Raw genomic sequence first — 55,823 nt, forward strand, 5'->3', positions numbered from 1 at the left:
GAAGGCCGTGGCCGAGGCGGATTCGAAGTACAAGGATCAGGCCCAGCGCATCGCCGCTCTGAAGCAAAACGAAGAGGCCATGAACTCGCTGGTCGCGAAGCTGCAGAAGATCATCGACGAGGCACCCAAGGCCACGGCACCCAGCGCGCCCAAGGGAGTGCCGGCGAACGCTCCGACAGCCAACCTCCGCGGCAACCTGCCGTGGCCCGCGTCCGGTCCGGTCCATGCATTCGGCGCAGGCGTACTGATCGGTGCGCCGCGCGGCGGCGAAGTGCATGCCGTGTCCCGCGGGCGCGTGGTTTTCGCCAACTTCCTGCGCGGGTACGGCATGATGCTGATCGTGAACCACGGCAATGGCTGGATGAGCCTGTACGGCAATAATGAAACGCTGCTGCACAACGTCGGCGACATGGTCGAGGCCGGCGAATCGGTTGGCACGGCCGCGCTGCCCGCTGGTGCCAACGGCGGCGTGTATTTCGAGCTGCGCCAGAACGGCAAGCCGGTCGATCCCAGAACGTGGCTCAGCCAGCACAAGTAACATCGATCACACGCGTCCCCCATCTACCCCCTGCAAGCAATACCGGAGACTGGCATGCGTCATCACCCCCTGAGCACGGCACTTTGCGCGGCGTTCGCCATCGGCGTCGCAGCCATCGCCCTGCCCGCCCATGGCCAGGCCGTGAAACAACCCGATGCGCTCGCCGCTTCGTCGACGACCGCCGCCGCCATCGCCGCGAAGGCCGACGAACCGGTCAGTCTGGAAGACATTCGCAATTTCACGCGGGTGTACCAGATCGTGCGCCAGGCCTACGTCGAAAAACTCGACAACAAGACCATCATGAAAGCCGCCATCAGCGGCATGCTGGCGGGCCTCGATCCGCATAGCCAGTATCTGGACAAGGAAGGCCTCGACGAACTCAACGAGGACACCACGGGCCAGTACGGCGGTCTTGGCATTGAAGTACTCCAGGTCGACGGCCTGCTGAAGATCGTCTCGCCGATCGACGACACGCCTGCGTCGCGAGCGGGCATCAAGCCCGGCGACACCATTCTCAAGATCGACGGCAAGCTGATCGACGCGCAGAACATCGACGAATCGTTCAAGAAGCTGCGTGGCGCTCCTGGCAGCAAGATCACGCTCACGATCCTTCACGAGAAGACCGACAAACCCGTCGACATGCCGCTGGTACGCGAACGCATCGCCGTGACCAGCGTGAAAGTGCGCGAACTGGCGCCCGGCTTTGCTTACATCCGCCTCAGCCAGTTCCAGGAAGACACGTCCAGCGATCTGGAAAAGAAACTCAACGCGCTGATCGCGAAAAACGGACCGCAGAAGGGTGCGGTGCTGGATCTCCGCTCGAATCCCGGCGGCCTGCTCACGGCAGCGGTCGGCGTCAGCGACGCGTTCCTCGACTCTGGCAACATCGTCACCACCAAGGGCCGCCTCACCGACGCCAACCTGCGCTTCGATGCGCATCCCGGCGATCTGCTGCGCGGCGCACCGATGGTCATCCTGACCGACAACGGCACGGCATCCGCTGCCGAAATCGTCGCGGGCGCACTGAAGGACAATCGCCGCGCACTGACGATGGGTCGTCGCACGTTCGGCAAGGGCGTCGTGCAAACGGTATTGCCACTGGATGCCGAACACGCCGTTAAAATCACCACGGCGCGTTACTACACGCCGAACGGCACGTCGATCCAGGCCGAAGGCATCAAGCCGGACATCGCGCTCGCGGATCTCGCGGTCAACAAAGCCGACACGCCGCCGCAGCTGATCGGCTCGGAAGCCGACCTGCCGAATCATCTGGTCAACGAAAAAGCCGGTGCCGACGAGCAGTCCGCGAACGACGACGAGGGCAAGCTGGCGATCGAAGACTATGCGCTGTCGCAAGCGCTGAACGTACTGAAGGGCATGGCGCTGAATCGCCCGGCGCCCGCAACCAAGTAGCGAACGCTGTTTGTAGGAGCGCTCTTGAGCGCGATAGCCGACGGGAGGTGGAAACGGATGCTCACATTCGCCAGCCCCGATCCACGGGCTGGCGTTGCAATGCACGGCGTTTTCGCTCCGTTGGCTTTCGCGCTCAAGAGCGCTCCTACAGATCAGTCGTGGAATGTTGCTTTCGAACGAAACGGCACGATCTCAGAGGGACAAAAGCAATCGCAACGCTATCGCCCACATGACCAGCGCGATCAGCCCATCGAGCACGCGCCACGCCATCGGTTTGCGAAACAACGGTACGAGCACGCGCGAGCCGTAGGCCAGTCCGAAGAACCAGACGAACGACGCGGTAGCGGCGCCCGTCGCGAACCATGCGCGCGCGGCGCCGGGTGTCCATGCGGTCGACAGGCTGCCGATCAGCACGACGGTGTCGAGATAGACGTGGGGATTGCCCCAGGTGAATGCCGCGCACGTGGCGAGTACCGGCAGCAGGCGCGCGGGTGGCGCGCTTTCGTCCATGTGAATCGTGTCGGGATGAAAAGCGCGGCGCGCGGCCTTGATGCCGTACCAGACCAGCACCAACGCGCCGGCGATACCGATCGCGAGCATCAGTCCACGATGGTTGCCGATGAGGCTACCGAGCCCGGCAACGCCGGCGATGATCAGCAACGCGTCCGACAGCGCACAGAACAGCGCGACCGGCAGGCGATGCTGCCTGAGCAACCCTTGCCTGAGAACGAAGGCGTTCTGCGCACCGATGGCGATGATCAGGGACGCGCCAAGCAGCAGTCCCGAAACGAAAGCGTCGCTCATCGTTCCTTGATTTCCTGCCCAGGTTTCAAGAGAAAACGCACCGCCAGCAGACCCAGCTCATAAAGCAGGCACATCGGAATGGCGAGCATGACCATCGACAGCAGATCGGGTGGCGTGATGAACGCCGAAATCGCGAAGGCACCGACGATGGCGTAGCTGCGTCCCTTGCTGAGTTTCTCGGCATCCACGACGCCGACCGCCGCGAGGATCACGACCGCGACCGGCACCTCGAAGCAGAGACCGAACGCGAAGAACATCAGCACGACGAAATCGAGGTAATGCGTGATGTCCGTCATCATCTGCACGCCCTCGGGCGTGACAGCGGTAAGAAAGCGGAACGCCGCCGGCATCACGATGTAGTACGCGAACGCGCAGCCGGCGTAGAACAGCACCAGCGCCGCGACGAGCAACGGACGGGCAAGACGCTTTTCGTGCCGGTACAGACCGGGACTGACGAAAGCCCAGAGTTGGTACAGGATCATCGGCATGCTGATGAACAGCGCGACATAGAACGCGAGCTTCAGCGGCGTCACGAACGGACTGGCCACTTCCGTGGCAATCAGGTGCGCCCCCGCGGGAAGACGCTGGACCAGCGGCAGCGCCAGTTCCGCGTACAGCCAGTTCGCGACGGGCACCAACGCAAGCAACACCAGCAACAGGGTGACGATGGCGCGGAGCAGACGGGAACGCAGTTCGATCAGGTGCGAGAACAAGCCCTCTTCGATCGCGTCCTTCTCGGACGGATCGGGGTCAACTGCGGCCATGCGGGTCGTTCCTGGGCTCCGGGTCCACGGATGGCTCGGCCTGCGCCGGCGCATTCAGGGGGAGCATATGCTGCTGGGGATCGGGTACGGCGTCGGGCGCGGTATGGCGGGCGATCTGCGAGTCGGTGAAGGAATCGCGCACGCGGTCCGTGGTCCCGCGAATGTCGTCGCGCACGCTGTCGTGCGTGGCGCGTGCGGCATCCGCCGTTTCGCGCAGCGTGCGCTTGATCTCTTCGGCCTGGATTTCGCGCTCGACCTCGGCGCGTACGCTGTCCCAGCCGCTACGCATGCGACGCAGCAGCGCGCCGGCCGTGCGGGCGGCCCCGGGAAGTTTCTCCGGGCCGAGCACGATCAACGCTACCACCGCGAGCAGCAGCAGTTTGCCGAAGCTGATCTCGATCATTGTCGCGGAAGATCAGTTGCCGCGATCGCGCGGCGTCTCGTTCGCGTCGGCTGTCGACGGCGGCACCGGCTTCGCGGGCGGCGGATCGGCGCGCAGGCGCTCGGCTTCCAGGCGCTCGCGTTCGGCCTTGGCTTCTTCGTCGCCGTCGAGACCTTTCTTGAAGTCGCGTACGGCGCCGCCAATGTCGGAACCGATGTTACGGAGTTTCTTCGTACCGAAGATCAGTACGACGACGAGTAGCAGCAGAACGATGTGGGTGATGCTCATGGGGGCCTCTCGAGCGCGTGTCCGGACGGATTAATGTACCGGACACTCGCAGGATTGTTCAGGATTATCGCTGAGTGTACTCCTCCAGGCGGTCGCGGAAGTCGACCACCTGGGAAGGTACGTTGCTTACGCCGCCCTCGAAGATACGGCGCGGCGTGACGCCTTCGCCATAGATTTCCTTGTTGGCGTCGTCGTCGATGCGCAGGGCGGCACCGTCGAGCGCGACACCGGCGAAGAGGCCCTTGGAGCGCGAATACGAGTAGATCTCGGCCTTCAGCTGGCTATCCGTCGATGCCTGGGCGGTGCGGCCCACGGGACCGGCGGCGGCGGAAGCGTCGGCGCCGATCGTGAATTTACCGTTGACGATGGAGTCCACGCCACGGTCGGTGCGGAAGACCAGGATCAGGTCGGTCGACGAGATACCGGCCTGGAAGCCGAAGCTGCCGCCCGTGATGGTCACGAAACTGGGGTTGGACCAGGTGCCGTCGGGGCTCTTGACCGAAATCAGGCCTTCGCCGCGCTTACCGCCGAAAATGAAACCCGCCTTGACCATGTCGGGAATGACGGCGATGGCGCGCGCATTCTTGAGCAGATCGGAAGGAACCGCCTTGTCCGGGGCTTCGTTGACCATTTCCTTGAGCACGCGCACCGCGTTCGTCGCGCGCGTCAGCGGCGGGTCCTCGGCATGTGCCGCCATGGCGGGCACGAAGGCAAGCAGGCCGAGTATGAGCAGGCGTTGCAGGCGATGAGTCATCGAAGAGGCTCCTTGTTTGGAAATTCGAGGGCGGCAGCGGCAGCGGCGCCGAAGGTGTGGCCGCGACCTTGTGGCAGACTTCGTTTTTCCGAAGAAATTCCGAAGCCGAAGATGCCAGGCACCCCAAACTATACCGGCCTTGCCGGCTATTCCCACGACATACCGCCCCAGGCTGGGGTGCTGCTGGTTAATCTTGGTACACCTGAGGCGCCCACCGCCGCGGCCGTGCGTCCGTATCTGGCGGAATTCCTTGGCGATCCACGCGTTATCGAATACCCGCGCTGGCTGTGGAAGCTGATCCTGCACGGCGTGATCCTGCGCATTCGTCCCAAGCGCTCCGCCCATGCCTACGCCCGCATCTGGACGCCGCAGGGTTCGCCGCTGCGCGTTGGCAGCGAAGCGCTGGCGGCGGGTTTGCAGGCCGAACTCGGCCGGCGCCGCAGCGGCCCGGTCCGGGTGGCGCTGGCGATGCGTTACGGCCGGCCCACGGTGCGCGAGACCATCGAGCAACTGCAACGCGAGGGCGTGCGCCGCCTGCTCGTCCTGCCGATGTATCCGCAGTATTCGGCCACGTCCACCGGCACGGTGTTCGACGCGCTCGCCGACACGATCAAGTCCCTGCGCTGGCCGCCCGAACTTCGCACCGTCAACGACTACCACGCCGATCCCGGCTACATCGCCGCCTTGGCCGACAGCGTGCGCGCGCACTGGGCGCGCCACGGCCGCGGCGAACGCCTGCTGCTGAGCTTCCACGGCATTCCGGAGCGCTACGTGCGGGCTGGCGATCCGTATTTCTGCCAGTGCCATGCCACCGCGCGCCTGCTGCGCGAGGCGCTGGGCATGGACGAAAACGAAGCGCTCTTCAGTTTCCAGTCGCGCGTGGGACGCGAGCGCTGGCTGCATCCGTATACCGACGAGACCGTCAAAGCGCTGGGCAAACAAGGCATTAAACGGATCGACGTCATCAGCCCGGGATTCGCGGTCGACTGCCTGGAAACGCTTGAGGAAATCGCGATGCAGAACGCCGACTTCTTCCGCGAAGCCGGTGGCGAGACGCTGAGCTACATCCCCTGTCTCAATGCCGAACCGGCGCACGTCGCGACGCTGGCCGATCTCGTCCTGCGCCACACGCAGGGCTGGCCGGAGTTCGCAGAAGACTACGACGCAGCGGCGGCCGCCGGCCGCCTTGCCGCATCGCGCGACCGCGCACGCAAGGCGCAAGCCGATGCGTGAGACGAAAATCCAGACACCATCGCTCGGTATCGCCGCACAGGAATGGGGCGACCCGGATGCGCCGCCGCTGGTGATGCTGCACGGCTGGCTCGATAACGCCGCGAGTTTCGATCTGCTCGCACCGCATCTGGCAAAGCGCTTCCGCGTCATCGCGCTCGATCTTCCCGGCCACGGCCATTCGGACCATCTGCCGCCGGGTGCCGACTATCACTACATGGGCCACGTACGCGCGGCGCTGGCCGCAGTCGATGCGCTGGGTCTGCCGCGATTCCACCTGCTTGGACATTCGCTCGGCGCGGGCATCGCCACCCTGCTCGCGGTCGCGGCGCCCGAACGCGTGCGCCGGCTGCTGTTGATCGAAGGTCTGGGTCCGCTTGCCGACGACGGCTCGCGTACGCTGGATCGATTCCGCGATGCGCTGGCTGCGCCGCCGAAAAGCACGCGCAATCTGCGCGTCTTCGCCGATGTCGACTCCGCCCTCGCCGCGCGCGTGGCGGTCGGCGGCCTCGCCAGCGATCTGGCCCGTCCCATCGTGGAGCGCGGTTTACGCGAAGTGCCCGGCGGCTACAGCTGGCGCAGCGATCCGCGCCTGTCGGGCTTGACCCCGATCCGCTTCGCCGAAACGCAGGTGATGGCTTTGTTGCTGGGACTCGCGGCACCGACGTCGCTGCTGCTCGCCCGGCCGCATCCGCCGTACCTGGAACCCGAGGCGCTACAGATACGCATCGACTGCGTGGACGACATCCGCACGCAGACGATGGAAGGTGGACATCATCTGCATCTGGAACATCCGGATGCGGTGGCTGCGTGGGCGCTGGATTTCGCCTGACTCGCCCAGCTCTGCGCGCTCCCACAGAGACCAAAAAACACCGAAAGCACCGAAAGCACCGAAAGCAAAAAAAAGAGCGATCAGACCACCGGTTCGAGACTGAAAGCCGGCTGCACGACCGGGTCGACCAGCCAGTGGTCCGCCAGCAGGAAGGCGAACAGCACCATCAAGTACACGATGGAATAGTTGAACACCTTCATCGCGAACAACTCGTCCGGCGGATTGAACAGGCGCACCGCGTAGTAGAGGAATCCACCGCCGAGCACCACCGCGCCGAACAGATAGATCAGGCCGCTCATGCCCGTGAAATACGGCAACAGCGTGACCAGGAAAAGTAGCACGGTGTAAAACAGGATATGCCAGCGCGTATAGACCACACCGTGCGTCACCGGCAGCATCGGTACCTGTGCACGCGAATAATCGTCGCGGCGGAAGATCGCCAGCGCCCAGAAATGCGGCGGTGTCCAGACGAAGATAATCAGCAGCAGTTGCAGCGCATAGGGATGCAGCGAATCGGTGACCGCCACCCAGCCAAGCACCGGCGGCGCGGCGCCGGCGAGACCGCCGATGACGATGTTCTGCGGCGTGGCGCGCTTCAGATACGCCGTGTAAATCACCGCGTAACCGATCAGCGAAAAGAACGTCAGCACCGCCGTGAGCATATTCACCAGCAGCACCAGCACCAGCATCGCCACGATGCCGAGCGACATCGCGAAAATGAAAACCTGGCGCGGCGTGAGATGACCCGTGGCCAGCGGACGATGCGCCGTACGCGCCATGACCTTATCGATGCGCTGGTCGATCAGGTGATTGAACGCTGCCGCCGATGCGGACGCCATCCAGATACCGATCGTTCCGAAAAGCGCGGCATGCCATGTCGGCAACACGCGCACGCCGTTCGAATCGACGGCCAGGAACATGCCGATGACCGCGCAGAACACCAGCAGCGCGACGACGCGCGGCTTGGTCAGTTCCATGTATTCGCTAAAGGTGCTCACGTCAGTTCCTCGTCGCCACGGCGAGCTGGGTCGCCGGCAGGCGCTGGGTACGCGCGAGCGCGACCAGCAGGGTAAACAGCAGCAGCGCGGCGACGCCATTGTGCGCGGTGGCGACCGGCAACGGCAGGCCCAGATGGACGTTGCCGATACCGAGCACGATCTGCGCGATCAGCACGACACCGATGGCGATGCCGATCTTGCGCAGACCCGCGCGCGCCATCTTGTGCGACAGCCAGCCGAGATAGCAGAGGACGACGAAGGCGCCGATGCGATGCGCCATCTGGATCGCGCTGCGCGCGGCCATGTCGAGCACGCCGCCTTCGTAGTTCACGCCGATGCCGCGCCACAGGACGAACGCTTCGCGGAAATCGGTCGCCGGCCACCACGCGCCGAGGCACTTCGGGAAGTCCGTGCCGCAGGCGAGTGCCGCGTAATTCGAGCTGGTCCAGCCGCCGAGCGCGATCTGGCAGACGAGAATGACGATGCCCAGTGTGACGGGCGCACGCAACGCGGCATAGGCGTCGTCGCGCGAACCGACGCCGGCGAAACGCAGCGCCGCCCAGGCCAGCAGGCCGAACGTGGCCAGACCGCCGAGCAGATGACCCATGACGACAATGGGCTTCAGCAACAGCGTCACCGTCCACATGCCAAGCATGGCCTGGAAGATGATGACCGCCAGCGCGGCGACGCTGATGCGCCATGCACCCGGTCGACGCAGGCCGATGGCGACGGCCAGCGGCAAGGCGATCGCGAGCGCGGAAAGCACCGACGACACCATGTGTTCGCCACGCATGTACATCGCCACGCCTACCGCCGCGAACGCAGCCGCGACGACGACCGTCAGCATGGCCCACCAGCGGCGCCACACGGCGATAAGCGCCATCGCCAGCACCATCACGCCAAGACCGCCGGCGAGGAAACGGTGGACCTGCTCGCGCCACGCTTTGTGCGTTTCGTACGGGCGATCCGGGAATGCTTCGTTGGCCTGCACGATGTCCTGCGCGTGTCCGGGCCAGCTGGCCTTGCCATAGCAGGTAGGCCAGTCGGGACAGGACAGGCCCGCGTTCGACAGGCGCACGAACGCACCGAACATCACGATGCAGAACGCGAATACCGCCGCCAGCATGGCCAGCGTGCGCAGGATTTTCAGCGTGCGCGCCGACATCAGCGAATCACCTTCTGCATGTCCTTGCGCAGCCCCGACGGATCGAAACCCGAGGGGTAATAGGACAGTGCCGTCGTGTTGGATTCGACCAGTACCGCCGAGACGGTGTCGGGCTGCGTCGGCCGGAAGGCTTCCAGCTTGTTCGCCACGTCGTTGCCGACCAGCCAGTCGCTCATCACCGCCGGCTGCGACACCGGGGGCTTGCCGACATACAGCAGACGCAGGCGGTCGGCATTGCGATTGAGCGTAATGCGCGCGTTGCGCATCAGTTCCAGCATGGCGATGCACTGCTTGCCGCAATCCGGGCCCGGCAGCGCGACCAGTGTCAGGCGCGGCTCGCTGTCGCGCCATGCATAGGTGCCGCCGCCGACCAGTTCGATGTTCACGTCGGCGAAACTGCGCTGCGGTTCGATCGGCTGGCCGTTGCCCTTGCCGGTCGGCTGCCAGCCGCTCACAGTGAGCAGACCCGCCGCGACGATGGGCGCGAGGAAGACCAGCATGATCAGCACCAGCTTCAGCCGGCCACTGGACGAGGGTTTGTCGGGGGAGACGTTCGGTGCGGTCATGTCGTTGAAGGCCGTTTCGGGCGTCGCTTGCGATGCAGGAGAACGAAGATCACCACCGCCGCGACAGCGAAGGTGAACCACTGGAAAGCGTAAGCGCGATGGCGTGCCGGCGGCATAACGTCCGGCGTCCATTCGCGCGTGTAGATGCTGGCCGGATCGGCATCGAGCAACAGCACGCGAGGATACAGCGTGTGGCCGAAGTCGGCTCCGATCTCGCCGAGGTCGATATAGACGACCGACTTGCGGGGCCCCGTCTGCCCGGGCAGCGCATCGCCCCCCATCCGCATGCCGACGCCCGGCGACGGGACGTACAGGCCGTGGATCGCTTGCCGGCCCGGCGGCAGCGGCGGAAGCGACGGATTCTTCCCGCCCTCCTTCGGAAGGAAGCCCAGGTCGACCAGCAGTACCTTGTCGGTGTTTCGCGGCAGGAAAGGCACGAAGACACGGATGCCGACCTGTCCGCCATGGGTCTGGTCGTCGAGGATGTAATAGCGGTCGGGTACGAACTCGCCCTCCGCGCCCAGGCGCGGATAGCGGTCGGCGGGCGCGCCGTCTTCCACGGAAGACAGCGGTTCCTGCGGCGCCGTGGCCGATGCGGCATACCGCCGCAGAAGTTCGTCCTTTTCGTCGGCCCGATGCAGCTGCCAGAAGCCCAGACCCACGAAAATCAGGGTTCCCACGACGGTAAGGGCCACCGCGAAGCGCGACGGACGGCGCAGCCAGCTCATGCCGGGCACCGCTTGTCGGCCGCTATACTTCGACCATCGCATTCGAGGGGAACGGTCACGTGGAAACCATCTATAAATACGCGCTGGTGATACTTCTGCTGGTCGTTCTGTTCAATCTCGGCCAGGCGCTGTTCTTCATGATGACCGACAAGGGTCAGAGCAAGCGCACCGTCTGGGCACTCACCCGCCGCATCGGTCTGTCGCTGCTGCTCATCGCCATGGTGGCGCTGGGCATCTTCATGGGCTGGCTGCACCCACATGGGGTGGGCCAATTCTAACCCGCTTGGGGGTTTGACGCTTCGGCTGCGGCATGGTGACTCAGGTGCCGAACGAAAAAGCCCGCCGAATGGCGGGCTTTTTTCATCCATCGTGACGGGCTCGGCTTAAAGCACGTACACGAACAGGAACAGTGCGAGCCAGACCACGTCGACGAAGTGCCAGTACCACGCGACGGCTTCGAAGCCGAAGTGGTTGTCCTTCGTGAAGTGACCCTTGGCGCAACGGAACCAGATCACGGCGAGCATGATGGTGCCGAGCGTCACATGCATGCCGTGGAAGCCCGTCAGCATGAAGAAGGTAGCGCCGTAGACGCCGCTCTTCAGCGTGAGGTTGAAGTGGGTATAGGCCTCCATGTACTCATGGGCCTGGAAGTACAGGAACATGCAGCCCAGCAGCACCGTGGCGCCAAGACCGACGAGCAGGCGCTTGCGCTGGCCAGCCTTGAGGGCATGGTGCGCGATGGTGATCGTGACGCCCGAGGACAGCAGGATCAGCGTGTTCAGCAGCGGGAGACCCCAGGCCGGAATGGTCTGGAAGAAACCGCCGATCTTTTCCGGGCCGCCGCCACCGCTGGCGCCCCAGGCGGCGCTATAGCCGTCCCAGACGAACTGGTGGGTGAGGACGCCGTGGCCTTCGCCGCCCAGCCAGGGAATGGCGAACATGCGGGCGTAGAACAACGCGCCGAAGAAGGCACCGAAGAACATCACTTCGGAGAAGATGAACCACATCATGCCCATACGGAACGAGCGGTCCACCTGGTCGTTGTAGCTACCGGCGAGGGACTCGCGGATGACCGAACGGAACCAGCCGAAGAACATGCCGAGGATCATGGCCAGGCCGACGTAGAACATCGCCTTGCCGAAACCGGGCTGACCGGGCTGGGCGTTAAGCCAGTGCGCCGCACCGAACACGGTGACGAACATGGAGACGGCGGCCACGATCGGCCACTGGCTCTTGCTCGGTACGAAGTAAGCGTCTTGCTGATGACCCATGGTGACGTTCCCGTGGATGTCTTGTCTCTAACGCCCGCGGCCCCTCAGGGAACCGCGGGAAACTGCCTGCTCAGATCTTCAGCATCTGCACGATGGACATCACGAAGATCGCCAATGCGACGCACCCTGCGATGAGAGCGGTGCGGCGAGCGCGCTTTTTTCGCGCCGCGATGTCCTGTTCCTGCAAAGACTGTGTCATCTGTCCGGTCTGTCTTTAGTGCGAGGTATCGCCATGGGCCAGCTCGTCGTCATGGATGACGGGCGGCACATCGAAGGTGTGATGCGGAGCCGGCGACGGCACCGTCCACTCCAGGCCCTTCGCGCCTTCCCACGAGCGGTCGGCGGCCTTCTTCTTCGAGAAGTACACGCAATGGACGACCACGCCGAGGAAGATGAGCTGCGAGGCGCCGAACCAGAAGCCGCCGATCGAGCTGATCATGTTGAAGTTCGCGAAAGCCACGTTGTAATCCGGGATACGGCGCGGCATGCCGGCCAGACCCAGGAAGTGCTGCGGGAAGAACAGCACGTTGACCGAGATGACGCTGGACCAGAAATGGATCTTGCCCCAGGTCTCGCTGTACATGTTGCCCGACCACTTCGGCAGCCAGTAATACGCGGCGGCCATGATCGAGAACGCGGCGCCGGTCACCAGCACGTAGTGGAAGTGGGCAACCACGAAGTACGTGTCGTGGTACTGGAAGTCGGCCGGAGCCAGCGCGAGCATCAGGCCCGAGAAGCCGCCGATGGTGAACAGGATCACGAAGGCGATCGAGAACAGCATCGGGGTCTCGAAGGTCATCGAGCCGCCCCACATCGTGGACACCCAGTTGAAGACCTTCACGCCCGTGGGCACGGCGATCAGCATCGTGGCGTACATGAAGAAGATTTCGGCACCCATCGGGAGGCCGACCGCGAACATGTGGTGGGCCCAGACGATGAACGACAGGAACGCGATGGAAGCGATCGCGAACACCATCGCGCGGTAACCGAAGATCGGCTTGCGCGAGAAGGTCGGGATGATTTCCGAGATGATCCCGAATGCCGGCAGGATCATGATGTAAACCTCGGGGTGACCGAAGAACCAGAAGATGTGCTGGTACAGGACCGGATCACCGCCGCCGGCGGCGTTGAAGAAGTTGGTGCCGAAGTACTTGTCGGTCAGCAGCATGGTGACCGCGCCGGCGAGGACGGGCATCACCGCGATCAGCAGGAACGCCGTGATCAGCCAGCTCCACACGAAGACCGGCATTTTCAGCAGGTCCATGCCCGGAGCGCGCATGTTCAGGATGGTGGCGATGATGTTGATCGCGCCCATGATCGAGCTGATACCCATCAGATGGATCGCGAAGATCACATAAGCGACCGACTCGCCCTGCAGCGACAGCGGCGGGTACATCGTCCAGCCACCGGCAGGACCGCCACCGGGCATGAACAGGGTGGACAGCAGCATGATGAACGCGAACGGGAGAATCCAGAACGACAGGTTGTTCATGCGCGGCAGCGCCATGTCCGGCGCGCCGACCATCAGCGGAACCATCCAGTTCGCCAGACCGACGAACGCCGGCATGATCGCGCCGAAGATCATGACCAGCGCGTGCATGGTCGTCATTTCATTGAAGAAATACGGCTGCACCAGCTGCAAGCCGGGTTTGAACAACTCCGCACGGATAACCATGGCGAAGGCGCCGCCGATGAAGAACATCGTCAGCGAGAAGATCAGATACAGCGTGCCGATGTCCTTGTGGTTCGTGGACAGAAGCCAGCGCTGTACGAAGCTCGCGGGAGCTCCGTGGTGATCGTGATGGTCGTGGGTGGCTGCGTGCGCCATGGCCTTAAACCTCTACCTGCAATACGTGTTCGGTTAGCCCTGGTTGGCAGGGGCGGGAGCGGTCTGAGCGGTCTGCGCAGCCTTCTGAACCTTGGCTTCGTCCTGCTGGGTGGTCAGCCACTGCTCGAATTCGGCCTTCGGCACGGCCTTGACCACGATCGGCATGAAGCCATGGTCCTGACCGCACAGTTCGGCGCACTGCCCACGATAGACGCCGGGCTCCTTGATATTGGTCCAGGCCGCGTTGGCGATGCCCGGGATCGCGTCGATCTTCCAGCCCAGCGCCGGCACCCACCACGAGTGGATGACGTCGCCGCCGACGATGACGAAGCGGATCTTGGTGTTGACCGGCACGACGAGCGGCTTGTCCACATCCAGAAGATAGGTGTTGTAGCCGTCGACCTGGATCTTGGCCGGGTCGAGGTTCGACTTCAGCTGGCGCGTGCGATCGCTCGATTCCTCGAGCTTGGACATGAAGCCGACCTTGTCGACGCCCTTGCCCTTGTAATCGACATAGTCGTAGCGCCACTTCCACTGGTAGCCGGTGATCTTGATCGTCATTTCCGAACCGGTGGTATCGGCGAACGACGTCAGGCCGCCGGTGGCGAGCTTGGCCAGGACGATAAGGATAATGACGGGAATGACCGTCCAGACAATTTCGAGCTTGGTGCTGTGGGTCCACTTCTCCGCCACGGCGCCGCGCGACTTACGGAAGCGGAACATGGCGACGAACATCGCGCCGAAAACGAGGATGCCGATAACGACGCAGACCCAGAAGCCCACCATGTGCAGCGCGTAGGGAGACCACTCACTGACGCCCTTGGTCATGTTCAGCTGGTTGGGCTCGGGGTTAGCCCATGCCGCCGTGCCGAACGACGCGCAGGCAGCCGCCGCCCATGCCGTTACCGATCGCCTGATGCCGCCAGATGTCATGTCTTGCACCTTTATTGAACCTACCTGCGCGTCTGACCGGTTACTTCCGACAGCAGCACCATGAGTTTCGTCGACAACTCGACGCGTTCCTCTTCGCCGAGGAATGCGCCGATTTCCAGCTCGTCGCCATGCGACCTCAGCAACAGACGGTGACGTCCGTTGCCCGGCGCAAGCAGCACCCGCACCCAGTACGACTGGAAACGGCGCGACCGGTGACCCGGCATCGTGCGTACTTCCAGCGTATCCGGACCGATGACGATACGTTCGCCACGGCTGCCGGCCCGCCAGGCCGCACCGAGCGCGAACGCGAGAACGAAGCACTCGACGAGCGCAAACACGGGAGCGAATACATTCCCCTGCCACGCTCCAAGCCATGCTGTCGTCAACGCCAACGCCGCAAGACCCCCTATGAGACGACGAAGACCGCGACGGCTCAACGCGCGATTGGGCCGTAGCCACATCACGCGCGGGTGACCCGCGACGGTCGGTCGAAGCACGATCACAAGGAGTCCCGCGTGCCTGGAACAGCGGAATGATAGGGCGGTGGGCTGGAACCGGCAAGGATGGAAGTGGCGGGAGGGCGGAAGAGCGGGGATGGGGGGTGGGTAGTGGGGGCGCAATCCCGGCGTTAGCCCGAGGGTACGGAACCGGTCGGCAGACCTCGGCGCATCCGTAACGCAACAGCCCCTCGAACGTACGCAACTTGCGCCCCCACTACCCACCCCCCATCCCCGCTCTGCTACACCCCACAAGTCCCTCGTCACGTACAATCGGCGGTTCCCTCCCCGGTTCCCCGAGCCCGTCCCCCGTGAACCCAAGCATTCTCAGTCCAGAACTTCCCCCCGGCGCCGAGCCGGCGCGAGCGCGTATCACGTCCGCCTGGCTGCGCGACGAAACGGAAGCCGTCAACGACCTGCTCGTGCAGGCCACGCTGCCGGCGACCGAGCGCGAGCAGATCATCGATCTCGCCGCCGGACTCGTCTCGCGCGTCCGCGCGCGGGCGAAGGACCAGAGCGCCGTCGAATCCTTCATGCGCCAGTACGATCTTTCCAGCGAGGAAGGCGTCCTGCTGATGTGCGTGGCCGAAGCGCTGCTGCGCATTCCCGACAAGGCCACCGCCGACAAGCTGATCCGCGACAAGCTCGGCGAAGCCGACTGGAAGAAACATCTCGGCCAGAGCGAATCGCTGTTCGTCAATGCGTCGACCTGGGGTCTGATGCTGACCGGTCACCTCGTGAACCTGGCCGAGGAAACCCGCCACGATTTCGCCAGCGCGCTGCGCCGGCTGGTCGGTCGCGCCGGCGAACCCGTCGTGCGGCTGGCCGTGCGCCAGGCCATGCGCATCATGGGCCACCAGTTCGTCATGGGCCGCACGATCAAGGAAGCGCTGGACCGTTCCGCCGAAAAAGAACACGCGGTCTACCGTTATTCGTACGACATGCTCGGCGAATCGGCACTGACCCAGGAAACCGCCGAACGCTACCAGCAGGATTACCGCGACGCGATCAACGCGCTGGGCGCGCGCGGTCCGTTCCCGAACAATCTCGAAGCGCCGTCGATCTCGGTGAAGCTGTCGGCGCTGCATCCGCGCTACGAAATCGGCAATCGCGAACGCGCGCGCGCCGAACTCGGCGCGAAGCTGCTGGAACTCTCGCAGCTGGCCATGAAGAACGGCATCGCGCTCTCCGTCGATGCCGAAGAAGCCGACCGCCTGGAACTGTCGCTGGACATCATCGGCGACGTCTTCGCGCATCCGTCGCTGCAAGGCTGGAACGGTCTAGGCATCGTCATCCAGGCGTACCAGAAGCGCGCGCCGTTCGTGATCGACTGGGTGACCGAGAAAGCTCGCGAAACCGGCCGTCGCTGGTACGTGCGTCTGGTGAAGGGCGCCTACTGGGACGCCGAGGTCAAACGCGCTCAGGAAAACGGCCTGCCCGGCTATCCGGTCTATACGCGCAAGCCGAACACCGACGTGTCGTATCTCGCCTGCGCGCGCCGCCTGTTCGCCGCTGGCGCCGACGCGATCTATCCGCAGTTCGCCACGCATAACGCGCACACCATCGCCGCCATCAACCACATCGCGCAGGGTCGTCCGTACGAGAACCAGCGCCTGCACGGCATGGGCGCCGACCTGTACGCGGAAGTGATCGGCAAGGACAAGCTCAACGTTCCCTGCCGCGTGTACGCGCCGGTCGGCAGCCACGAAGACCTGCTGCCGTATCTCGTGCGCCGCCTGCTGGAAAACGGCGCGAACACCAGCTTCGTGAACCGCGTGGTCGACGAATCCGTGCCGGTGCGCGACCTGGTCGCCGATCCGTGCGAAACGGTCCGCGCCTTTGCTTCTATCCCCCACCCCCGTATCCCCCTGCCGGTCAATCTCTACGGCGAACTTCGGAAGAATTCCATGGGCATGAACTTTGCGAACGACAACGAACTGCGCGAACTCGCGGAGTCCGTCAACCGTCACAGCGGCCCGTGGCACGCCGCTCCGCTCGTCGCCGGCGCGTCGCATGCCGGCACGAAGGTCGAGGTCACCGATCCGTCCGATCGCCGCCGCATCATCGGTACCGTCGAGCTGGCCGATCCGTCCATGGTCGACCGCGCGCTTGCCAACGGCGTCGCCGCCCAGCCGGCCTGGGACCGCCTGCCGGCCGCCAGCCGCGCCGCGATCCTCGAGCACGCCGCCGAACAGCTGGAACACAACCGTGCCGAATTCATCGCCATGTGCGTGCGCGAAGCCGGCAAGAGCCTGCCCGACGCCATCGCCGAAATCCGCGAAGCCGCCGACTTCCTGCGCTACTACGCCACGATGGCCCGCCGCCACTTCGGTCAACCGGAACAGCTTCCGGGCCCCACCGGCGAGAGCAACCAGCTCTTCCTCAATGGCCGCGGTGTCTTCGTCTGCATCAGCCCCTGGAACTTCCCGCTGGCGATCTTCATCGGTCAGGTTGCCGCCGCGCTCGCCGCGGGCAATGCCGTCGTCGCCAAGCCGGCCGAACAGACCTCGCTGATCGGCTACGCCGCGGTGAAGCTGCTGCATACCGCCGGCGTGCCTGCCGACGTGCTGCAATACCTGCCGGGCGACGGCGCCACGGTCGGTGCCGCACTCACCCGCGACCCGCGCGTCGCCGGCGTGGCCTTCACGGGCTCGACCGAAACCGCCTGGGCGATCAACCGCGCGCTTGCCGCGCGTAACGCGCCCATCGCCGCACTGATCGCAGAAACCGGCGGCCAGAACGCCATGATCGCCGACTCCTCCGCCCTGCCCGAGCAGATCGTGAAAGACGTCGTCGCGTCGGCGTTCCAGTCGGCCGGCCAGCGCTGCTCCGCCGCGCGCGTGCTGTTCGTGCAGGAAGACATCGCCGACAAGGTGATCTCGATGCTCGCCGGCGCCATGGCCGAACTGACGGTTGGCGATCCGGGCCTGCTGTCCACCGACGTCGGTCCGGTCATCGACGAAGATGCACGCAAGATTCTCGTCGACCACGCCGCACGCATGGATCGCGAAGCGAAGAAGATCGGCGAAGTCGCGTTGCCCGACGCCACGGCGAACGGCACGTTCTTCGCGCCGCGCGCTTACGAAATCCCGGGCCTGAAGACGCTCGATCGCGAAATCTTCGGTCCCGTGCTGCACGTGATCCGCTGGAAGGGTAGCGAGCTGGACAAGGTCGTCGACGAAATCAACGCAACGGGCTACGGCCTGACGCTCGGCATCCACAGCCGCATCGACGACACCATCGAGTACATCCAGAGCCGCGCGCGCGTCGGCAACTGCTACGTCAACCGCAACCAGATCGGCGCGGTGGTCGGCGTGCAGCCGTTCGGCGGCGAAGGCCTGTCCGGCACGGGCCCGAAGGCCGGTGGCCCGCACTACCTGTTCCGCTTCGCCGGCGAGCGCACCCTCACGATCAACACCACGGCAGCGGGCGGTAACGCGTCGCTGCTGACGATCGGCGAATAAGCCACACCAACGCTCGATCCGAAGGCCGCGTCTCGCAAGGGACGCGGCCTTTGTGTTCCTGGCACGCCGGCAATCAGCCTATGCACCTGAACCCCCTGACGATATCGACCATCAAATGTAGGCGCCCTGCAGGAACGCTCTTGAGCGCGATAGCCGACGGAGCGAAGACGCCATGCGTTGCAACGCCAGCCTGCGAATCGGGGCTGCGAATGTGAGCATCCGCTTCTACGCTTCGTCGGCTTTCGCGCGCAGGCGCGCTCTCGCAGACATCGGGGAATCGCTGGACTATTGCATTGGCATCCGGCACCCCTTCTCATCGCTCCCCTGACTCATCACCCGATACATCTCGACGACCTCATCGATCAACCCGCGCAACACATACGCGGCCTGCGCCACCGAGCCCTGCTCGGCATCGATCATCGGTACGTCGATAAGAAGATCGGTCACGCCACGCATGCCCGACAAACGCTCGGTGATCGCTTCGTCGATATCGCCCAGCGCCAGGGCACGACGGTCTTTGCAAAGCGGGCAGGGAATGGACAGGTCGTGGTCAGACTTCAGGACATACGACGCGGATAGTTCGTTTTGCTTGCTGCTCATGGCGGCATCCTCTCCGTGGATGTCCGCCACCCGCGGGATGCGGGTGGCGGGCGTGCCAGGGTGCAAATACCGGTGCCGTTGGATCCCGGCCGGACCGAAGTCCGCCCGGCACGCCCGCCATAAATGACGAACATAACGTAGCGCAACGCATGAAGACGTCGTTTGAGACGGCGTCTTCAGCGCCAACGGCATAACACGGGTTTGCACACCCGGTCGCCGATATGCGGCGACCGGGAAAGCATCGCGGCCGTGCGTGCACACGTCAATCCATCGAGCTAAATAGGCACGATTTTTCAGATTAGTCTGAGGGAATGAATCGCCGCTCATCGCAAGAATGGTGACCAGTGCGCGGAATTGCGCACGAGGGAGATCAAGGATGAGCAAGATCAAGGTCGGTCTGGCACTCGGATGTCTGGCGTTGACCCTCATAGCGGGCATGTGCGCTTCAGGCTTCGTGATGCTGTTCCTGTTGAAGGCGAGCCACGTTCCCTGGACATGGAACACATACTGGAAGTACTTCCAGATACTCGGTCGACCCGACGTCGCTCCCTACGCCGACACAGTCAAAGCAGCGGGTCTCGTGGGATTCGGCGTGCCGCTGATCCTGTGGACATTCCTACTGGTGAAGCTGTTCAAACGAATCGCCCCGGCCACGCATGGCGAAGCTCGCTTCGCACAGCGCGGCGAGCTTTCCCGACAAGGGCTGCTAAAGCCCACCGGCAATGGCATCGTCATCGGTAAAACCGGCAACGATCTCCTGCGCCTGCACGGTACGCGGCACGCATTGCTGGCGGCACCGACGCGCAGCGGCAAAGGCGTCGGCGCGGTGATCCCGAATCTGCTGACCTACGGCGATTCGGTGGTCATGCTCGACATCAAACAGGAAGCCTATGACCTGACCTCCGGCTGGCGCTCGAAACTCGGCCCGGTGTTCCTCTTCAATCCGTTCGCCGAAGACTTGCACACGCATTGCTGGAACCCGATGTCGTACGTCAACGACGATGCCACGTTCCGCACCACCGACTTACAAGCCATCGCCGCCATTCTTTACGACGATGAAGGCGGGAGCGATCCTTTCTGGACGAACAGTGCCCGCAACTGCTTCCTCGCGGCGAGCCTGTATTTGTTCGAGCAATGGGACCACGAACGCCGACGCGGGAAGAAACGAGGTCGGGGCGGGATTCCCACACCGGGACGCATCTATCGACTGTTCTCCGGCGATGGCATCGACCTCAAGGCCTACCTGAGACGCCTTGCCGCACAACCCTTCCTGAGCCCCGACACCCGCACGGCGTTCGCCAACCTGACCACACTGGCCGACCAAACCCTGGCGTCGGTCATCGGCAGCTTTCAGGCGCCGCTGCACATCTTCCTCAACCCTATTCTGGATAAGGCCACATCGAGCGACAGCTTCCGATTGACCGACCTGCGCCGCAGGGCGATGAGTATCTATGTCGGTATCTCGCCGCACAAACTCGCCGAGTCGAGCAAGATCCTCAACCTGTTTTTCAGTCAGGCCATCAACCAGAACGTCAAGGAATTGCCGGAAAAGAATCCCGCACTGAAGCACCAGTGCCTGATCCTTCTGGACGAGTTCACCGCGCTCGGCCGTGTCGACATCGTCGCCAGATCGATCAGTTATCTCGCCGGCTACAACCTGCGGATATTCACCGTTATCCAGTCGCTGTCGCAGCTGGACGCGACGTACGGGCGCGATGTCGCACGCAGCATGGTGACCAATCTGGCCTGTCAGATCATCTATACGCCACGCGAACAGAACGACGCGAACGAGTACTCGGAAATGCTCGGCTACACCACACTACGCAAGCGCAACGAAACCCGCTCGAACGGCCGCGAAAGGAATATGTCCTACACCGAGGTCGAAGAGCGCCGCGCGTTGATGCTCCCGCAGGAACTGAAGGCATTGAGTCCCGAAGAACAGATCATTTTCATCGAAGGTAGCCCGCATCCGATCAGGTGCGGCAAGATCCGGTACTACACGGATCGCTTCTTCAAGAAGCGACTTTTGCCGAAGATCGACGTGCCGAAACTAAGCCTGCACTGATTGAATCGAAAAGGAAGCACGCATGATTCGCCCTCGAATACGTCACGCAAGCTACGCCTTTCTCCTCAGCTTTCTTTCTCTATTTGCCACAGGGTGCCAGACCGCCATGTCCAACACCGATCATCCGCATGAAGCCGGATCGTTCCGGAAGAATAGTTTCCCTTTGAAGTTCACCGATCACAATTTCTCGGCTTACTGCTTCAGCACTATTGGCTGCAAGGTTTTCTATCACGGCAGGTATGACGTCGAAGACCGCGACGACGAGGTATCGAGTCCTCTCATGGGACCGGACCACCTTCAACACCTCGATGCCGTCAGGGTCGGTATACAAAATTTTCCACCGCCAGCGATTGTTTCCTGGCGATCAAAAGACGGCGCGTATCACGAGGCGAAGATCGACCTCGATGAAATATTCAAAGACAGACGCATCGTGCACAACGTGGACGAGCGAGACATTCCCGATAACGCTTCTGTCGCCGACCCCGACATCTTATTGGTAGTCAATGATCGAACCATAAGTGTCTACATGAAGGCATTCATTCCGCTGAAGCATCAACGGGATCCAGGAAATAAGTACAGCGCGCTGAGCCACGACGCGATTCTCGTTTACGCAAAGACTTACTGACGGATCGCAAAAGGGACAAGGAATGACCGAGAAGCACGAGCGTGACCCGAATGGACAACTTCAGGACAGTGTGAGTACGTATGCCCTCACAGCGACTGACATGGCTATTTTTCAAGGCGTAAGCGTGGGCCTTGCATCGCTTCCCGTGCCTACGCTGTATTGCTCATCCAATCCGCATGATCGTCTCTATGTGGCGAGTTTCGATGGCACTGGCAACGATGTGGACGGTGATCCCGAGCACGCGACCAATGTGGCTCTGATGAGCAAGTCGCTCAAAAACATCGAGCGGACCAATCCCAATATTCGTGTTCAGTATCTTGAAGGCCCGGGAACGCAGAAAAATGCCCTCGTACGCATGGCAGATGGTGCTCTGGGCTATACATACGATGCTCGGCTTGAGGCAATGTATCGTAGATTTATCGGTCAAGCATCGGCTTGGCTGGAAGAAGATCCCCAAGCCAAAATACGAATCATCGAGACCGGTTTCAGTCGCGGTGCCGATCAGGCCGCGGGCTTCGCGCGCATGGTGCACGAACGTGGCATTCAAGACCCCAGCGGCTTTGAGCAATCCCAGCACCTGATTGGTCCAGACGAAATTACCTACAGCAAGCCAGCACTTGTCGCCCCTGGCAAGGTGCCCCAAGCCGTCGCCCTGTTCGACCCCGTCGGTACCGGCACACCCCAGAAGCGCGATCGCCATCTGCCGCCTTCGGTCGTGTCGGGTTTCCAGATCGTCGCGCGCGACGAGCGGCGCAACGCGTTTCCCTCCAGCCAGATCATTCCGCAGGGGCTTTCGGCGGACGGCCGCTTCCTTGGCGTGACTGTCCCGGGCGCGCATTCGGACATCGGTGGCAGTTATCACGTCGATGGACTGGCGCGCCTCAACGGCAACCTGATGGCCGATTACATCAATGCCCTGAGCGATACGCCGCTGGTGCAGAAGCGGGAGCTTCCGGACGATCCGGAGCGGTATGTCATCCACCGTTCCGAAGAACACCTTTTCATCTATCGAACCTCGACCTTCGAGCAGGATGGCGTACGCGACGTCATGGGTGCGCAGATATCGCCGCCGCATTGTCGTCTCGTCGAAACCTGCGCACCGCCCGACCCGGTCGATCCGGCCCTCGCCGCCGAGTTGGGCGAGCGGCACCGGGTCGCCGAGCCAATGATGGCTCCGCTCTATACGGCTGTACGCGACATCGCTCCGGCGACGCCTGCCTATAGCGAGAATCTTGTCGAACCACTTCCTGCGCGCCGCTCGTATGACCTCGAACGCAGTCGCGCCATCGGCAATATCCCGCTGCCCGCCGACTACAACTACCGCGACGACACCTTGCCCGCCTCATCCATTCAACCGGTGCACCGGTTGCCCACGGCGGACCCGGTCGCCGAGCGCGGGTTGTCGCGCGATGTGGACCTGATCAATCAACGGACGGAACAGGAGCTTGGCAGGGCGATTCCGGGCCAGGAACACGCGCCTTTTCGCGCGCCATCCCATACGCCGGACAAGAGCATCGAGCACCGGCATTCGCCCATGCAGACGCAGACGCCGCCCGAGGCCTCCATGCCGCGCACGGCTGAGCCGATCAATGCAACGCAGCCGCCCTTAACCCGGGAGCCGGAGGTTCCGGCACCTCAAGCCCACATCACACCGCCGCCTGTACCGTCGTGGCCCGAACCGTCGCGGTCGGCGATTGCCCAACAGCCTCCCGCGCCGTATGCCGGGTTTGCCCCGGAGCCCACCTATCAGGCGCCATTCGCATCGCCGCCAGCGCCGCCCGCCGGTGACGTGGCGCCCTCGATGGACACGTTCCAACAGCGCCCCGATCCACGCACCCCGGGCCATCCCGACCACGCCATGAACCAAAGCGTGCGTGAGCAGGTGCGCAAACTCTATGCCGATGAAAACATCACCCTGTCCGAACAGCACCTCGAATGCACGACGGCGGCCGTCATGGCCGATGCCCGGCTCTCCGGCATCACCCGCGTGACGTCTCTGGAATTCAGTTACGACGATATGAACCGGCCGGAGGTGAACGGCTACATCTTCGCCTATCAGGGTGACCCGAACCAGGACGGCACGCCGGAAAGCTTCACCGATAGCAAGGCAGCGGCGATCACTCCGCCCGAGCAGTCTTACGAACAATTCCAGCAAGCCACCCAGCACCACCACGACCGGGAAATGCAGGTCCAGCTACAGCAGGCACGTACCAACGCGCAGGAGCAGCAGCAAGGGCTGACGATCTGATCGATGCCGCCACGCGGCAACGCCATGTAGCAGCGACGGGAATCCTTTAGAATTGAGAGAAATCTCAATTGGAAGGAACCAGCGTGAGCTTCGAATCCGCCGTCAGCCCTGAGGTTCGCGCCAACGTCGACGAGCAGGCAAAGGCTTTCGCCACCGCGTCGCCCTTTCGTCATCTGGTGATCGACGACTTCCTCGATCGCGGATTCGTCGACCAGCTGCTACGCGAGTTCCCCGCCTTCGAGCGCGGCAACTACTTCGGCGAAGACGGGCGGCCGGGTGGAAAATCGACGGTCGACAGCATGCCCCAGCTGGGCGAGGCTTATCGCCGGCTCGATGAAGTTATCCAGACACCGGCGTTCCTCGATTACGTCGGCCGCATCACTGGCATCGACGATCTTCTTTACGACCCGTTCTATCTCGGTGGCGGTACGCACGAAAATCGCCATGGACAGCCGCTCAGTGCCCATATCGATTTCAACTACCATCCGAGCGAACGCTGGCACCGCCGCCTGAATCTCATCGTGTATCTCAATCACGAGTGGGACGAATCGTGGGGCGGCATGCTCGACCTGTATCGCGATCCATATGAAGAGCCCAGGCCGACCGTGCGCGTGGCACCGCTGTTCAACCGTTGCGTGATTTTCGAAACCACGGAAACCAGCTGGCACGGCTTCGACAAAATCCAGCTTCCCGAAGACCGCCCGGACCTGTCGCGCAAGTCGATCGCGCTTTACTTCTATACGAAAGAACGTCCCGTCGAAGAAATCGCCGGGCGGCATACGACGCACTACGTCAATCGCCAGATGCCCGAACACATCGTCGCCGGACGCGTGCTGTCCGACGACGATGTCGCGGAACTGCGTGCACTGGTCGCCGCCCGAGACGTCCAGCTGCGCATGCTTTACGAAGAGAACGGCAAGCTGCTCCAGGCCCAGGACAAGGGTTTCGGTGGCCATCTCCTCTATCTGATGAAGCGCCTCTACATACGCTATCGTCGCCGCACGGCCGCCTGACCCCACGGCGCCGCGCTCCGCCTTATGGGCGAGTCTTCCGCCTCATGCCGGATCGTCTTCGCGGCAATCGACGTTACAAGCCGAGCTCGCTCAGACCGGCATACTCGTCGGGTCGGCGCCCCTGCGGCCAATGGAAAAAACGATCCGCCGCTTTTATCGGCAGGTCGTTGATGCAGGCGTAGCGCAGGGTCATCAGGCCGTCGCTGTCGAACTCCCAGTTCTCGTTACCGTAAGAACGGAACCAGTTATCCGCGTCGTCGTGCCATTCGTAAGCGAAGCGCACGGCTATCCGGTTTCCGTCGAATGCCCACAACTCCTTGATCAGGCGATAGTCCAGTTCGCGGGTCCACTTGCGCGTCAGGAATCCGACGATCGCATCGCGGCCCGTGACGAACTCGGCGCGATTGCGCCAGCGACTGTCCGGGCTATACGCGAGAGCGACCCGTTGCGGGTCCCGCGTATTCCAGCCGTCTTCGGCAAGACGCACTTTCAATGTGGCCGTTTCCTGCGTGAAGGGCGGAAACGGAGGACGCGATTCGTTAGCTGACGACATACTTTCTTCCTCGTTCGACTGTCTGTCATGCGGGCGGGCGGGCCTGTTTAGTGTGCCCCCATCCGCGCATAAAAAAACGCCTGTCCTCACGGACAGGCGTTTCAGTTCGACACGAAAGGAACGACCCCTTACTTCAGACCGCGATCCTTCAGCATCGGCTCGATGCTGGGTTCCTTGCCGCGGAAGTCGCGGTAAAGCTTGCCCAATTCGATCGTGTTGCCCCGCGAAAGAATCTTGTCGCGGAAGATCTGACCGTTGTCGCGCGTGAGGCCACCGTGTTCGGTGAACCACTGGAACGCATCGGCGTCGAGCATCTGCGTCCACAGGTACGCGTAATAGCCTGCGGCGTAACCGTTACCCCAGATGTGCTGGAAGTAGCTGGAACGGTAACGCGGCGGCACCTGCGCCATGGTGAAGCCGGCCTTCTTCAGCGCCTCGGACTCGAACGCATCGACGTTCTTCTTCTCGCCACCGGCGGGAAGCATGTGCCATTGCATGTCGAGCAGCGCCGCCGAGATAAGTTCGCTCATCGCGTAGCCCTGGTTGAAGCTCTTTGCCTTCTTGATCTTCTCGACCAGTTCCTTCGGCATCGGCTCGCCGGTCTTGTAGTGCTTCGCGTAGTTCGCGAATACCTTCGGATCGGATGCCCAGTGCTCGTTGAACTGCGATGGAAATTCGACGAAGTCGCGCGCCGTGCTGGTACCCGACAACGACGGGTACTGCTGGCTGGCGAAGATGCCGTGCAGACCGTGGCCGAATTCGTGGAACATGGTGACCACGTCGTCGAACGAGAGCAGCGCGGGCTGGCCGTCGGCCGGCTTGCTGAAGTTGGCGACGTTATAGATGACCGGCTTGGTACCGAACAGCTTCGACTGCGTGACGAAGTTGTCCATCCAGGCGCCGCCGCCCTTGTTATCGCGCTTGAAGTAGTCGGTGTAGAACAGCGCGATCGAACTGCCATCCTTGTCGAACACTTCGTACACATGGACGTCCGGATGGTAGACCGGGATGTCCTTGCGCTCTTTGAAGGTCAGGCCGTAGAGCTGGTTCGCGGCGTAGAACACGCCGTTCTGCAGCACACTGTTCAGTTCGAAGTACGGCTTGATCTGCGCTTCGTCCAGATCGTACTTGGCCTTGCGCACCTTTTCCGCGTAGTGGTCCCAGTCCCATGCTTGCGCCTGGAAACCGCCCTTCTCCTTGTCGATGACATCCTGGATGTCCTTCGCTTCGAGGGTCGCGCGTGCGACGGCGGCCGGCACGAGGCGCTCCATGAACTTTTCGGCAACCTCGGGCGTCTTCGCCATCTGGTCGTCGAGCGTCCATGCCGCATAGTTCGGGAAGCCAAGAAGCTTCGCACGCTCGGCGCGGAGCTGGGCGATCCGGGAAACGAGTTCGCGGGTATCGTTCGCATCGCCATGTTCGGCGCGATCCCACGATGCCTTGAACAGTTTCTCGCGCGTGTCGCGGTCGTTCAGCGCCTGCAGGTTGGGCTGCTGCGTGGTGTTCTGCAGCGCAATGACCCACTTGCCGTCGAGCTTGCGATCTTTCGCGGCGCCAGCCGCGGCTTCGATATCGGCGGTGTCGAGCCCGTCGAGCTTTGCCTTGTCGTCGACGACCAGCGCACCGGCTTTCGTGGCGGCCAGCAGGCGGTTCGTGAACTGCGTGCTGAGGGTCGACTCTTCCTTGTTGATGTCCTTGAGCTTCGTCTTGTCGGCCTCGGACAGACGTGCGCCCGCATGCACGAAGTCTTTGTAGTAGTACTCGAGCAGCCGCGCCGATTCCGGATCGAGCTTCAGCGTGTCGCGCTGGTTGTACAGCGTCTCGATGCGCTTGAAGAGTTTGTCGTTGAGGTAGATCGCATCGCTGTGCGCGGCGAGTTTCGGCGCCTCTTCCTCTTCGACCTTCTGCAACGTGTCGTTGGTGTTGGCGCCCGTCAGCGCGCCGAACACGTGCTGCACACGGGACAGCAGGACGCCCGACTTCTCGAGTGCGACCAGCGTGTTGTCGAACGTCGGCGCGTCGGCCTGGTTGGCGATCGCTTCGACTTCGGCTAGGTGCCGCTTCATGCCCTCTTCGATAGCGGGCTGGAAGTCGGCGTCCTTGATCTTGTCGAAGGGCGGCGCCTCGAAGGGCAGCGTGCTCTTCGCGTAGAACGGATTTTCAGTCATCGGCGTGGCGGCGGTGGTGCTGGCGGACGAAGGTGCGGCCGGCGCCGTGGAGGCGGGCGCGGGCGTGGCTTTGTCGGCGGGTTCGGAGGACTGCGAGCAGGCACCAAGCGCAAGCGAGGTGGCGATCACGAGGGTACGGATCCGGAGCATGTGGCGCTTTCCCTGTACGGACGGCAAAACAACGACTCTAGCGGTGTGCGCCGATTACGCACAACCGCCGTCCGTCACGGGCGAAGCCTTGCTGCGGCGCGTCAGCGCATGTCGCGCAGTTGCCAGTTGGGCCCGATGAGCCAGTTCAGGCGCTGCTTGACGATGCTCATCGGCAACGTCGTCACCAGCTCAATGTCGGCGCGGTCGCTGGTCTGCTTGCCCGTCGCGCTGACGCCGGGATCGGTCGCGCCCAGCGAGGGGGCGACTTCGTCGGGGTCCGGCTGCATGGCTTTCCATTGCTGGAACAGCGTATCGCTGCGCAAGGCGTCGGCGAGGTCGGAAGCGAGCTTTTCGGGGCCGATACCCTCGAAGGCCAGCGACGGTTCGGAGCCGCGCGCGTTCGCAAGGTCGGCAACGGAGAGGTAGTAGCGGTGAGTGGTTGGCATAGGTGTCGTAAATAAGATGCGGAACGTGGCGACGGTGTGAACCGTCAGGCGAGAACGGCGATATCCAGCAACGCGGCGGCATCCCGGGGCGACACGCCATAAGGAATGACGCCCAGGCACGGCGCCGGCAGCAGGTCCACAAGGGTTTGCAGGTTTTCGTCCCGCAAGGCCATGTCCGGATCGATGGTATTGGCGATCCAGCCGACGAGTTCGCAACCGTCGGCCTGGATGGCGAGGGCGGTGAGACGCGCGTGGCTGATGCAGCCCAGACGCAACCCGACGACGAGGATCACCGGCAGGCGCCACTCGCGCGCGATGTCGCTGGCGCACAGCGTGGGCGACAGCGGAACCATCCACCCGCCCACGCCTTCCACGACGGCCCATTCATGATCGACGGCCAGTGCCTCGAAAGCGGCGCGAAGCGGCGGCAGTTCGATGGAAATCCCGGCATGCGCCGCGGCGAGATGAGGTGCCACGGCCTCTTCCAGGGCGACCGGATTCACCCTTTCGTACGGCGGCACCGGCGAGCTGGCCGCGAGAAGCGCCAGCGCATCGTCATTGCGCAGACCGTCGACGGTCCGCTCGCAGCCGCTGGCGACGGGCTTCATGCCGGCCACGGAATGGCCTCGCGCCCGCAGCGCGTGGATCAGCGCGCAGGCCGCATGGGTCTTGCCGATACCGGTGTCGGTGCCAGCGATAAAAAGGCTTTGCATTGCAGGGATTCCGATCTTGCACAATGGCCGGGAAACCTCCATAGAGGAGGCCTTACCCGCTGGCGGCAGTGTCCCATGTTCGAGACCTCATCGATTCCCACCGACGACAAATCCACGCTTTATAAAGAGCTGGCCCAGCAGGCCTCGGGCATTCTCGCGGGCGAAAGCAACCTGATCGCTAATGCGGCCAACTTCGCCGCGCTGGTCTTCAATACGTTGCCGGATATCAACTGGTCGGGCTTTTATCTGTTCGACGGCACCGAACTGGTCGTCGGTCCGTTCCAGGGCAAGCCGGCCTGCGTGCGCATCGCGCTGGGGCGCGGCGTCTGCGGCACGGCCGCCACTACGCGGGAAACCCAGCTGGTCCGCGACGTGCACGCCTTCGAAGGCCACATCGCATGCGACGCCGCCTCGCAATCGGAAATCGTCGTGCCGCTGGTCAAGGCCGACGGCACGCTGCTGGGCGTATGGGACGTGGACAGCCCGTCGGTGGCGCGCTTCGACGAGGAAGACCGCAAGGGCATGGAAGAGCTATGCCGGGTATTCATGGCCAACGTGGCCTGACAGGCGTTTTGTGCAGGAGCTCGCTCCTACGACAGATCGGCTACAGCTCGTGCGGGCGCGGCGTATGCAGTAGCTCGATGATCCGCGCCCTCGCCTCTTCCACGCCGTTCTTCGCCGATGACGAGAAGACCTGCGCCGTACCGGTGACGCCGTCCTTGCGCATCTCTTTGCGCAACGCTTCCAGCGCGGCAGATGCCGGACCGCGGGAGATTTTGTCCGCCTTGGTCAGCAGCACGTGGCAAGGCAGTTCGGTGGCGGCGCAGAAGCCCAGCATCATCCGGTCGAATTCCTTCAGCGGATGGCGGATATCGACGATCAGCACCACGCCGCGCAGGCTGCGCCGCATTTTCAGATAGGCGTCGATCTCGCTGCGCCAGTGCAGGCGGATGGCCTCGGGCACCTTGGCGTAACCGTAACCCGGCAGGTCGACGAGACGGGCCGTCAGCGGCTCGGTACCCTCGGCGCCCTTCAGCGGGGGCAGGTCGAACACCACCATCTGCTGGGTGCGCCCCGGCGTCTTCGATGTCCGAGCCAGTCCGTTGTGTCCGGTCAACGCGTTGAGCGCACTGGACTTTCCGGCATTGGAGCGACCGGCGAACGCGACTTCGGCACCCGAGTCGTAAGGCAGCTGGGTAATCTCGTGGGCGGCAAGCACGAAGGTCGCGCCGTTGAGTACGTTGTGTTTGGTGGACATAGGCGAGGCACGCGCGCCGACACGGGAAAGTCATCGGCAGGAAAGGATGGGCGGGCAGTGTATGCGATGCGGCACATCGATGCGTTTGACCGCCGCCCGTTGGCACAGGGATAATTCTTCGGTTACGTCGCCTGAGCACACATGCTCGGCCCAGAAGCATCCCTTGGAGAGAGTGTATGAAGTTTCGGCACGCCGCCGCTGCCATTACCGCAGTACTTGTCATGAGTGCCGCTGCGGCCCAGACCGCCGCGCCGAACGCGAACGCTCCGGCCAAGGCGGGCTCCGCCCCCACGACCGCGACGGCCGCCGCCGCTGCCCCGGCAACTGAAGCCCCCGCCGCCAGCGCGGAAGCCACGGCCGCCGTCAAGCCGGGCGACGCCACCGCCGGTGCCGGCAAGGCCGCCGCCTGCGGCGCTTGCCACGGCATGGACGGCAACTCCTCCGATGCGCAGTACCCGCGCCTGGCTGGCCAGAACGAGGCTTACATCGTTCGCCAGCTGACCGACTTCAAGTCCGGCGCCCGTGCCAACCCGATCATGATGGGTATGGTCGCCGCGCTCAGCCCGCAGGACATGCACGACATCGGCGCCTACTTCGCCTCGAAGCAGTCGCTGCCGGGCGTGGCCGACCAGACCCTGGTCGCGCAGGGCCAGACGCTCTATCGCCAGGGTGACTCCACCCGCGGCATTCCGGCCTGCATGGCCTGCCATGGCCCGGACGGCCGTGGCAACCCGGGCGCCATGTACCCGCAGCTCACCAGCCAGCACGCCAATTACATCCAGGCGACGCTGAAGGCCTGGCACGACGGAACGACCTGGGGCACCGACGCGCACGCCAAGATCATGCCGGCGATCGCCCAGAAGCTCGACGACAAGGACATCGCGGCGCTAGCCAGCTACATTGAAGGCCTGCACACCGCCGAGTGAAACCGAACGGGCCCCAGCGGCCCGTTCCTGTTTAAGGACTACAGGAATCCCCATGCTCAAGCGTCTGCCGCTCCTCTGCGTCGCCCTGCTCGCCCTCGCGGCTTGCTCCGGCAACGACAACACCCCTGCGCCCGCTCCGGCTCCCGCCGCGGCGACCACGGCTCCGGCTGCTCCCGCGTCTTCGCCTGCACCCGCCACACCGTCCACTACCGCGACGGCACCCGCACCTGCCGCCAGCAGCGCACCAGCCCAGGCCGAGGCGCCCGCCGCGCCGAAGGTCGCCGCCGCACCGTTCGTCGACACCGGCAAGTGGGAAGAAGGCAAGCACTACTCCCGCATCGAGCCGTCGCAGCCGACCAGCACGCCCGGCAAGATCGAAGTGACCGAGGTCTTCTCCTACGGTTGCCCGGCCTGCTTCCAGTTCCACGGCATCGTGGACGAGATGGCCAAGCACCTGCCCGAAGGCGTGGTGATGACCTACACGCCGGCCTCGTTCCGCCCCGACGAAAACTGGCCGCTGCTCCAGCGCGCCTATGTCACGGCGCAGACCTTCGGCGTCGCCGGCAAGGCGCACGACGCGATGTTCGACGCGGTCTTCAAGAGCGGCGAACTGGGCATGTTCGATATGAAAACGAACAAGCCGAAGCCGCAGTCGGCGTGGCCGACCATCGAGGACGTCGCGAAGTTCTACGCGAAGTTCGGCGTAAACGAACAGGAATTCGTCGCCACGGCGAACTCGTTCACCATCAACACCAAGATGAAGCGCGCGGATGAACTGATCCGCGCCTACGGGGTCGAAAGCACGCCGACGATCGTCGTGAACGGCAAATACCGGCTCACCGCGATCACCGCAGGCGGGTATCCGCAGGCGGTCGAGCTCACGCAGTGGCTCGTCAGCAAGGAAGCCGCGGGCAAGTAACCCGCTTCATCACGCCATTGACCGGACGAAGCCCCAGGGCTTCATCCACTGGAGATATCCATGTTCAAGCGCATAGCCCTTCTCGCCTGCGGCCTCGTGCTCGCCACCGCCTGCACCGCGGGTCCCGCCGATACCGCCGCCACCGCGACGTCGTTTACCGATGGCAGCGAGTACGTCTCGATTCCCAACCCGCAGCGCGCGGGCAAGGACGGCAAGGTCGAGGTGGTCGAAGTGTTCTCGTACGGTTGCATTCACTGCGCCCATTACGAGGAATACGCCGAGAAGCTGCAGAAGGAACTGCCGAAGGATGTCGTCTTCCGCTCCATGCCGGCGGCTTTCAACGACGCATGGCTGCCGTATGCCCGCGCGTTCTACGCCGCGAAGAAGCTCAGCGCGCTCGACGCGACGCATGCCGCGCTCTTCAAGGCCATCCACATCGACCATTACCCGATCCGCACGATCGACGAACTGGCCGACTGGTATGCAAGCAAGGGCGTCGATCGCGCCGCGTTCCTGCGCGAAGCGAACAGCGAAGCCACCACGAAGCAGATCCAGGCCGATACGAAGCTGATCCAGCAGTGGCAGGTCGATGGCACCCCAAGCATCGTGGTCGACGGCAAGTACCGCAGCAACAATTTCGGCGACTTCGACAAGCTCAACGCCCTCACTCAGTTCCTGGTGAAAAAGGAACTGGCCGGCGTCAAGTGAGACCTGCCCGCCCGGCGCGCCTGAACAGGCCGCGCCGGGTGGACGCAACAGTTGCTGGATGCCCGTTGTTCACATCGCGCCGGGCATGCTCGATCCCCAACGGCCCGCCAGCATCATCAGCAACGATATGAATCGCCCTGTGCCGCCCCGCTCTCCGACGACGCCGCTCCCCGCGGCCGAACGCACGTTGCGACTGCTGAGTTGCAACATTCTCGCGGGCGCCAGCGTCCAGCGTTACAGCGACTACGTCACCCGCAGCGTCAATGCGGTGCTGCCCGGGCGCAACAAGCTCGATAACCTCGATTCGCTGGCCGATCTCCTTCAGGACTTCGACGTCGTCGGCCTCCAGGAAGCCGATGCAGGCAGTCTGCGTTCCGGTTTCCTCAACCAGACGCGCTACCTGGCAGAAGCGGCCGGTATGCCTTTCTGGAGCCACCAGCCCAACCGGCCGATGGCGCGGGTCGCCCATTCGGCCAACGGCCTGATCAGCCGGATCGAACCCACCGAAGTCATCGACTATCCGCTGCCCGGCCGCATCCGCGGACGCGGTGCACTGTTCGTTCGTTTTGGCGACGGCCCGGACGCATTGGTCGTCGTCATCGCCCATCTGTCGCTGGGTGCGCAGGCACGCGTGGGCCAGCTGGCCTTCATCGCGGAACTGCTTGCCAACCATCCGCATGCGGTGCTGATGGGCGATCTCAATACCGTGGTCGAAAGCCCCGAGATGCAGCGGCTGTTCGCGAGGACGTCGCTACAAATGCCGACCAGCCATACGCCGACTTTCCCCAGCTGGAAGCCACGCCGCGCGCTCGACCATATCCTGACCTCGGCCGACATCAAGCTCGACCGGACATGGACATTGCCCCAGGCGTTCTCGGATCATCTGCCGATCGCCGCAGAAATCCGGTTGCCGCCGTCGCTGGCCGAGGCCACCGCGAATCCCCAAGGACCCGTCCGCAAATGAACTCCCGCATGCGCATCGCCGCGCCCTGGATCGCCATTGTCGTCATCGCGATCGTCGCCGCGCTGCTGCGTTATATGGTGGTCGAACCGCAATACATGCAGCACGCGTGCGAGGAAGGCGTCGCGCCGTGGTGGTGCTCCGCGCGTCTTGCCGTGGTGCAGGGATTCCTGACCTATGGCTACGGCTACGCCGCTGTAGCCGCCGCCGTGCTGGCGCTGGTGTGGCGCCATCCGTTCTCCGCCGCGCTCGCTACGGCACTGGGCCTTGTCGCGTTGCAGCTGTACTGCTTCGAAGCCGGCGCCCTCGCACTGCTGATCGGCGCGCTGCGCCTTATCCGTATTCAGTACGACGAGCGCACCGCCGAAGCGGCGCGGTAACAACGGGGCGACTACGACTGCGCGTTGCGTGCTTTCTGCCACGCAAGCAGCACCGGTATCGCGATCGCCAGATTCAGACCGCACCAGAGCCACGAAACCGCGTTGGCGGCGAGCTCCTGCCCAACGACCGTGATGCCCAGCAGCACGAGAAGGATGGCCAGCATCCGCTCTTCGATCAGCGGCAGCAGACGATCCGCGCGTGTACGCAATATTCCCAGCAGACCGAAGCCGATGCAGGGCAGTGCGAACAGGCCGACCGGGAAGTCGCGGTAGCGGCCGTTGAATACCAACAGCAGTCCATACAGCGCCAGTACGAACATCCAGAAAAAGCGCTGCATGGTGAATGCATCGGTCCAGTCCCTGCCTATGCGGCGACGTTTGACGACGGTCGGAGCGACGGTCGTCACGGCGGCGGGAACACCGCCTGCAAGACGCGCAGCTAGTGCGCGCGCAAGGCTTAGCGCGGTCAGCAGCGCGAGTACGCCGGCAGCGATGCCGATGGTCCATTCCGTCGTGTTGCGGCAGGCGAACAGCAGAAGGCGCGTATGCGCCGCCAACGCCGTGCCCGTCGCGAAACCGGTCAACGCCAGCGCCAGCCAGCCCGCACCGCCGTGCCAGCGACGACGCCACACCCCGGCCAGCAGGAACACGATCGCGCCGATGCCACCGGCCGCGAGCGCCCAGGTCCAGCGAGGCTCTTCCACCACCGGTCCCTGCATCGGAAACTTCGGTTTCGCATCGACGTCGAAGATGCCCCAGTAGCCGCCGACCGTACCTTCCAGGTCGCGCTTCCACGGCTGGTCGAATGCCTCGATCACGTTGTAAGGCATGTTGACGGTGGACGCATACACGAGGAATTCGCGCAGGTAACGCGCTTCGTTGACCACGCTGGCGCTGGCGTCGCGCCGCGTGCGGCCCTGACTTGGCCAGCCGGTTTCGCCGATCATGATGTCCTTGCCGGCGAACTCCGATTTCATACGCGTATAGACGTCCGCGACGTGCTGTACCGCGCGTTCGGGCGCGACGGGCTCGTCTTCCCAGTACGGCAGGATATGGATCGTGAGGTAGGTCACCGCCTTCGCCAGTTCGGGATGGCGCAACCAGAACTCCCACACGTCCGCATAAGTCACCGGTACGTCGGTCTGCGAACGCACGCGTTCGATATACGCGGACAGTTGTTTTGGCGTCAGTTCGCCGCGCAGCAACACTTCGTTGCCCACGACGATGCCGCGCAGATGCGCACGGTCGCGCTTCGCGGCGGCGATGCCCAACGCCATTTCGCGCTCGTTGGCGACGGTGTCGCGGCTGAGCCAGATACCCATGATCACTTTCATGCCGTAGCGGCCGGCGATATCCGGCACGGCGCCCAGACCCTGCCCCATCGAATACGTACGCACACAGTCGAATCGGGTCGACAGCGCACGCAGGTCGGCGTCGATGCGTTCCGGCGAAATGACCGCGTTGATATCGAACGGCGTCTCGCCCTTCAATCTGAACGGGGCGTACGACACACAGGCGATGCGGGCGGAAGGCGCATCGGGGAGATTCACCGGGCGGCCCAGCGTCCACCAGTACACGGCGCCGGCCAGCGCGCAGAGTATGAGCACGATCCATGCGAGCGGACGCGCGAAACGCGCGGAGGGGGTGTGAGGCGACATGCCGTTCCTGGTATCGGTGAGCCCCGCAAGCTTAACGGGCCGGGCCCGTACGGCGAAGCCCCGTGCCGTTCATCCAGCCTGCAAGGACCCATGAACTACAATCGGGGTGGATTTCGTACGTCATCTAAGGAAAGGCTTATGCCCGCTACCCCGGCATCGCGATACGCCATCTCCCGTATGCGCCAGTTCGGCCGCCATACGCTTCTGCTACTCGGCGCGTCTCTCATCATCGGCCAGGTACACGGCACGGGCACCGAAGCCCAGCGCACGCGCTTCCGTCAGGCCTATGTCAGCGCCCAGCAAGGCGGCGACACATGGCGGACCCAGGCCCAGGGCCTGGAGACCTATGCACTGTTCCCCTATCTGGAAGCCGCGTCGCTGGAGCACGACCTGCGTCAGCTGGACCGCGCCCGGGTCGATGCCTATCTGGCCCGCTATCCGAACCTGATTCCTGCGAACGACCTGCGCCGCGATTTCCTTGGCGAGCTTGCCCGGCGCAAGGACTGGACGACGTTCTCGGCCATGTATCAGCCGGGCCAGGGCGACGGGCTTACCTGCTATGCGTTGCAGGCTAGCCTTTCGCGCGGCCAGCCGCTCGACTTCAACCGCGATCTGGCCGACCTGTGGAAGAAGCCCAGCCTGCCCAATGCCTGCGATCCGGTTATCGCTGCCGCGCACGATCAGGGCCTGCTGACCACCGAACGGCTGTGGTCGCGCATCCAGACGGCCGCCGACGCCGGCAAGGGCGGCACTGTCGCCTCGCTGGCGCCGTGGCTGCCTCCGCAGGATGCCCTCGCCGCCCAGCACATCGCGCAGGCGATGAACGATCCCTCGCGCGCCGTCGCCGATGCCAAGTCCTGGCCCGACACGCCGCGCAACCGGCAGGCGGTGGTGCTCGGCGTCCAGCGACTGGCGCGACGTCAGTCAACGGCCGCGGATGTGGCGTGGACGAATCTGTCGCCCCGTTTCACGCTCGACGAACAGCAGCGCGGCGCGGTGCTGAACTCGCTAGCCCTGTTCCATGCGACGGACTTCGACGAAGGGGCCCTCGACCGCCTCGAAGCCCTGCCGCCCGGCGCGCAGACCGATGCCACGCGCGAATGGCGCGTCCGCGTCGCTCTCGCCCGGCAGAACTGGACCGCGGCACTCACGGCGCTGGACGCCCTCGACGAATCGCAAAAACAGGACGGCGAATGGCGCTACTTCCGCGCCATGGTGCTCGGCAAGCTGGGACGCGCGGGCGAATCGCGTACCGGCTACCAGTCGGTAGCGCAGGAAGCGACCTTCTTCGGCTTCCTTGCGGCGGATCGTCTGGATACCTCGTACGCCATCTGCCCGTCGACCATGGCCTCCGATGCTGCGCGCGAACGGGCGTTGCTTGCCGATCCGGGGCTGGATCGCGCCTTCGAGCTTTATGCCGTCGGCCTGCAAAAGCAGGCCCGCCGCGAATGGACGCAGGCACTGGCGAACGCCACGCCCGAAACGCAGCGTCTGGCGGCGGATCTCGCCTATCGCCAGGGCTGGTACGACCGGGCGGTATTCGGACTCAGTTCGGGCGACGCCCTGCGTCTGTACGAGCAGCGCTTTCCGCTGGCCCGGCAGGATGGCGTCGTCGAACAGGCTGGCCAGGCGGGGATCGAGGCGTCCTGGGCCTACGCCATCATCCGTGCCGAAAGCGCATGGATGACCGATGCGCGTTCCGGCGCGGATGCGCGCGGCCTCATGCAGTTGTTGCCCGACACGGCGTCCAATGTCGCCCGACGCAACGGCTTGCCGTGGAACGGCGGCGAAAGCCTTTACGATCCACCGACCAATATCGTGCTGGGCACGCGCTACCTCGCGCAGATGGCGGCGCGTTACAACGGTGCGCCGTGGTTGGCCAGCGCGGCTTACAACGCCGGTCCGGGCAGGGTGGACCAGTGGCTTGCCGCGCGGGGCAGCCTGGACCCCGACCTCTTCATCGTCAGCATTCCCTATAAGGAAACCCGCGAATACGTCGCCCGCGTCATGGCCTTCGCCGTGATTTACGACTGGCGTCTCAACGGCAATGCCGTGCCGATCGGATCGCGCCTGACCCGCATCGGACAGACCTATGCGCTGCCGACCAGCGCTACGGTACGCAAACCCGTGGCATGCCCGGCGCCGGCCGTCGTCAAAGCCGTTCCGGCCACGCCGGCCACGACCCTTCAACCGTTGCCCGCCGCTGCGTCGTCGACCGAAGAGCCGCAACAATGAGCTTGTTGCCTGCCCGGATGCGCGCTATCGAGATATCCCGGCCGGGCCCTCCCGACGTGCTGAAGATCGCCGACCGCCCGGTGCCTTCGCTGCGCCCGGGCGATGTCCTGATCCGCGTGGCCGCTGCCGGCATCAATCGCGCCGACACGGGCCAGCGCGCCGGAACTTATCCGCCGCCGCCCGGCGCTTCGGACCTGCCGGGCCTGGAAGTGTCCGGCCGCATCGCCGCCGTGGGCGCGGATGTCGACGACTGGCGGGTGGGCGACGCTGTCTGCGCGCTGGTCGACGGCGGCGGCTATGCCGAATACGTGGCGGCACCGGCGGGGCAGTGCCTGCCCGTACCGAAGGGCCTGGACTGGGTGCAGGCTGCAGCGCTGCCGGAAACCTGCTTCACGGTATGGACGAACGTATTCGACCGCGCGCGACTGGTTGCCGGCGAGACCTTCCTGGTCCACGGCGGCAGCAGCGGCATCGGCACCACCGCGATTCCTCTCGCCAAAGCCTTCGGTGCGCGGGTGTTCGCCACGGTGGGTTCACGCGAGAAGGCCGAGGCGTGCCTTGCGCTGGGCGCCGAGCGAGCGATCAATTATCGCGAGGAAGATTTCGTCGCCGTGGTGAAACAGCTCACGGACGGCGCGGGTGTGGACGTGATCCTCGACATGGTCGGCGGCGACTACGCACCCCGCAACCTCGACGCGCTGGCGCTCGATGGCCGTCTGGTCATGATCGCCCTGCCGCATGGCCGGACGGCCGAACTCGACCTGGGCAAGATCATCTTCCGCCGGCTGACCGTTACGGGCTCCGGCTTGCGCGCCCTGCCCGCCGCGCGCAAGGTGGTCATTGGCCGGGAGTTGCGCGAGAAGGTGTGGCCATTGATCGAAGCCGGCACCTTCCGCCCTCTCGTGCATGCTCTTTTCGGTTTCGCGGATGCCGCCAAAGCGCATACCCTGATGGAAGATGGCTCGCATATCGGCAAGATCGTTCTGGAAATTGATAGCTCTCTCGCCTCACCTTAAGGGCTACACATGAAACCGCAGCGCATCGTCATACTCGGCGGCACGGGCTTCGTCGGCAGCATTCTGGTGCCCCGCCTCGCCGCCGACGGTCATAACATCGTGCTGCTTTCGCGCAACCGCCAGAAGCGACGGCCCAGCGCCGTGGCGCCGGGCGTCACGCTGCGTTCCGCGGATATCTACGACTCCGCTGCGTTGCGACCGTATTTCTCGGAAGCCGACACGGTGATGAACCTCGTCGGCATCCTCAACGAACGCGGACGCGACACGTTTCAGCGCGCGCATATCGACCTGACGAAGACGATCATCGATACGTGTCGCGATACAGGCGTACGCCGGCTCCACCAGATGAGTTCGCTGAAAGCGGGTCAGGGTCTGTCCCGTTACCTCAAGACGCGCGGCGAAGCCGAAGCGCTGGTGAAGCACTCCGGCCTCGACTGGACGCTCTACGAACCCAGCACTATTTTCGGGCCCGGCGACGGACTGGTAACGCGCTTCGCCTCGCTGCTGCGTCTGATGCCGGTCCTTCCACTCGCGCGGCCGAAGGCGAAAATGGCCCCGGTCTATGTGGGCGATGTCGCCGAGGCGATCGCACGCTGCGTCGGCGACACGGCGCTGTCGCTCAACCGTACGTTCGAACTCTACGGACGGGAGACGCTCTCGCTGATCGACATTGTGCGCCGCATCCGCGACGAGACCCATCCACGCCGCGCTGTCATACCGCTGCCGGACAGCCTTGGACTTCTCCAGGCGGAAGTCGCGCAATGGATGCCCGGCAAACCGTTCTCGCCCGACAATTTCCGTTCGCTACGCACCGATTCGGTCGGCAAGACCGATGGCCTGGCCATGCTGGGCATCCAGCCGCAGTCGTTTACCGCATGGCTACCGCGCCTGCTCGGCAAGGCGGTGCGCCAGCGACGTCTGGACGACGCGCGCGGCATGCGCCGTTAATATCTCTGGCATGAAGACTTATCTGGTAGGCGGCGCCGTCCGCGACAAGCTGCTCGGACGTCCCGTGGTCGACCGCGATTTCGTGGTGGTCGGCGCTTCGCCCGACGAGATGATCGCGGCCGGCTACAAAGCCGTCGGCAAGGATTTCCCGGTTTTCCTCGAAGCGAAGACTGGCGAGGAATACGCGCTGGCTCGCACCGAACGTAAGACGGGTCGCGGTTATCACGGTTTCGCGTTTCAGGCCGACGCATCGGTCACCCTGGAACAGGATCTGGAACGGCGCGACCTCACGATCAACGCCATCGCCGAAGCGGACGACGGCACGCTGGTCGATCCCTATGGCGGCGTGCGCGACATCGAGGCGCGCATGCTGCGCCATGTGTCCGATGCTTTCGTCGAAGATCCCGTGCGCCTGCTGCGCGTGGCGCGATTCGCCGCGCGGTACGCACCGCTTGGATTCACCGTCGCGGCCGAAACCATGGCGCTGATGCGGCGGATGGTCGCCGACGGCGAGATCGATCATCTCGTTCCCGAACGGGTATGGGCGGAAACGCGCAAAGCGCTGGCGGAACCGAAACCGTCGGCCTTTCTCAAGGTGCTGCGCGAAAGCGGCGCCTTACGCGTGCTGTTTCCCGAAGTCGACGCGCTTTACGGCGTGCCGCAGCGAGCCGAGTACCACCCCGAAATCGACTGCGGCATCCATATCGAACTGGTGCTGGACATGGCCGCACGCATCGCGCCCGGCGATGCGCTGGTCGGGTACTGCGCGCTCACGCACGATCTGGGCAAGGCGCTGACGCCCGAGGAGATATTGCCGCGCCACGTCATGCACGAGCAGCGCGGCATCGAGCCGGTGCGCGAAATGTCGTTGCGACTGAAAGTGCCGACCGAATTCGCCGTGCTCGCCGAAGCGGTATGCCGTTACCACCTCAATGCGCACATGGCCTTCGAACTGAAGCCGGCGACGATCCTGAAGATGCTCGACAGCCTGGGCGCGCTGCGCCGGCCCGAGCGTTTGGAGGTTTTCCTCCGTGCCTGCGAGGCGGACAAGCGCGGCCGCCTGGGCAGTGCGGATGCCAGCTATCCGCAGGCTGCGTTTCTGCGTGCCGCGCGCGAAGCGGCGGCAGGCGTTACGTCGCAACCGTTCGTCGACCAGGGCCTGACCGGCCCGGCCATCGGCGAGGCGATGGATCGCGCACGGGTGAAGGCGATTGCGGCTGTGCCGAAGCCGATACCGTAATCCGGAGTGCCTTAGTGCTTTCTGTGGGAGCACAGAGCACAGAGAAACGCCGTGCCGTTGCGGCGTTACAACCGCGAGCCCTGATCCGCCAGCATCAGTTCCGCCGGTAGCGCGACGGCGTCGATGCCGCGCGCGAACAGCATCGCCTGAAAACGCTCGCCCATTTCTTCGGGCATGGTCAGCTTCTTCACCTGCTGGGCCAGACGATAACGCGTCGCCTCGTCTTCGGTAGCCATGTAGCCGGCTTCGAAGAACTCCTGCAAACCCGACGCGATGAGAAACTGCGCCTGCGGAACATAAGCCGCCACACCGAAGCCGGCGTTGTTGCCCGCTTCGGCCAGCGCGGTGAAATCCACGGACGACGTGAGGTCCTGCAGACCCGGGGCGTAGAAAGGATCGGCATGCGTGTAGTGCCGGTAGAAAGCGCGCAACGTGCCGTCGGTGCGCTCGGGCAGATAGAACTCCGCACGCGGATAGCCATAGTCGATGAAGAGCATCGCGCCCGTTTCCAGCATACCGCCCACGGCCTGCATCCAGTACGGCAACTGCGGAAGGACCTCGGTGCGATAACCCGCCTCGAACTCGCGACCGAGATCGCGCTCCAGATGACGCACGGCACCGCCTGTGAGCGCATCGGCGGGACGATCGATACGTGTCAACCCCCCATCGCCATTCAGTACGACGTATTCCTCGTACACCTCGCCATCGCGCACGGTGAAGCGCGTGGTCGGCAGGGCGTCGATCACTTCGTTGGCGAAAAGGACACCCTTCCAGCTTTCTTCCGGCGGACGGTCGATCCACGCAACCCGCGCATACACCGCGGGAGGCAGCGCCGCGGCAAGGCGTTCGCGCTGGCGTTCGCGAAGATCCGCGCTGGGTTCGAGAATCATGTAGCGTCGCGGTAATACGCCAGCGGCATCCATCGCGACGAGCGCACTTTCGGCGAAAGCGCCGCTGCCGCCGCCAAGCTCCAGGAAGTCCGCTTCGTCACCCAGCATCGAAAGAATGGGCTGCACGGAACGCACTACGCACTGCGCGAAAAGATCGCCCAGCTCGGGCGCGGTGACGAAGTCGCCTTCGGCGCCGAATTTAGCCTTGCCCGCGCTGTAGTAACCCAGTCCCGGCGTGTAGAGGCAGCGTTCCATGAATCGCGAGAACGGCATCGGCCCCTGGGAGGCGATGTCCTCGCGCAGCAGCGCGAGCAGGTGATCGGAATGGGCGCGCTCGTCGGCGGAGGGTTCGGGAAGTCGGGCGTTCATCTCAAGGTGCAGGCTGGGGGCGAAGCCGCAGGATAACGGATCGCCCCCTCTTTCACCGCCGCTACCTCAGAAGTCCTTCTGCACCGAAAGGTACACGCCACGACGCGGACCATACTGCGGCGCGCCCACGCCGATACCCGATCCGTCGCGGAGCTGGTACGTACGATCCAGCGCATTGATCAACGCCAGTTGCGTGTGCAGTGCGCCGGTCTTGTCGAAGTTGAAATCGTGCGCGACGCTGAGATTGAGCTGGAAGTACGACGGCATGGAGGCGCCGTTGGGTACCGCACCGTCCTTGCGCAGCCCCGAACCGAAGAGATAATCGGCACCGATCCGCGTTGTGGAATCGATGGCGTAGTTCACCCCGCCCGACGATGTGAATTTCTGGTCGTGATCCAGGTGGATGTAGTTGTTCGCGATATAGGCGAGGTCGTCGGGTGCGAAGTTGTACTGACCCGTGATGATCTTCTTACCCAGCGAGCGGTTGTATGCGAAGTTGAAGTACGCGGTCAGCGGGCCGCCATCGAAATTCAGCGTGAACTCGGTGCCCTGGATGCGACCCTGGTCGTAGTTGAAGGTCGAGTAGACCACGGCCGCACCGAACTGCCCTTCGTCCTGGATGCGCGAAACGCGGCGATAGTAAGCGTCGATCCCGGCCGTCCACTGGCTGCCCAGCTTCTGCGAAATACCGATGTCGTAGTAATCGGAACGCTCGACCAGCGGCGTGTTGCTACCGTTGTCCGGCAGTGCATTGGTCGTGCCCGCGAACTTCTCGATCGACGTGGACGTGATCGCTTCGCTGGCCGGCGGCGTGAAATAACGCGAATACCCGGCGTGCACGGTGGTGCTGTCGTTCGGCTGCCAGATAGCGCCGATGCGCGGGCTCAGCTGGCTTTCCACACGGAAGGCGTTGTACTTGTCGGCGCGCACGCCGTAGTTGACCGTCCAGTGATCGCCGATGCTCCATTCGTCCTGCACGTAAAGCGCGTAGGTACGGGCGATGACGCGGCTGGCGTCAACGATGTTCAACGGTACGGTGCTGGTCTGATTGCCGTTGTCGTCCGCGGGGAAAACCATCGCATCATTCGTCGATTTCGCGCTTTCGTACGCACCGTACAGGCCATATCGCAGCGTGTGGTTATCGCCCACCGGCGTCGAGAAATCGGCTTGAAGCGTCGTCGCGCGATTGCTGCGACGGACGTTCGATGCCACGCCATTGAACATCAGATCGCCGATATCGTCGGGCGTGAACGAGAGGCCGCTGTAACGTTCGCCCGCGGAGACCTGATACGCCGTCTCGCCCATCTTTCCCTGCAAGGAGAGGATGCCGAACCGGGTCTTTTCCTGCTGGCGCTCGTTGAGGTTCGCCGAATCGAAGTTCGTGACGTCCAGATAGCCGAACTGCGGCGCCTGGCCCGGATTGTTCGGAATCTGGAAGCGGTTGTTCGTCGCGCCAAACATGAAGCTCAGGCGCGTGTCGTTGTCGATCAGGTACGAGATGTCGCCGAACGCTTTCACCTGGTTGGTGCGGTCGTGCACCGGCTTGCGGCTGGACGTCGGATTTTCGATACCGACGTCGTTGACCAGGTAGTTCGCCGTGGCGAACCAGCTCCACGCACCCGAGCGGCCGAAGATCGTCGCGTTCGGGTTGATGGTGCCGAAACTGCCGCCGGTCACGCCAACGCTGCCGCCCGTGCCTTCCTTGCCGGTACGCGTGGTGATGTCGACGATGGCGGCGGTACGCTCGCCGTACTGGGCCGGCAGCGCGCCGGTGAGGAGCTTCATGTTGTCGATGAGGCGCGCGTCCAGCGTCTGCCCGAAGCCGCCGATGCTCTCGGGGATCAATACGCCGTTGATGCGGTACTGCAGATTCGCGTGATCGCCGCGGATATGCAGCTGCCCGTACGAATCCTGCACGACGCCGGGTGCCTGCAACACGATCTGGTTCAGCGGCGTCGCGTCGCCCAGCGGCAGCGCCTGAATGGTCTGCCGATCGATGACGTACTGGCTGCTACCCGTATCCGGCGACAGACTATTGCGCGCTTCGTCCAGTCGCGCACTGACGTCGACGGCGCCGAGCGTGGTCGCCTTCTGAGGGTTGGTCGCGTCGTCGCCGGTCCCGTCGGCCGCGAAAGCCGGCATGGCGGACAGGCTGGCAAGCGCTCCGGCGATAGCCAGGGCAAGGCGGGCGTCTTTGATGGAGCGGATTCTCATCGGGGCGTCTTCTTATTAGGGGACAGGGGACGATATAGCGCAATGTTATAATGTTACGCCAGTATCCTGATCCGAACCTTTCATGCCGCTTTCGCTTCATTCGGGGCTCACAAGGCTGCCGACACCATGTTCCGAGGCACAATCGCGGAGATAACGATGGGAAACGACAAGGAAACCTCCGGCTCCCGGGAGATCGTCCCGGCCCGGGCCATGCATGAGGAAAGCCCCGTGGCCCGGGCGATTCTGGAGTTCGTCAGCCGGATTCCGGCCAGCGAGGTACCGGCGGCGGGCCACGCCAACGCCGAGGAGGCATGCCGGAAGATCGCCAGCTCGGCGGCCCACCGCGCCGGCCTGACCGCCGGCTCGCTCGCCCTTCCACCCGGCCCGCTGGGTTGGCTGACCGTGCTGCCCGAGCTGGTGGCGATCTGGCGCATCCAGGGCCAGATGGTCAGCGATATAGCGGCGGCCTACGGCAAAACCGCGAAACTGGGCCGCGAACAGATGCTGTGGTGCCTGTTCCGCCATACTGCCGCGCAGGCATTCCGCGACGTGGCCATCCGCGTGGGCGATCGCCTGATCTTTCGCACCACGGCAACCAGCGTGCTGCAGCGCCTGGCCCAGCGGATCGGCGTCGGTGTGTCCAAGCGCGCGGTCGGCAAGGGCATTTCGCGCTGGCTGCCGATCGTCGGCGCACTGGGAGTAGGTGCGTACGCGTACTACGACACCGGCCAGGTGGCCAAGACGGCGATAGATCTTTTCAGCGGGGATATCCACGTCGAAGACAGTGACGGGGAGGCACCCGTCCCGGCAAAAAAACCTCGTAGGGCGGCCGCTGGCACGAAGAAAGCGACCGTCCGCAAAATCGCCGCCAAGAAGACGACGGTCAAAACCGCGAAACCGGCTCCGGCGAAAACCGGAACGAAAGCGCGCAAGGTCGCGGTAAAGAAAACCGCCAGCCGGAAGACCGCGACGAAGACCACGAAAGGCGGCAAGTGACCTCGACGCGGGAATGCGGCAAGCTCGTACGCCCCAATCGCCAGGAAGCGCAGCAATGGAACCGAAACGCGTCGTCCTCGTCACAGGCGGAGCCCGGCGCGTAGGTGCGGCCATCGTGCGCCGCCTGCATGAAGCGGGCTGCGATATCGCGCTGCATTACCTGCGCTCGGAGCACGAAGCCGCCGCGCTCGCGTCGGAGCTTCAGGCCATACGCCCCGGCAGCGTCGTTCTCTTCCGTGCCGACCTCGCCGACACGTCGGCGACACGCCGCCTGGTGGATGAGGTCGTCGCGCGTTTCGGCCGGCTGGACGGTCTGGTCAACAACGCATCGTCGTTTTATCCCACGCCGGTGGACTCGGCCACGCCAGAACAATGGGACGATCTCTTCGCGGCCAATGCACGCGCGCCCTTCTTTCTGGCGCAGGCAGCCGCTGGCGAACTGCGTCGTTCGCGCGGCGCCATCGTCAACATCGTCGATATCTACGGCGAACGCCCGTTGGCGGAACATCCGGTCTACTGCATGGCGAAAGCCGCGCTGGGCATGCTTACGCTGTCCCTGGCGAAGGATCTGGCGCCGGACATCCGCGTCAACGCGGTCGCGCCGGGCGCCATTCTCTGGCCCGATTCGGGTAAGGACCAGGCGGCGGCGGATGCCTTGATGGAGAAAACTCCGCTGGCGCGGATGGGACAGCCCGCCGAAGTAGCCGAAGCCGTGCGCTGGCTATTGCTGGATGCGAACTACACGACCGGTCAGACCGTGCGCGTCGACGGTGGCCGCGCGCTGGCGATCTGATCCATAAAAAAGGGAGCCCTGAGGGGCTCCCGTCAGCTTCCCTGCGGAGGAAGTGTCGTTCGTATCTCGTGCGTCCCCACTGATCCGGAGACAAACGTCGTTCCGTCGACAGGGAGATGCTAAACGTCAGCCGCCCGATGAACTTGAGATACCTCTCACGCGCATCACCTGTAGGAGCGCTCTCGAGCGCTCCTACAACAGAACGCGATTACTTCGAGCGGAACGCGCCTTCCAGCAATGCCGGCTCGAAGCCCGCGCCCGCTTCGCCTTCTTCCGCGAACCGGTAAAGCGCAGCGGAATAGATACCCTGCAGCGCGGCCTGGATCAGCGACAGCGCCAGCAACGCGATGAAGGTCAGCACGCCGATGATCGCGAACACCACATACGACTGCGTGGCGAGGGTAGCGAACACCAATGCCATGCCGGCGATAATGATGCCGAAGCTGATGAAGCCGAACACGAGACCGAGGCCACCGTTGCCGATGAGGTTCTCGCCCCACGTCTTGCGCAGCAACTGGACGCTGCGCTTCAGTGCGTCGACAGGACCGACGTTCTGGCTGGCGAGTACGGGAACGACCAGGAAGGTGGCAACCGTCCAACCAAGACCGAGCAGACCGGCCACCAGGCGACCGACAAAACCCAGACGCTCCTGCAAGGCGCGCAGGAACACGCCCACGGTGGCGGCAATCAGCGCGTAGCCAAGGATCGCCGGGAACCGGGCCATCGCCGCGCGGATACCGCCGCCGACCGTGGGAACGCCGCCGCGAAGACGCACGAGCGCCGCGGAGACGAGTGCGGTATTGAAGAAGAAGATGACCGTGTACTGGACGAGATAGAACGCGAACAGGCCCACGTAGTGCAGGGGCGACAGGCGCTCCTGGTCCAGCTGGTGCCCTTCGTTGTGCATGAAGAACACGACGACGGGAATGAAGAAACTCGCGACTACGATCAGCGAGCACAGACCCGAAAGCAACGGAAACAGCATCAGCGTCTTGTCCTGTTTCAGGACGCGACCGCTGGCCTTCATCAATTCCCAACTACGCGCGAACTTGCCGGCCATGAACCTCTCCCCTTGACTGGCCGACGTTGTAGCACCTCGCCGGGGCGTCCGCCAGCGGCGTCAGGCGGAAAGATCGTCCGGCACCATGGGCTCGCTGGCCACGGGGAATGCCGCCCACAACTCGCCCATCGTGCGACCGGTTACCGGATGTTTCAGATCCGGCGCGATATCGGCCATCGGGCGCAGCACGAAGGCATGCCGCAGTTCGCCGCGCGGAATTTCCAGATGCCCCTCGCCGCTGAGTATCAGGTCGTCGTACAGGACGATATCGACATCCAGCGTACGGTCGGCGTAACGCGGACCGCCGCGCAGACGTCCGTGTCGATCCTCGAGCGCATGCAGCCATTCGTTGAGGGCGACGGGCGGAAGGTCGGTATCGAGACCCACCGCAAGATTGACGAAGTCCGGTCCGTCGAAACCTACCGCGACGCTGCGATACGCGGGCGATACGTCGAGTGCGCCGAAGCGCGCGCGCAGTTCGTCGAGGGCCGCGCGCAGATAACGATGGGGTTCGACATTGGAACCGAGGCTTAAATAGGCACGCCCCATCAGCGCGGACGCTCGCCGCGTTCGATGCATACGCCCACGGCCTTCGCGCCACGGACGGCACCCGGCTTGGAAAGTTTCAGGCGGACCCAGCTCACGCCGAATTCTTCGCGCACGATGGCGGCGCAGCGTTCGGCCAGCGTTTCGACCAGGCCGAAACTGGATGCTTCGACATAAGACTGCAGCCGCTTGGAAATCGACTTGTAGTTGAGCGTGTCGGCGATATCGTCGGTCGCGGCCGGGCGCGTGTTGTCGAACGCCATTTCCAGATCGAACGAAAGCGTCTGGCGAATACGGCGTTCCCAGTCGTAGATGCCGATGACGGCATCGATACGCAGGTCTTCGATGAAGACGATATCCATGGAGCGGGCTTTCTGTGTGCGGGCCTTACAGGGTCCGCGACACGGAGGGGTTTCGCAAGAGCGGGGGTGGCGGCTTCACGCCGCCGGCAACGTCTCCAGGCTCCACCGCGGATGCACCGCGATCGTCTCGTCCTGGTGCTGGCCCGACGCAAGACGGATGGCGCCGGCAAGCGCGATCATCGCGCCGTTGTCCGTACAGAAGGCCAGACGGGGGAAGTACACGCGGAACCCATCGTCGCTGGCGGCCTGTCCCAGTTGCTCCCGCAGACGCTTGTTCGCGCCCACGCCGCCGGCGATCACCAGACGCTTCGCGCCGGTCGCGGCCAGAGCGCGGCGGCACTTGATGGCCAGCGTATCGACAATGGCTTCCTGGAATCCGCGCGCGATATCGGCGCGGGTCTGGTCGCTGCGGTCGCTGGCCTGCCAGGCGAGCAATACCTGGGTCTTCAGTCCCGAAAAGCTGAAATCCAGCCCGGGCCGGTCGGTCATCGGACGCGAAAAGCGGAACGCGCCCGGCGTGCCCTGCTCCGCCAGCGCCGCCAGGGCGGGACCGCCCGGATAGGGCAGCCCCATCATCTTGGCCGTTTTGTCGAAGGCTTCGCCCGCCGCGTCGTCCAGCGTATCGCCCAGAATGCGGTACTGGCCGATGGCCTGCACCTCGACCAGCATCGAATGTCCGCCGGAGACCAGCAGGGCCACGAACGGCGTTTCGGGCGGATCTACTTCGAGCAGGGGCGCCAGCAGATGACCTTCCATATGGTGTACGCCGATGGCCGGTACGCCCAGCGCCCAGGCCATGGCACGGGCGGCGGAAGCCCCCACCAGCAGGGCTCCGACGAGGCCCGGACCGGCCGTATAGGCCACGCCGCCCAGGTCGGCGGTGGTCAGTCCGGCGTCCTTCAGAGCCTGGCGAACCAGGGGCAGCAGCTTGCGGACATGGTCGCGACTGGCCAGTTCGGGCACCACGCCGCCATACTCCGCGTGCAGGGCAATCTGGCTGAAAAGCGCATGGGAAAGCAGCCCGCGACCGGGTTTTTCAGGGTCCCAGCGCAGCAGGGCGACCCCTGTTTCATCGCAGGAGGTCTCGATTCCCAGTATGGGCTTTGAAAAATTCTGTTCGGTCACGTTATAATCCACGGCTCGCCCGATCTTACGGGTCAGTTTAAACATTAGTGGAGTTTCCATGCCGAGCGTTAAAGTCCGCGAGAACGAGCCATTTGAGCTTGCCCTTCGCCGCTTCAAGCGTACGTGCGAAAAGGCTGGCGTTCTGGCCGAAACGCGCAAACGCGAATTCTATGAAAAGCCCACTCAGGAGCGTAAGCGCAAGCGCGCCGCTGCTGTGAAGCGTCACCTGCGTCGTCTGTCGCGCGACACCACGCGCCGGACCCGCATGTACTAATCCCATCTGCCCGTCAGGGCAGGTGAGATTAACGGTTGGCGCGGCAACGCCGCCACCGTACGCATGGCGAACTCCCGAGCCGGCTTTGCCCATGGCAAAGCCGGCTTTTCGTCGTTCAGGAGGAATTGTGTCACTCAAACAGCAACTTACTGAAGACATGAAAGCGGCCATGCGCAGCGGCGACAAGACGCGGCTGGGCGTCATCCGCCTGGTGCAGGCCGAGATCAAGCGCCGCGAAGTCGACGAACGCATCGAACTGGACGACGTCCAGGTCCTGACCGTGCTCGAAAAGATGCAGAAGCAGCGTCGCGATTCCATCGACCAGTTCGACAAAGCCGGTCGCACCGACCTGGCCGACATCGAGCGCTTCGAGATGGGCGTCATCGACACTTACCTGCCGGCGAAGCTATCCGACGCCGAACTGGATGCCATCATCGATGCCGCCGTGACCGAATCGGGTGCCACCACGGCCCGCGACATGGGCAAGGTCGTGGCCCTGGTGAAGGAAAAGGCCGCCGGACGAGCGGATATGGGTGCTGTGGCGCAGAAGGTGAAGGCGCGGCTGGCCTGAAGGGCCCCGCTTCACACCTCCCCCACAGCCACCTGAGCATCCTCCGCTGCCATACGGAGGTAGACCCATGCTCAAGTTCGCCATCATCTTCGGCCTTATCGCGCTCGTCACCGGCGCACTCGGCTTCGGCCGGATCTCCGGTGCGGCGGCGACCATCGCCAAGATCTGCTTCGCCATCTTCCTGATCCTCTTCCTGCTTGCCTTGCTCTCGATCTTCGGAGTGCTTCACCTCGCATTCTGACGACGCGGCCAGCGGTGCCCCATCCGGGGGCACCGCGTGGCATCCTAGTCGTCTTATGCGTGGTCGAATTCCTGACAGCTTCATCGACGAACTGCTTGCCCGCGTCGACATCGTCGATGTGATCGAGCGGCGCGTGCCGTTGAAAAAGGCCGGCCGGGAATGGACCGCCTGCTGTCCGTTCCATAACGAACGCTCGCCTTCGTTCTACGTCAGCCCGCAGAAGCAGTTCTTCCACTGTTTCGGCTGCGGCGCGCACGGCAGCGCGATCAAGTTCCTCATGGATTACGAGCGGCTGGAATTCCCCGATGCCATCGAGGAACTGGCGCAGTCGGCGGGTCTCACCGTTCCCTACGAAGGTGGCCGCGACAACGCCCCGCGCGAGGACAAGACGGATCTCTACGGCCTGCTCGACGACGCCGCCAGCTTCTATCAGAAAGAACTGGGAGGCAGTCCCGAGGCCATGGCCTATGTGGACCGTCGCGGCCTGGACGCCGAAACGATCAAGCGCTTCCGCATCGGCTGGGCACCGGCCGGCTACGACGGCGTGATGAAAGCGCTCGGCACCAGCGATAAGCGGCGCCAGTTGCTCAACGAAGCGGGCATGGTCGCCAGCAACGAGCGGGGCAATCGCTACGATCGCTTCCGCGAACGCGTGATGTTCCCGATTCTCGACCGCCGGGGTCGCGTCATCGCATTCGGCGGACGCGTACTGACCGCCGAGCAAAGCCCGAAATACCTCAACTCGCCCGAGACCCCCCTTTTCCACAAGGGTCGCGAGCTCTTCGCGCTATGGCAGGTGAAACAGGCCAACCAGAACCTGACGCGGATCATGGTCGTCGAAGGCTATATGGACGTCATCGCGCTCCATCAGGCCGGCCTGCCGATCGCGGTGGCCACGCTGGGTACCGCGACCACGCCCGACCATGCCGAAGTCTTGTTCCGCGCCGCACCCGACGTCTTCTTCTGCTTCGATGGCGACCGCGCCGGCAAAGCGGCCGCCTGGCGAGCGCTGGAATCGGTACTGCCGCGCATGCGCGACGGTCGCCAGGCGTTTTTCCTGTTCCTGCCCGACGGCGAAGACCCCGACACCCTCGTACGCAAGGAAGGCAAGGACGGTTTCGAGAAGCGCATGAAGGAAGCGATGCCGCTGTCGGAATACTTCTTCGAGGAACTGGCACGCGATGTGGACATCACACGCCTCGACGGCCGCGCACGACTGGCCGAACGCGCCCGCCCGCTGATCGCGAAATTTCCGGATGGCGCATTCCGCGACCTGATGGCGCAGGAGCTGGAACGACGCACCGGCGCCCGCGCCATGCTGGAACCGGAAAAACCCTCGCGGCCGTCCTCGCGCAACGTCAACATCCAGCGCAGCCTCGTGCGCAGCGCCATCACGCTGTTGCTGGCGCAGCCGTCGATGGCCGAAGAAGTCGAAACGCCTTATTCGTTTCTCCGCCTGAATAAGCCCGGCGTCGACCTGCTGGCCGAACTGCTCGACATCGCGCGCGCGCGGCCAGGTATCAATCCCGCCCTGCTCATCGAGACGTTCGCGGAACGTCCCGAATATGCGTCGCTGCAGAAGCTCGCGCAGGCGGACGTCATCGGCGAAGCGGAAATGCAGAAGGTCGAATTCATGGATGCGCTCCGGCAGATGCAATTGCAGGCCGTGATGCAGCGCCGCGAAGCGCTGATCGCGAAGAGCCGCGAGGGCGTGCTCGACGACGCCGAGAAAGCGGAGTTGCGCATGCTGTTCGCCGCCCGCGTTGTCCAGGTCATCGCCGAATGATGCATTCGCAAGCGCTCGTAACTCGTTCCGTGGGATCATCGCCCACCGAACCTGGCAACGGACCGGCAAGCGCCGGACACGAGCGACGTTGATGGACCTGCTTGAACGACTCGTAACCATCTTCGGCGAGAACGGCTATGCGGCCGTCTTTCTCGCGCTGATGCTATGCGGCGCCGGCGCACCGCTACCCGAGGACATCACGCTCGTCGCGGGCGGCATTATCACGGGCCTCGGCTACGGCAGCGTGCATATCATGGTCGGCGTCGCCATGGTCGGCGTACTGCTCGGCGATTCCACGATGTTCCTGCTGGGCCGCCACTACGGCGCCCGCATCCTGCGCTGGCGCTTCGTCGCCCGATTGCTCACACCGGCGCGCTACGCGCGCGTGCAGGAAAAATTCGAACGCTACGGCAACCGCCTGATGTTCTTCGCGCGCTTCCTGCCCGGCATGCGCACCGCCGTCTACATCACCGCCGGCGCCACGCATCGCGTAACCTTCCTGCGCTTCTTCATCCTCGACGGATTCGCCGCGCTGATCAGCGTGCCGATCTGGGTTTACCTCGGCTACTTCGGTGCGAATAACCACGAGTGGCTGGTGACGTGGATCAAGCGCGGGCAGACCAGCCTGTGGATCGCACTGGCGGTGATCGTGGTGGTCATCGGCGTGATCTGGTGGCGGAAGAAGCGCAAGAGCTGCTGTTAAACCGCGCATATCGCTCTTCCGACGAAATAGGCACGAAGCACCCCATCACCGTCGTCCCTGCGCAGGCAGGGACCCAGTGCGTTGCATCAGGTGGTCGCGATCGCGCTCGATCAGCTCTTTCGCCGTAGCCCCGGCACATCGTTACGCATGGCACAGAGCCTGCCACTACCCTCGTCGGGGTGACGGTGAGGGAGTGCGTGGCCTCATCGCACTCTCAAACAATTACCACGCGTTTTTCGGAATAATCGGATGGATGCGTGGGTGAGGGATTGCGATGCTTGCCGGGCTGTCGACCCTTTCGATGGCCGGGCGTAGAAACCCGATTTATGAGTCCACGCAGGCAGCGAATGCTCCTGCGTTCATTCCCGCGTGTTTACGGCGGGCGTGTCGGGCAGACTTTGCGTCTGGCCGGGGTTGGCACTCGTAACCGGTTTTCTACCCCGACACGTCCGCCACCCCGCGCAACGCGGGTGGCGGCTCACCGGTCACATGGAGCCGTGTATGTCCCCGCCCTTTCCCAACCTCATTTCTTCCTGTCCCGTGTGTCGCGGCGATCTCGCGCTCTCCGTCGACGAGTTGCACGATGCGGCGCAGATGCGACTTACCGCCTCGACGGCTCTATTGAATCAACTGGCGCTTTCGACACACACCGATTTCGATGCGACGTCGATGTCGCAGGCCATGACGGCCGTGCGGCGACTGGTCGATGAAGCGGCGGAGTTCGTCGTGGCGATCTGGCGCGAGAAAGGTCATGTCGTAAACACCCCGGTTCAAGCCGCCTGACCCAGACGATAAAGAGTCGAAGACCTCTCCCTTCGCCTCACGGCCTCCTCTCCCTCACCGTCACCCCGGCGTACGCCGGGGTCCGCAGCGACCACGCGGAGGCAAGCCCGAACGCTGAGGTTCCCGCTTTTAAAGCGACCATGGTCGTCGCGACAACCGACCGCCTCGCCGCGGATTCCGGCGTGCGCCGGAACGACGGTGAGGGCTATGGAGTCGTAAGGCGATGGCCGGCACAGCACCTTTCACATCAAAACCTGACGCGAAGGATGAGCGACTACGCCACCTCAGCGAACAACCAATCCTTGAATATCTCCGTCTCCACACGCCCCGCGGCATCGCGCGACACGCATAAGTAGTAAGCATGCCGCAGCGGCACATCGACCCGGAACGGTTCCGCGAGGCGCCCCGCCGCAAGGTCGTACGCCACCAGCAATTCCTGCGCGAGCGCCACGCCCTGCCCTTCGATGGCCGCCTGCAGCATCATCGTGCCGTCGCCGAAACCCATTTCGCGGGAGACATCGCCAAGGTCGATGCCACCGCGCGCAAGCCACTGATCCCAGCCGGGGGACGGCGCGGCGCGACGGTTCTGGCGTTCATGCAACAGCGTATGGCTCGCCAGGTCCTCCGGGCCGTGCAGTCCGGCCGCCAGCGCGGGACTGCATACCGGCGTGTAGCCACTGCTGACCAGCAACACCTGCTCGCCGCCTTCGCTCAGACGGTCGTCGATGGCGATATCCCATCCGGCCGCGTCCGGCTGGCCGTCCGTGACCACCTCGACACCGATGTCCGGATAGCGATCGAAGAAGCGAAAAAGGCGAGGCACGAGCCACTTCGTGCCGAAAGTTGCCGGGACCAGGACACGCAACGAGGCGTTGCGGTGGTCCAATAGCTGATCCGTCGCATGCTGCAACGCACGAAAAGCTTCGCGAATGCGCGGGAAATAGTTCTCGCCGGCTGGCGTCAACGACAGTTTATTGTTGCTACGCACAAACAACGGTATACCCAGCCAGGATTCCAGCTGCTTGATCTGCTGACTCACTGCGGCGGCCGTCAACGATAACTCCTCACCTGCCTTGGTGAAGCTCAGATGTTGCGCTGCAAGTTCGAAAACGCGCAAGGCATGCAGGGGGAGCGAGCGCTTCATTGCGGACTCATTAAAGAAAACTTGGGGAAGCCCCCGAAGAAATCTAGTTTGCCACGCCCGCCGCCACTGCCAACAATCCGCCGCGATACGAAGCGGACAACGCATGAACATCCTCACTATCGATACCGGCACCACGAATACCCGCGTCTGCCTCTGGCGCGACGGCCAGGTCGTCGCCCACGCGGCCCGGCAGGTCGGCGTGCGCGATACCGCCATCAGCGGTAGCCGCGACAAGCTCGAAGCCGCCGTCCGCGAAACGATCGAGGAAGCGCTGACGCAGGCATCGCTCGACGAGGACGCCGTCGAACTCGTGCTGGCCTCCGGCATGATCACGTCGAACATGGGCCTGTGCGAGATACCGCACGTGGTCGCCCCCGCAGGACTCGACACGCTGGCTGCCGCGATGCGCGAGTCGACCGTCCCGACGGTGTGGAAGCGCCCCATCTGGTTCGTCCCGGGCGTGCGCAATGCCGTGGAACACATCGGCCTGCACAACTGCGAAGCCATGGACATGATGCGCGGCGAAGAAGTCGAATCCTTCGCGCTGGTGGAACGGCTCGGCCTGAAGGAGCCGGCGGTGATCGTGCTGCCCGGCTCGCACTCCAAGTTCGTCAGCATCGATGCCAAGCAGCGCATCGCGGGCTGCGTGACCACGCTGGCGGGCGAATTGCTGCACGTCAT

At 64.0% G+C, this 55,823-nt stretch carries 57 protein-coding genes (2 of these 57 only partly in view); 29 read left to right on the top strand and 28 right to left on the bottom strand.

Going from position 1 to position 55,823, the window contains the following annotated elements; all coding sequences use genetic code 11:
* A protein-coding gene (locus EC912_RS06400; protein WP_132142310.1) for a murein hydrolase activator EnvC family protein crosses the window boundary here: on the top strand, positions 1 to 538 show its 3' portion. Its footprint begins 629 nt before the window's first position; the window shows 538 of its 1,167 coding nt (coding positions 630-1,167); the start codon falls outside the window, past its left edge; its stop codon occupies positions 536 to 538.
* 54 nt (positions 539 to 592) lie between these two features.
* Positions 593 to 1,951, top strand: a complete 1,359-nt coding sequence (locus tag EC912_RS06405) for a S41 family peptidase (RefSeq protein ID WP_132142311.1) — start codon at positions 593 to 595, stop codon at positions 1,949 to 1,951.
* Positions 1,952 to 2,143: 192 nt separating this feature from the next.
* Here the strand turns inward: EC912_RS06405 and EC912_RS06410 are convergent, their stop codons facing one another.
* From EC912_RS06410 to EC912_RS06430, 5 genes are all read right to left on the bottom strand, one after another.
* A complete protein-coding gene (locus tag EC912_RS06410) occupies positions 2,144 to 2,755 on the bottom strand; it encodes a LysE/ArgO family amino acid transporter (RefSeq protein ID WP_132142312.1) in 612 nt (203 codons plus the stop codon).
* On the bottom strand, positions 2,752 to 3,519 hold the full coding sequence (gene tatC, locus EC912_RS06415) for a twin-arginine translocase subunit TatC (protein ID WP_132142313.1): 768 nt from the start codon (positions 3,517 to 3,519) through the stop codon (positions 2,752 to 2,754). Before tatC ends, EC912_RS06410 begins: the two co-directional genes overlap by 4 nt.
* Positions 3,506 to 3,922 (bottom strand): Sec-independent protein translocase protein TatB, encoded by a 417-nt coding sequence (tatB, locus tag EC912_RS06420; RefSeq protein WP_132142314.1) that lies wholly within the window; start codon positions 3,920 to 3,922, stop codon positions 3,506 to 3,508. Before tatB ends, tatC begins: the two co-directional genes overlap by 14 nt.
* Positions 3,923 to 3,934: 12 nt before the next feature.
* The gene (tatA, locus tag EC912_RS06425) at positions 3,935 to 4,189 is read right to left on the bottom strand and encodes a twin-arginine translocase TatA/TatE family subunit (RefSeq protein WP_132142315.1); all 255 of its coding nucleotides are present in this window, start codon (positions 4,187 to 4,189) and stop codon (positions 3,935 to 3,937) included.
* 64 nt (positions 4,190 to 4,253) lie between these two features.
* Complete coding sequence (locus tag EC912_RS06430) at positions 4,254 to 4,943, bottom strand: lipid-binding SYLF domain-containing protein (RefSeq protein ID WP_132142316.1); 690 nt, start codon at positions 4,941 to 4,943, stop codon at positions 4,254 to 4,256.
* 111 nt (positions 4,944 to 5,054) lie between these two features.
* Between EC912_RS06430 and hemH the strand changes: the two genes are divergently transcribed.
* Together hemH and EC912_RS06440 are read left to right on the top strand one after the other, a co-directional pair.
* The gene (hemH, locus tag EC912_RS06435) at positions 5,055 to 6,176 is read left to right on the top strand and encodes a ferrochelatase (protein WP_132142317.1); all 1,122 of its coding nucleotides are present in this window, start codon (positions 5,055 to 5,057) and stop codon (positions 6,174 to 6,176) included.
* Positions 6,169 to 7,005 (top strand): alpha/beta fold hydrolase, encoded by an 837-nt coding sequence (locus tag EC912_RS06440; protein WP_132142318.1) that lies wholly within the window; start codon positions 6,169 to 6,171, stop codon positions 7,003 to 7,005. Before hemH ends, EC912_RS06440 begins: the two co-directional genes overlap by 8 nt.
* A gap of 80 nt (positions 7,006 to 7,085) precedes the next feature.
* Here EC912_RS06440 and cyoE read toward each other — a convergent pair whose 3' ends face one another.
* The 4 genes from cyoE to EC912_RS06460 are packed head-to-tail and all read right to left on the bottom strand — an operon-like array spanning position 7,086 to position 10,462.
* On the bottom strand, positions 7,086 to 8,003 hold the full coding sequence (gene cyoE, locus EC912_RS06445; protein WP_132142319.1) for a heme o synthase: 918 nt from the start codon (positions 8,001 to 8,003) through the stop codon (positions 7,086 to 7,088).
* Position 8,004: 1 nt separating this feature from the next.
* The gene (locus tag EC912_RS06450) at positions 8,005 to 9,168 is read right to left on the bottom strand and encodes a COX15/CtaA family protein (RefSeq protein ID WP_132142320.1); all 1,164 of its coding nucleotides are present in this window, start codon (positions 9,166 to 9,168) and stop codon (positions 8,005 to 8,007) included.
* Positions 9,168 to 9,734, bottom strand: a complete 567-nt coding sequence (locus EC912_RS06455; RefSeq protein WP_132142321.1) for a hypothetical protein — start codon at positions 9,732 to 9,734, stop codon at positions 9,168 to 9,170. Before EC912_RS06455 ends, EC912_RS06450 begins: the two co-directional genes overlap by 1 nt.
* Positions 9,731 to 10,462, bottom strand: coding sequence for an SURF1 family protein (locus EC912_RS06460; RefSeq protein WP_132142322.1), 732 nt, complete (start codon positions 10,460 to 10,462; stop codon positions 9,731 to 9,733). Before EC912_RS06460 ends, EC912_RS06455 begins: the two co-directional genes overlap by 4 nt.
* A 59-nt stretch (positions 10,463 to 10,521) precedes the next feature.
* On the opposite strand from EC912_RS06460, the gene EC912_RS06465 reads away from it, so the two are divergent.
* A complete protein-coding gene (locus tag EC912_RS06465) occupies positions 10,522 to 10,740 on the top strand; it encodes a twin transmembrane helix small protein (RefSeq protein WP_036139356.1) in 219 nt (72 codons plus the stop codon).
* 105 nt (positions 10,741 to 10,845) lie between these two features.
* Here EC912_RS06465 and EC912_RS06470 read toward each other — a convergent pair whose 3' ends face one another.
* The 5 genes from EC912_RS06470 to EC912_RS06485 form a co-directional block, all read right to left on the bottom strand.
* Positions 10,846 to 11,733, bottom strand: a complete 888-nt coding sequence (locus EC912_RS06470; RefSeq protein WP_132142323.1) for a cytochrome c oxidase subunit 3 — start codon at positions 11,731 to 11,733, stop codon at positions 10,846 to 10,848.
* Positions 11,734 to 11,803: 70 nt separating this feature from the next.
* Positions 11,804 to 11,932, bottom strand: a complete 129-nt coding sequence (locus EC912_RS19740; RefSeq protein ID WP_279389020.1) for a hypothetical protein — start codon at positions 11,930 to 11,932, stop codon at positions 11,804 to 11,806.
* Between the two features lie 15 nt (positions 11,933 to 11,947).
* Positions 11,948 to 13,561: a cytochrome c oxidase subunit I gene (gene ctaD, locus EC912_RS06475; protein WP_132142324.1), complete on the bottom strand. Its 1,614-nt coding sequence runs from the start codon at positions 13,559 to 13,561 to the stop codon at positions 11,948 to 11,950.
* A gap of 33 nt (positions 13,562 to 13,594) precedes the next feature.
* A complete protein-coding gene (gene coxB / locus EC912_RS06480; RefSeq protein ID WP_132142325.1) occupies positions 13,595 to 14,494 on the bottom strand; it encodes a cytochrome c oxidase subunit II in 900 nt (299 codons plus the stop codon).
* A gap of 20 nt (positions 14,495 to 14,514) precedes the next feature.
* The gene (locus EC912_RS06485) at positions 14,515 to 14,955 is read right to left on the bottom strand and encodes a DUF2244 domain-containing protein (RefSeq protein WP_132142836.1); all 441 of its coding nucleotides are present in this window, start codon (positions 14,953 to 14,955) and stop codon (positions 14,515 to 14,517) included.
* A 347-nt stretch (positions 14,956 to 15,302) separates the two neighbouring features.
* Between EC912_RS06485 and putA the strand changes: the two genes are divergently transcribed.
* Positions 15,303 to 18,455: a bifunctional proline dehydrogenase/L-glutamate gamma-semialdehyde dehydrogenase PutA gene (gene putA / locus EC912_RS06490; protein WP_132142326.1), complete on the top strand. Its 3,153-nt coding sequence runs from the start codon at positions 15,303 to 15,305 to the stop codon at positions 18,453 to 18,455.
* 285 nt (positions 18,456 to 18,740) lie between these two features.
* On the opposite strand, the gene EC912_RS19500 is transcribed toward putA, so the two are convergent.
* Complete coding sequence (locus EC912_RS19500) at positions 18,741 to 19,055, bottom strand: hypothetical protein (protein WP_207906773.1); 315 nt, start codon at positions 19,053 to 19,055, stop codon at positions 18,741 to 18,743.
* 376 nt (positions 19,056 to 19,431) lie between these two features.
* Here EC912_RS19500 and EC912_RS06500 point away from each other — a divergent pair, with 376 nt between their 5' ends.
* The 4 genes from EC912_RS06500 to EC912_RS06515 all read left to right on the top strand — a co-directional run bounded on the left by EC912_RS06500 (position 19,432) and on the right by EC912_RS06515 (position 25,006).
* Complete coding sequence (locus tag EC912_RS06500; RefSeq protein WP_132142328.1) at positions 19,432 to 21,120, top strand: type IV secretory system conjugative DNA transfer family protein; 1,689 nt, start codon at positions 19,432 to 19,434, stop codon at positions 21,118 to 21,120.
* A gap of 106 nt (positions 21,121 to 21,226) precedes the next feature.
* A complete protein-coding gene (locus EC912_RS06505) occupies positions 21,227 to 21,745 on the top strand; it encodes a hypothetical protein (RefSeq protein ID WP_132142329.1) in 519 nt (172 codons plus the stop codon).
* A 22-nt stretch (positions 21,746 to 21,767) separates the two neighbouring features.
* Positions 21,768 to 23,993 (top strand): T6SS phospholipase effector Tle1-like catalytic domain-containing protein, encoded by a 2,226-nt coding sequence (locus EC912_RS06510; protein ID WP_132142330.1) that lies wholly within the window; start codon positions 21,768 to 21,770, stop codon positions 23,991 to 23,993.
* Positions 23,994 to 24,076: 83 nt separating this feature from the next.
* Complete coding sequence (locus EC912_RS06515; protein ID WP_132142331.1) at positions 24,077 to 25,006, top strand: 2OG-Fe(II) oxygenase; 930 nt, start codon at positions 24,077 to 24,079, stop codon at positions 25,004 to 25,006.
* A gap of 73 nt (positions 25,007 to 25,079) precedes the next feature.
* On the opposite strand, the gene EC912_RS06520 is transcribed toward EC912_RS06515, so the two are convergent.
* The 4 genes from EC912_RS06520 to bioD form a co-directional block, all read right to left on the bottom strand.
* A complete protein-coding gene (locus EC912_RS06520; protein WP_132142332.1) occupies positions 25,080 to 25,559 on the bottom strand; it encodes a DUF1348 family protein in 480 nt (159 codons plus the stop codon).
* Positions 25,560 to 25,687: 128 nt separating this feature from the next.
* Positions 25,688 to 27,877 carry a peptidyl-dipeptidase Dcp gene (gene dcp / locus EC912_RS06525; RefSeq protein WP_132142333.1) on the bottom strand — a complete coding sequence of 730 codons (2,190 nt, stop codon included), beginning with the start codon at positions 27,875 to 27,877 and terminating at the stop codon, positions 25,688 to 25,690.
* A 101-nt stretch (positions 27,878 to 27,978) separates the two neighbouring features.
* Positions 27,979 to 28,323 (bottom strand): hypothetical protein, encoded by a 345-nt coding sequence (locus EC912_RS06530; protein ID WP_132142334.1) that lies wholly within the window; start codon positions 28,321 to 28,323, stop codon positions 27,979 to 27,981.
* Positions 28,324 to 28,367: 44 nt separating this feature from the next.
* Positions 28,368 to 29,036: a dethiobiotin synthase gene (bioD, locus tag EC912_RS06535; protein WP_132142335.1), complete on the bottom strand. Its 669-nt coding sequence runs from the start codon at positions 29,034 to 29,036 to the stop codon at positions 28,368 to 28,370.
* Between the two features lie 75 nt (positions 29,037 to 29,111).
* On the opposite strand from bioD, the gene EC912_RS06540 reads away from it, so the two are divergent.
* A complete protein-coding gene (locus EC912_RS06540) occupies positions 29,112 to 29,600 on the top strand; it encodes a GAF domain-containing protein (RefSeq protein WP_132142336.1) in 489 nt (162 codons plus the stop codon).
* Between the two features lie 40 nt (positions 29,601 to 29,640).
* On the opposite strand, the gene yihA is transcribed toward EC912_RS06540, so the two are convergent.
* Positions 29,641 to 30,294: a ribosome biogenesis GTP-binding protein YihA/YsxC gene (gene yihA, locus EC912_RS06545; RefSeq protein WP_132142337.1), complete on the bottom strand. Its 654-nt coding sequence runs from the start codon at positions 30,292 to 30,294 to the stop codon at positions 29,641 to 29,643.
* 176 nt (positions 30,295 to 30,470) lie between these two features.
* On the opposite strand from yihA, the gene EC912_RS06550 reads away from it, so the two are divergent.
* From EC912_RS06550 to EC912_RS06570, 5 genes are all read left to right on the top strand, one after another.
* On the top strand, positions 30,471 to 31,220 hold the full coding sequence (locus EC912_RS06550; protein WP_132142338.1) for a c-type cytochrome: 750 nt from the start codon (positions 30,471 to 30,473) through the stop codon (positions 31,218 to 31,220).
* Positions 31,221 to 31,272: 52 nt separating this feature from the next.
* Positions 31,273 to 32,139 carry a thiol:disulfide interchange protein DsbA/DsbL gene (locus tag EC912_RS06555; RefSeq protein WP_132142339.1) on the top strand — a complete coding sequence of 289 codons (867 nt, stop codon included), beginning with the start codon at positions 31,273 to 31,275 and terminating at the stop codon, positions 32,137 to 32,139.
* A 60-nt stretch (positions 32,140 to 32,199) separates the two neighbouring features.
* Complete coding sequence (locus EC912_RS06560) at positions 32,200 to 32,847, top strand: thiol:disulfide interchange protein DsbA/DsbL (protein ID WP_132142340.1); 648 nt, start codon at positions 32,200 to 32,202, stop codon at positions 32,845 to 32,847.
* A gap of 127 nt (positions 32,848 to 32,974) precedes the next feature.
* Positions 32,975 to 33,811 (top strand): endonuclease/exonuclease/phosphatase family protein, encoded by an 837-nt coding sequence (locus EC912_RS06565; protein WP_132142838.1) that lies wholly within the window; start codon positions 32,975 to 32,977, stop codon positions 33,809 to 33,811.
* Positions 33,808 to 34,188, top strand: coding sequence for a hypothetical protein (locus EC912_RS06570; RefSeq protein ID WP_132142341.1), 381 nt, complete (start codon positions 33,808 to 33,810; stop codon positions 34,186 to 34,188). The genes EC912_RS06565 and EC912_RS06570 overlap by 4 nt, the downstream gene beginning before the upstream one ends.
* Positions 34,189 to 34,199: 11 nt before the next feature.
* Here EC912_RS06570 and EC912_RS06575 read toward each other — a convergent pair whose 3' ends face one another.
* Positions 34,200 to 35,846 carry a glycosyl hydrolase family 17 protein gene (locus tag EC912_RS06575; RefSeq protein WP_132142342.1) on the bottom strand — a complete coding sequence of 549 codons (1,647 nt, stop codon included), beginning with the start codon at positions 35,844 to 35,846 and terminating at the stop codon, positions 34,200 to 34,202.
* 138 nt (positions 35,847 to 35,984) lie between these two features.
* Between EC912_RS06575 and EC912_RS06580 the strand changes: the two genes are divergently transcribed.
* Genes EC912_RS06580 through EC912_RS06595 form a run of 4 tightly spaced genes read left to right on the top strand, consistent with a single transcriptional unit; the run spans position 35,985 to position 41,285 of the window.
* The gene (locus tag EC912_RS06580) at positions 35,985 to 38,081 is read left to right on the top strand and encodes a transglycosylase SLT domain-containing protein (RefSeq protein WP_243649173.1); all 2,097 of its coding nucleotides are present in this window, start codon (positions 35,985 to 35,987) and stop codon (positions 38,079 to 38,081) included.
* On the top strand, positions 38,078 to 39,097 hold the full coding sequence (locus tag EC912_RS06585; RefSeq protein ID WP_243649174.1) for an NAD(P)H-quinone oxidoreductase: 1,020 nt from the start codon (positions 38,078 to 38,080) through the stop codon (positions 39,095 to 39,097). Before EC912_RS06580 ends, EC912_RS06585 begins: the two co-directional genes overlap by 4 nt.
* Positions 39,098 to 39,106: 9 nt before the next feature.
* A complete protein-coding gene (locus EC912_RS06590; RefSeq protein ID WP_132142343.1) occupies positions 39,107 to 40,045 on the top strand; it encodes a complex I NDUFA9 subunit family protein in 939 nt (312 codons plus the stop codon).
* Positions 40,046 to 40,055: 10 nt separating this feature from the next.
* Positions 40,056 to 41,285, top strand: a complete 1,230-nt coding sequence (locus tag EC912_RS06595) for a multifunctional CCA addition/repair protein (RefSeq protein ID WP_132142344.1) — start codon at positions 40,056 to 40,058, stop codon at positions 41,283 to 41,285.
* A gap of 65 nt (positions 41,286 to 41,350) precedes the next feature.
* Here the strand turns inward: EC912_RS06595 and EC912_RS06600 are convergent, their stop codons facing one another.
* Together EC912_RS06600 and EC912_RS06605 are read right to left on the bottom strand one after the other, a co-directional pair.
* Complete coding sequence (locus EC912_RS06600) at positions 41,351 to 42,544, bottom strand: class I SAM-dependent methyltransferase (RefSeq protein WP_132142345.1); 1,194 nt, start codon at positions 42,542 to 42,544, stop codon at positions 41,351 to 41,353.
* A gap of 66 nt (positions 42,545 to 42,610) precedes the next feature.
* On the bottom strand, positions 42,611 to 44,758 hold the full coding sequence (locus tag EC912_RS06605; RefSeq protein ID WP_428993084.1) for a TonB-dependent receptor: 2,148 nt from the start codon (positions 44,756 to 44,758) through the stop codon (positions 42,611 to 42,613).
* Between the two features lie 156 nt (positions 44,759 to 44,914).
* Here EC912_RS06605 and EC912_RS06610 point away from each other — a divergent pair, with 156 nt between their 5' ends.
* Together EC912_RS06610 and EC912_RS06615 are read left to right on the top strand one after the other, a co-directional pair.
* Positions 44,915 to 45,754: a hypothetical protein gene (locus EC912_RS06610; RefSeq protein ID WP_243649175.1), complete on the top strand. Its 840-nt coding sequence runs from the start codon at positions 44,915 to 44,917 to the stop codon at positions 45,752 to 45,754.
* Positions 45,755 to 45,809: 55 nt separating this feature from the next.
* Complete coding sequence (locus tag EC912_RS06615) at positions 45,810 to 46,547, top strand: pteridine reductase (protein WP_132142346.1); 738 nt, start codon at positions 45,810 to 45,812, stop codon at positions 46,545 to 46,547.
* 208 nt (positions 46,548 to 46,755) lie between these two features.
* Here EC912_RS06615 and EC912_RS06620 read toward each other — a convergent pair whose 3' ends face one another.
* From EC912_RS06620 to tsaD, 4 genes are all read right to left on the bottom strand, one after another.
* Positions 46,756 to 47,607 (bottom strand): DUF6159 family protein, encoded by an 852-nt coding sequence (locus EC912_RS06620; protein WP_132142347.1) that lies wholly within the window; start codon positions 47,605 to 47,607, stop codon positions 46,756 to 46,758.
* 60 nt (positions 47,608 to 47,667) lie between these two features.
* Positions 47,668 to 48,156: a 2-amino-4-hydroxy-6-hydroxymethyldihydropteridine diphosphokinase gene (gene folK / locus EC912_RS06625; protein WP_132142348.1), complete on the bottom strand. Its 489-nt coding sequence runs from the start codon at positions 48,154 to 48,156 to the stop codon at positions 47,668 to 47,670.
* Positions 48,156 to 48,515 carry a dihydroneopterin aldolase gene (gene folB / locus EC912_RS06630; RefSeq protein ID WP_132142349.1) on the bottom strand — a complete coding sequence of 120 codons (360 nt, stop codon included), beginning with the start codon at positions 48,513 to 48,515 and terminating at the stop codon, positions 48,156 to 48,158. The genes folK and folB overlap by 1 nt, the downstream gene beginning before the upstream one ends.
* A 75-nt stretch (positions 48,516 to 48,590) precedes the next feature.
* Positions 48,591 to 49,613 (bottom strand): tRNA (adenosine(37)-N6)-threonylcarbamoyltransferase complex transferase subunit TsaD, encoded by a 1,023-nt coding sequence (gene tsaD / locus EC912_RS06635; protein ID WP_243649198.1) that lies wholly within the window; start codon positions 49,611 to 49,613, stop codon positions 48,591 to 48,593.
* A gap of 85 nt (positions 49,614 to 49,698) precedes the next feature.
* On the opposite strand from tsaD, the gene rpsU reads away from it, so the two are divergent.
* The 6 genes from rpsU to EC912_RS06665 all read left to right on the top strand — a co-directional run bounded on the left by rpsU (position 49,699) and on the right by EC912_RS06665 (position 53,998).
* The gene (gene rpsU, locus EC912_RS06640; protein ID WP_029213735.1) at positions 49,699 to 49,914 is read left to right on the top strand and encodes a 30S ribosomal protein S21; all 216 of its coding nucleotides are present in this window, start codon (positions 49,699 to 49,701) and stop codon (positions 49,912 to 49,914) included.
* A 127-nt stretch (positions 49,915 to 50,041) separates the two neighbouring features.
* Positions 50,042 to 50,485 carry a GatB/YqeY domain-containing protein gene (locus EC912_RS06645; protein ID WP_132142351.1) on the top strand — a complete coding sequence of 148 codons (444 nt, stop codon included), beginning with the start codon at positions 50,042 to 50,044 and terminating at the stop codon, positions 50,483 to 50,485.
* 67 nt (positions 50,486 to 50,552) lie between these two features.
* Positions 50,553 to 50,726 (top strand): DUF1328 domain-containing protein, encoded by a 174-nt coding sequence (locus EC912_RS06650; protein WP_132142352.1) that lies wholly within the window; start codon positions 50,553 to 50,555, stop codon positions 50,724 to 50,726.
* A 55-nt stretch (positions 50,727 to 50,781) separates the two neighbouring features.
* Positions 50,782 to 52,512: a DNA primase gene (dnaG, locus tag EC912_RS06655; RefSeq protein WP_132142353.1), complete on the top strand. Its 1,731-nt coding sequence runs from the start codon at positions 50,782 to 50,784 to the stop codon at positions 52,510 to 52,512.
* Positions 52,513 to 52,603: 91 nt separating this feature from the next.
* Complete coding sequence (locus tag EC912_RS06660; protein ID WP_132142354.1) at positions 52,604 to 53,215, top strand: DedA family protein; 612 nt, start codon at positions 52,604 to 52,606, stop codon at positions 53,213 to 53,215.
* Between the two features lie 501 nt (positions 53,216 to 53,716).
* Positions 53,717 to 53,998: a hypothetical protein gene (locus tag EC912_RS06665; protein WP_132142355.1), complete on the top strand. Its 282-nt coding sequence runs from the start codon at positions 53,717 to 53,719 to the stop codon at positions 53,996 to 53,998.
* Between the two features lie 274 nt (positions 53,999 to 54,272).
* Here EC912_RS06665 and EC912_RS06670 read toward each other — a convergent pair whose 3' ends face one another.
* Positions 54,273 to 55,142, bottom strand: coding sequence for a LysR substrate-binding domain-containing protein (locus EC912_RS06670; RefSeq protein WP_132142356.1), 870 nt, complete (start codon positions 55,140 to 55,142; stop codon positions 54,273 to 54,275).
* Positions 55,143 to 55,245: 103 nt separating this feature from the next.
* On the opposite strand from EC912_RS06670, the gene EC912_RS06675 reads away from it, so the two are divergent.
* Positions 55,246 to 55,823 carry the 5' portion of a 2-dehydro-3-deoxygalactonokinase gene (locus tag EC912_RS06675; RefSeq protein ID WP_132142357.1) on the top strand. It continues 442 nt past the right edge of the window, so 578 of the gene's 1,020 nt are visible here — the first part of the coding sequence; its start codon is at positions 55,246 to 55,248; its stop codon lies off the right edge, out of view.

This window comes from Luteibacter rhizovicinus (genome assembly GCF_004342265.1).
In the GTDB taxonomy this organism is placed as follows: Bacteria; Pseudomonadota; Gammaproteobacteria; order Xanthomonadales; family Rhodanobacteraceae; genus Luteibacter; species Luteibacter rhizovicinus_B.

Bases quoted from the DNA above. Each gene is read 5' to 3' on its own strand.
- EC912_RS06555 (WP_132142339.1), top strand. From the start codon at position 31,273: ATGCTCAAGCGTCTGCCGCTCCTCTGCGTCGCCCTGCTCGCCCTCGCG.
- EC912_RS06650 (WP_132142352.1), top strand. From the start codon at position 50,553: ATGCTCAAGTTCGCCATCATCTTCGGCCTTATCGCGCTCGTCACCGGC.
- EC912_RS06450 (WP_132142320.1), bottom strand. From the start codon at position 9,168: ATGTCGGCGCGCACGCTGAAAATCCTGCGCACGCTGGCCATGCTGGCG.
- tatB (WP_132142314.1), bottom strand. From the start codon at position 3,922: ATGATCGAGATCAGCTTCGGCAAACTGCTGCTGCTCGCGGTGGTAGCG.
- EC912_RS19740 (WP_279389020.1), bottom strand. From the start codon at position 11,932: ATGACACAGTCTTTGCAGGAACAGGACATCGCGGCGCGAAAAAAGCGC.
- EC912_RS06660 (WP_132142354.1), top strand. From the start codon at position 52,604: ATGGACCTGCTTGAACGACTCGTAACCATCTTCGGCGAGAACGGCTAT.
- EC912_RS06575 (WP_132142342.1), bottom strand. From the start codon at position 35,846: ATGTCGCCTCACACCCCCTCCGCGCGTTTCGCGCGTCCGCTCGCATGG.
- EC912_RS06460 (WP_132142322.1), bottom strand. From the start codon at position 10,462: ATGAGCTGGCTGCGCCGTCCGTCGCGCTTCGCGGTGGCCCTTACCGTC.
- EC912_RS06540 (WP_132142336.1), top strand. From the start codon at position 29,112: ATGTTCGAGACCTCATCGATTCCCACCGACGACAAATCCACGCTTTAT.
- EC912_RS06430 (WP_132142316.1), bottom strand. From the start codon at position 4,943: ATGACTCATCGCCTGCAACGCCTGCTCATACTCGGCCTGCTTGCCTTC.
- dcp (WP_132142333.1), bottom strand. From the start codon at position 27,877: ATGCTCCGGATCCGTACCCTCGTGATCGCCACCTCGCTTGCGCTTGGT.
- EC912_RS06505 (WP_132142329.1), top strand. From the start codon at position 21,227: ATGTCCAACACCGATCATCCGCATGAAGCCGGATCGTTCCGGAAGAAT.
- EC912_RS06560 (WP_132142340.1), top strand. From the start codon at position 32,200: ATGTTCAAGCGCATAGCCCTTCTCGCCTGCGGCCTCGTGCTCGCCACC.
- tatA (WP_132142315.1), bottom strand. From the start codon at position 4,189: ATGAGCATCACCCACATCGTTCTGCTGCTACTCGTCGTCGTACTGATC.
- EC912_RS06605 (WP_428993084.1), bottom strand. From the start codon at position 44,758: ATGAGAATCCGCTCCATCAAAGACGCCCGCCTTGCCCTGGCTATCGCC.
- rpsU (WP_029213735.1), top strand. From the start codon at position 49,699: ATGCCGAGCGTTAAAGTCCGCGAGAACGAGCCATTTGAGCTTGCCCTT.
- EC912_RS06485 (WP_132142836.1), bottom strand. From the start codon at position 14,955: ATGTGGCTACGGCCCAATCGCGCGTTGAGCCGTCGCGGTCTTCGTCGT.
- coxB (WP_132142325.1), bottom strand. From the start codon at position 14,494: ATGACATCTGGCGGCATCAGGCGATCGGTAACGGCATGGGCGGCGGCT.
- EC912_RS06520 (WP_132142332.1), bottom strand. From the start codon at position 25,559: ATGTCGTCAGCTAACGAATCGCGTCCTCCGTTTCCGCCCTTCACGCAG.
- tatC (WP_132142313.1), bottom strand. From the start codon at position 3,519: ATGGCCGCAGTTGACCCCGATCCGTCCGAGAAGGACGCGATCGAAGAG.
- ctaD (WP_132142324.1), bottom strand. From the start codon at position 13,561: ATGGCGCACGCAGCCACCCACGACCATCACGATCACCACGGAGCTCCC.
- folK (WP_132142348.1), bottom strand. From the start codon at position 48,156: ATGGGGCGTGCCTATTTAAGCCTCGGTTCCAATGTCGAACCCCATCGT.
- EC912_RS06565 (WP_132142838.1), top strand. From the start codon at position 32,975: ATGAATCGCCCTGTGCCGCCCCGCTCTCCGACGACGCCGCTCCCCGCG.
- EC912_RS06610 (WP_243649175.1), top strand. From the start codon at position 44,915: ATGGGAAACGACAAGGAAACCTCCGGCTCCCGGGAGATCGTCCCGGCC.
- EC912_RS06585 (WP_243649174.1), top strand. From the start codon at position 38,078: ATGAGCTTGTTGCCTGCCCGGATGCGCGCTATCGAGATATCCCGGCCG.
- EC912_RS06405 (WP_132142311.1), top strand. From the start codon at position 593: ATGCGTCATCACCCCCTGAGCACGGCACTTTGCGCGGCGTTCGCCATC.
- yihA (WP_132142337.1), bottom strand. From the start codon at position 30,294: ATGTCCACCAAACACAACGTACTCAACGGCGCGACCTTCGTGCTTGCC.
- EC912_RS06600 (WP_132142345.1), bottom strand. From the start codon at position 42,544: ATGAACGCCCGACTTCCCGAACCCTCCGCCGACGAGCGCGCCCATTCC.
- EC912_RS06665 (WP_132142355.1), top strand. From the start codon at position 53,717: ATGTCCCCGCCCTTTCCCAACCTCATTTCTTCCTGTCCCGTGTGTCGC.
- dnaG (WP_132142353.1), top strand. From the start codon at position 50,782: ATGCGTGGTCGAATTCCTGACAGCTTCATCGACGAACTGCTTGCCCGC.
- EC912_RS06570 (WP_132142341.1), top strand. From the start codon at position 33,808: ATGAACTCCCGCATGCGCATCGCCGCGCCCTGGATCGCCATTGTCGTC.
- EC912_RS06500 (WP_132142328.1), top strand. From the start codon at position 19,432: ATGAGCAAGATCAAGGTCGGTCTGGCACTCGGATGTCTGGCGTTGACC.
- EC912_RS06595 (WP_132142344.1), top strand. From the start codon at position 40,056: ATGAAGACTTATCTGGTAGGCGGCGCCGTCCGCGACAAGCTGCTCGGA.
- EC912_RS06590 (WP_132142343.1), top strand. From the start codon at position 39,107: ATGAAACCGCAGCGCATCGTCATACTCGGCGGCACGGGCTTCGTCGGC.
- EC912_RS06530 (WP_132142334.1), bottom strand. From the start codon at position 28,323: ATGCCAACCACTCACCGCTACTACCTCTCCGTTGCCGACCTTGCGAAC.
- EC912_RS06550 (WP_132142338.1), top strand. From the start codon at position 30,471: ATGAAGTTTCGGCACGCCGCCGCTGCCATTACCGCAGTACTTGTCATG.
- EC912_RS06470 (WP_132142323.1), bottom strand. From the start codon at position 11,733: ATGGGTCATCAGCAAGACGCTTACTTCGTACCGAGCAAGAGCCAGTGG.
- EC912_RS06580 (WP_243649173.1), top strand. From the start codon at position 35,985: ATGCCCGCTACCCCGGCATCGCGATACGCCATCTCCCGTATGCGCCAG.
- EC912_RS19500 (WP_207906773.1), bottom strand. From the start codon at position 19,055: ATGAGCAGCAAGCAAAACGAACTATCCGCGTCGTATGTCCTGAAGTCT.
- EC912_RS06510 (WP_132142330.1), top strand. From the start codon at position 21,768: ATGACCGAGAAGCACGAGCGTGACCCGAATGGACAACTTCAGGACAGT.
- EC912_RS06455 (WP_132142321.1), bottom strand. From the start codon at position 9,734: ATGACCGCACCGAACGTCTCCCCCGACAAACCCTCGTCCAGTGGCCGG.
- bioD (WP_132142335.1), bottom strand. From the start codon at position 29,036: ATGCAAAGCCTTTTTATCGCTGGCACCGACACCGGTATCGGCAAGACC.
- EC912_RS06615 (WP_132142346.1), top strand. From the start codon at position 45,810: ATGGAACCGAAACGCGTCGTCCTCGTCACAGGCGGAGCCCGGCGCGTA.
- folB (WP_132142349.1), bottom strand. From the start codon at position 48,515: ATGGATATCGTCTTCATCGAAGACCTGCGTATCGATGCCGTCATCGGC.
- EC912_RS06410 (WP_132142312.1), bottom strand. From the start codon at position 2,755: ATGAGCGACGCTTTCGTTTCGGGACTGCTGCTTGGCGCGTCCCTGATC.
- EC912_RS06670 (WP_132142356.1), bottom strand. From the start codon at position 55,142: ATGAAGCGCTCGCTCCCCCTGCATGCCTTGCGCGTTTTCGAACTTGCA.
- EC912_RS06440 (WP_132142318.1), top strand. From the start codon at position 6,169: ATGCGTGAGACGAAAATCCAGACACCATCGCTCGGTATCGCCGCACAG.
- hemH (WP_132142317.1), top strand. From the start codon at position 5,055: ATGCCAGGCACCCCAAACTATACCGGCCTTGCCGGCTATTCCCACGAC.
- EC912_RS06620 (WP_132142347.1), bottom strand. From the start codon at position 47,607: ATGGCCGGCAAGTTCGCGCGTAGTTGGGAATTGATGAAGGCCAGCGGT.